Raw genomic sequence first — 48,974 nt, 5'->3', positions numbered from 1 at the left:
GGCAGCGCGGCAGGGTGGGGGCCCGCAGTCACTCTTCCACGAGTTCCGCCGCCACCCTGCCGTGCCCGAGACGCTCACGCAGGAGTTCGAGTTCCTGCGCCTGCTGCACCGGGCGACCCGCTGTTACGATCTGAACGCGATCCTGGCGTCCGATCCCGAGGTCCGGGACCTCCGAGAGGCGGTCGCCCGCACGGCCGCGTTGACCCTGTACGCGATGACGGCGTCCGACGAGCACGCGCACGCCGATCTCGACAACTATCGGCAGATCCTCACCGTTGCCGGGGCGCCGTCCTGAGGCGGGGTGGCCGATGACGACGGGCGCGATGCGAGCGCTGGTGAAGACCGAGCGAGGGCCGGGCTTCGAGATCCGGTCCGTGCCGATTCCCCGGGCCGGTCCCGGAGACGTCCTGATCAAGGTGTACGCCGGCGGCATCTGCGGGACCGATCTCCACATCGACGAGTGGGACGCGTGGGCGGCGTCGCGGGTGCACCCGCCGCGCGTGATCGGGCACGAGTTCTGCGGCACGGTCGTGGAGGTGGGGGCCGAGGTGCATGACGTCGCCGTGGGCGATTTTGTCTCCGGCGAGTGCCACCTCAACTGCGGCCGGTGTCACCTCTGTCGGGGCGGCGAGGCGCACATCTGCGAATCGATCCAGATCATCGGGGTGGATCGCGACGGCGCCTTCGCGGACTACGTCGTACTGCCCGCCCGCAACGCGTGGAAGCAGGACCCGGGCGTTCCGCGCGACGTGTCCGCGATCATGGATCCCTTCGGCAACGCGGTCCACACCGCGCTGGCGACGGATCTGACCAGCCGATCGGTGGTGGTCATGGGGTGCGGTCCGATCGGGCTGTGCGCGATCCTGATCGCACATCGCGCCGGCGCCTCGCCGGTCGTGGCCGCAGACGTGAGCCCGTACCGGTTGGCCCTCGCGCAGACGCTCGGTCCCGATCGGGTCGTGGACGGGCGCACGACGGACGTCGCGGCCGCGGTGCGCGAGATCACGCGGGGCGAAGGCGCCGACGTCCTGCTCGAGTTCTCCGGGAGTCCCGAAGGGGTGCATGCGGGGTTCGCCTCGCTGCGAAACGGCGGGTTTGCGGCGTTGCTCGGCCTCCCGCACCGCCCGTTCGAGGTGGACGTGGCGAACGAGATCGTCTTCAAAGGACTGCGCCTGCAGGGGATCTTTGGGCGGCGGCTGTGGCAAACCTGGCAGCAGGCGAGCGCGCTGCTGGCGTCCGGGCTCGACATCCGTCCGGTGATCACCCACCGGTTTCCCCTGGCGCGTCATCGCGAGGCGTTCGACCTGATGCGATCGGGCGAGTGCGGGAAGGTCATTCTCACCGTGGACGAAACGGCCTAGGGGCCGCGGCCACCGGCCGGCGCGCGCCGGAGGGGTGATGCGAATGAGCGATCCGCTCGCGTTCCTCGATGACGAGTTGCACGATCTGCGGGCCCGTGGGCTGTACCGCTGGCCGCGGGAGCTCCGGGGCGAGCAGGCGCCGGTGAGCGAGTACGACGGCCGCCGCGTCGTCAACCTCTGTTCCAACAACTACCTTGGCCTGGCGAATCACCCGGCGTTGAAGGCGGCCGCCCATGCCGCGATCGACGCCGACGGAGTCGGCTCCGGCGCGGTGCGGACGATCGCCGGCAACATGGCGATCCACGGTGAGTTGGAGCGCCGGCTGGCCGCGTTCAAGCGGACCGAGGCGGCGCTCCTGTACCAGTCGGGGTTCACCGCCAACGCCGGCACCGTGTCCGCGATCCTCGGCAAGGGCGACGTCGTCCTTAGCGACGAGCTGAACCACGCCAGCATCATCGACGGCTGCCGGCTCAGCGGGGCCGACCGCAAGATTTTTCCGCACAAGGACATCGGCGCGGCCCGCCGGTGCTTGGAGGAGGCGCGAGGCGCCCGGCGCGTGCTGCTGATCACCGACGGCGTGTTCAGCATGGACGGCGACGTGGCGCCGCTGCCGGCCCTGTGCGGGCTCGCCCGGGAGTTCGGGGCGATCATGATGGTGGACGACGCGCACGCCAGCGGCGTGATGGGTGCGAGCGGCCGGGGGACCGTTGAGCATTTCGGCCTGCACGGTCAGGTCGACATCCAGGTCGGCACGCTCAGCAAAGCGTGGGCCTGCCTCGGCGGCTACGTCGCTGGCCGGCGACCGCTCATCGAGTTTCTGATGCAGCGCGCCCGGCCGCTTCTGTTCAGCACGTCGCACCCGCCGTCCGTGGCGGCGACCGCGATCGCCGCCCTCGACCTGATCGAGCGCGACGACGGCGTCATCGCGCGCCTGTGGGAGAATACGCGGTTCTTCAAAGCGGGGCTGTCCCAGTTGGGGTTCGACACCGGCATGAGCGAGACGCCGATCACGCCGATCATGATCGGCGGAGAGGTCGAGGCGATGCGCTTCTCGGACCGGCTGTTCGAGGAGGGCGTGTTCGCGCTGGGGATCGCGTACCCGACGGTGCCGCGCGGCAAAGCCCGCGTGCGCACGATCGTCAGCGCCGGGCACACGCGCGGCGATCTTACCCACGCGCTCGAGGTGTGCGCGAAGGTCGGCCGGGAGATGCGGATCATCGGGTAACGGAACCCGGCTGCCGCCGTCGACGACCGGCGGGCCGAGGAGGCACGCATGGCGCTGCGGGTATGCGTGGCGGGGGCGACCGGCTGGGCCGGCGCGACGCTGACGCGGGCGATCGCGGACGCGGACGATCTCGAGTTGGTGGCCGCGGTGTCGCGGCGGCACGCCGGCCGCCGCGTCGGCGACGTGTTGGGCATCCCGCGCCTCACGGCGCCGCTCAGCCGCTCGGCCGACGAGGCGCTGGCCGCCGCGTGCGACGTCTTCGTCGAGTATACCCACCCCGACGTCGCCAAGGCGAACGTCGTCGCCGCGATCCGGCGAGGGGCCCACGTGGTGATCGGCACGTCGGGGCTGTCGGACGAGGACCTCGGCGAGATCGATGCGCTTGCGCGACAGCACCGCAGGGGCGTGCTGGCGGTGGGCAATTTCTCGCTTGCGGTCGTCGTGTTGCAGAAGTGCGCGGAACTGGCCGCCAAGTACCTCCCGCAGTGGGAGGTGATCGACTATGCCAGCGCCGGAAAGCCGGACGCGCCGAGCGGCACCGCGCGAGAACTGGCGTACCGGCTCTCCCGCGTCGGACGCCCGGAGCTGTCCGTCCCCATCGCCGAGACGCAGGGCCCGCCGGAGAGCCGAGGCGCGACACTGAACGGCGTTCAGGTCCACTCGATTCGGCTGCCCGGGTACGTGATCTCGGCCGAAGTCCTCTTCGGAGTGCTGGATCAGCGTGTCGCCTTCCGCTATGATGCCGGGAGCAGCCCGGACGCCTACGTGGAGGGCGCGTTGCTGGCCATCCGCCGGGTCGGCACGATCGTCGGGCTGAGGCGCGGGCTCGATGGCGTGATGGAGTTCTAGCGGACGGGTCCCGCGCGGAGGCGCGCGACGCCTTCGGGGTGCACGATGCCCCAGGCCCGACGGAGGGATGGGAGCGATGGCAGACCGGGTCGTCGTCGTTGGGGGCGGGGTGGTCGGCAGTTCGATCGCCTACTTCCTCGCGAACCACCCGCGCTTCTCCGGCGAGGTGGTTGTGCTCGAGCGGGACCAGACCTATCGCAGGGCGTCGTCCGCGCTCTCGGCCAGCGCGATCCGGCAGCAGTTCTCGACGGCCGTCAACATCGAGATCTCGCGCTTCGGCATCGAGTTCCTTCGCGACGTCGGCGCGCGCCTGGGAACCGAAGACGACCGGCCGGACATCGGATTGAACGAGCCCGGGTATCTGTTCCTCGCGACGCCGGCGGGGGTGCCCGTGCTCGAACGCAACCACCGCCTTCAGCGGGAACACGAGGTCGACGTCGCGCTGCTCGATCCGGCGGCGCTCGCGGCGCGGTTCCCCTGGCTCAAGACCGAGGGCGTCGCGGCGGGCTCGCTGGGATTGTCGGGCGAGGGTTGGTTCGACGGGTACGCGCTGCTGCAGGCCTTCCGTCGCAAGGCCCGGTCGCTCGGCGTGCGCTATGTGACGCAGGAAGTCACCGGATTTGTACGCGAGAGGTCGCGCGTGCGGGCTGCGGTGCTTGCAGACGGTTCGACCGTGCCATCCGACGTCGTCGTGAACGCCGCCGGCCCGTGGGCGGCGTCGGTGGCCGCCATGCTCGACGTCGATCTGCCGGTCCGCGCGCGCCGGCGGTGCGTGTTCATGATCGCGTCCCGCGAAGCCGCGTCCGGGTGCCCGCTCGTCATCGACCCGTCCGGTGTGTGGTTTCGCGCCGACGGCCCGAACTTTCTCTGCGGCATGTCCCCGGCGGAGGGCAGCGCCGACCCCGACGACGCGCCACTCGAGGTCGACGATCGTCTCTTCTACGATGTGATCTGGCCGATCCTGGCCTCGCGGGTACGGCCGTTCGAGGCCGTCAAGCTCCTCAAGAGCTGGGCCGGCTATTACGAGATGAACACGTTCGACCATAACGGCGTCGTCGGATCCCACCCGTCGCTGTCGAACGTCTTCTTCGCGAACGGCTTCAGCGGCCACGGCCTGCAGCAATCGCCGGCGGTCGGACGCGGTCTCGCCGAACTGATCGTCGACGGCGCGTACCGGAGTCTGGATCTGACGCCGCTGTCGTTCGCGCGCATCCTCGAACGGCGGCGTCTCGTCGAGCTCAACGTGATCTGACCCGAGGGCCGCTCGTGGGGACGCCGGTGCCCGCCGCCTCGCACCGCGACGGGCGGTCAGCGGTGTCGAGTCTGCCGGCGACGGAAGGCCGGGACCGCGTCTTAGGAGAGGATCGCTGAGCGATAGTCCGGCTCGACGATCGGCACGAGGAGGACGGGCGCCTGCGTGCGCTTCAAGAGTCGCGCCGCCACGCTCGGAGACCAGATCGCCTGCAGTCCCGCCCGGCCGTGGGTGGCGACCACAACGAGACCGTCCGCGTGCTCGGCGGCGTCGGATGCCAGTTCCGCCACGGGGCCCCCGCGACGCACTTCAGCGAAGGTGGGCACTCCCGTTGATCGCATGGACGCCGCCAGGTGTTCCAAGTAGGCCATGGCTTGCTCCCCCTGAGCATCCAGGAGCACGCGGGTCGCACTCGGCAGAAACGTGGCCTGCGGGAACTGCCTGCCCTCGACGGTTTCCAGTGTCGGGACAACCATCACGAGGCGGAGGTGCACGTCCAGCGCGCGCGCCAGGGTGCGGGCGAGCGGGAGCGCGGCCTCCGCGGCGGCGGTCCCGTCGAGCGACACCATGATGGTCCGCGGGGTGAACACCGGGGCGGCCTGTGTATTGGCGCGCGCCCGCACGAGCAGCGTCGAGCGCTGACTCAGCTGCAGCACCTGCTGGGCGATGGACCCCCAGAGCACATCCCGGATGCCCCCGGCTCCGTGCGTGCTCAGGAGCACGAGATCGCTCCGCTGCTCCTCGGCGTGGGCGGCGATGCTCTGCGCGACGTTCCCGACCGGCACTTCATGGACGTGGTACTCGACGAGGCAGCCGGTCGCCGCGAGCTGGCGTGCGAGCTCGGCCAGGTACGTTTCCGCGTCCAACCGGGTGGCCAAATGGGGCTCCCCGTGAACGCGGAACGGCGCATCCTGCTCGATCACGTGGAGCAACGCAATCGTCGCACCGAACGCCTCGGCGAGCCGCGCGGCGATCGGGAGCACGGCTTCGGCGAGACGCGACCCATCGAGCGACACCACCAGCCGCTGCACCGTGACTGGCACGGTCACGGCGGCCGCACGCGGCCTCGGTTCCTGCGTTGGTCCCAGGTGGTGCGGCGCAGACATCATCCTCGGCTCGCGGCTCGGCGCCACCGATCACCCAAACGTCGGGAGCTGCCCCCCGAAGGTCTGGTAGAGCAGGACCACGTTCAGCAGCAGGATGATCGCGGCGCAGCCGATGGCCAGCGCCGTCACGGCCGGGTGGTTCACGAGCTTCCCCATGAGGGCACGATTGCGCGTGAAGACGATCAGGGTGATCACCGGGATGGGGAGGGTGAAGCTGAGGACGACTTGACTGACCACAAGGGTCATGGTCGGGTTCAGGCCCAGATAGATCGCCGCGAGTGCTGGGATCAGCGTCGCGAGCCGCCGGAGCCAGATCGGGATTCGAAAGTTGACGAACCCCTGCATGACCACCTGGCCCGCCATTGTCCCGACGTGCGAGCTCGAGATCCCGGAGGCAATGAGGGAGATGCCGAAGAGCAGTGCCGACGCGCCACCCAGAAGCGGCGTCAACGTCTTGTACGCTGAATTGATATCGGCAACGTCGGCGTGGCCGGTAAAGTGGAACACCTTGGCCGCCATGAACAGCATCGCCATGTTCACCAAACCCGCCAGCGTCATCGCCACGATGACGTCGATCTTGTTGAAATTGAAGATTCGTCGTGCTTCGTCTTCGGTCGTCGGGACGATGCGGCCCTGGGTCAGACCCGAGTGTAAGTAGATCACGTGCGGCATGACCGTCGCGCCGATGATGCCTACCGCCAGCAGGACCGCGTTGTTCCCCGGCAAGCTGGGAACCACGCTGTGCAGGGCGACCTGCCCCCAGTCCGGCTTGGCGAGGAACGTCTCCGCCACATAGCACAGCGCGATCGCGCCCGCGCAGCCGCCGATGAACGCCTCGAGCTGGCGAAACCCGTTGCCCTGGAGCGCCAGGATCACGAACACGCCGATCCCGGTGATCAGCGCGGAGGTGAACATGGGAATCCCCGTGAGCAGGGTGATCCCGATTGCGGCCCCGAGGACCTCGGCGAGGTCGGTTGCCATCGCCGTGATCTCCTGGGTGATCCAGAGGACGTAGCTCACCCACGGTGCGAAGCGGGCGCGGCACATCTCGGCGAGGTTCAGACCCGTCGCGATCCCCAGCTTGGCCGCGAGGCTTTGAATCAGCATCGCCATCAGGTTCGCCATCAACACAACCCAGAGGAGGGCGTACCCAAACTGCGCTCCGCCCTGGATGTTCGTGGCAAAGTTCCCCGGGTCGATATAGGCGATGCACGCAATGAAGGCGGGCCCGACAAAAGGCAGGATCGCGCGCAGCCCGCGGGTTTTCCCCTCGATCGCGTCGCGAGCCGCGAGTTGGACTTTTGGGTGCGGCAGCGCGCTGATGTTCACCTCGGAATACTCTCGTGCCACGGCTTCCCCTCCAGCGTTACGTCGCGCCAGGCTAGACAGTGCTGTTGCCGGGACCCGCAGCGATGCATTCCCTGCGTGGACCACGACCGCCCCGCTTCCGGCGAAGCAGCGAGGCTGATGACAGCGCACGATTCGAGCACAACCGTAATGTCGGGCCACGATCGTATGAAATTAATTTAGAGCATACGAAAGGAGTTTGTCAACCCCGAATCTCTGCGATTGAGCGCGGCAGCGCGAGAGGCTCCCCGAGGCACCTGCCAGATCGTGCGGTCGTGGGTGGCGGCCACCGATAGCACGCGGGCCGCGCGAAGCGGGCAAAGACGAGGGCACTCGAATCCAGGCGTGCGGCGGCGCTTCTGTGCTACTGGATGTACACGTCGCCGCAGAGCGCTCGCGGCAGGGTAACGTGGCGCCCCTCGATTTCTACGCGGCATCCGCTGCTCCGTTGTGCCAAGACTGTGAGTCTGACCCCGGGGAGCACGCCCAGTTCGGCCAGGCGGCGCAGCGATGCGGGATCGCGGTCGCTCACGCGCGCCACCACGCCGGTTGCGCCCGGAGCAAACGTGGTCAGGTCGGGATACCGCACGTCGCGGATCGTCCCCTCCGCCGACGGAATCGGATCGCCGTGCGGGTCCGTCGTGGGGTCTCCCAACGCGGCCGCCATGCGGAGCTCTACATCGTCGGAAAGCACGTGCTCCATCTTCTCCGCTTCGTCGTGCACCTTGTCGAGGTTGACCCCTAAGTGTTGCGCGAGGTACAGCTCGATCAACCGATGATGCCGAATCGTTTCCAGCGCGATGCGTTGACCCGCCGTGGTCAGGGTGAGCCCACGATACCGGTGATACGAGACGAGCTTCAAGCGCGCCAACCGCTGCACCATCGCGGTCACCGTCGCCGGCGCCACGCGGAGTTCCTTCGCGAGGTCTGACGTCGCGACGGCGCCGCGTCCCTGCTGCAGCTTGTACACCGCCTTGAGGTAGTCTTCCATCACGCCGGTGATGAGGGGCATACACTTCTCCCGATGCGCTCTCGACGGTACAAGACACATGTAGCAGCCGCGGGTGCATGTGTCAATCCTGCCCGGCGCTCCCGGTGTCGGACGTGGGCAGAGGCGGCGACCCGCCACACCGTCTCGACCGGCCGCTTCGGTCGGGTCGAGGTGTGGGGGGATTGACACGCCCGCGCGCCGTCGCGCATGCGGGAGCCTGCCCCAGCACACGGGCGGCGGTCACCATGCAACGCACGCTGGGTCCGATCGAGGCGCGGGCGCTCGTTGGGTGGCGCTTGACGTCGCCGACGTTCCCGCCCACACACGTCGCGGCCGCCCCCCCGGCGGGAGCGGCCGCGATGCGTGCGGAGAGGCCGAGATGGCTGGCGCTATGCTCGCTCCGGCGCGAGGCGCCAGTGTTCCGGCGATCGCCACAGGCTCGACAGGGTCAGCTCCCTGATGAAGATCAGTTCCTTCGGCAGCTTGTCGTACAGCTGCGCGAACAGCTCCTCATGGGACAACAGTTCCTGCGTCCACGCCTCGCGGTCCACCGCCATGAGCTGCTCGAACTGTTCCCGGGTGACGCCCTCGAGCCCGCCCCAGTCGAGGTCGTCGTACCGCGGCATCCAGCCGATCGGGCTCTCCACCGAGTACCCGCGGCCGCGAGACCGGTCCACGATCCACTTCAGGACGCGCATGTTCTCACCGAACCCTGGCCACAGGAACCGGCCGTCCTTGTCCTTGCGGAACCAGTTGACGCCGAAAATCCGCGGCGGGTTCGGCAGTTCGCGGCCGAACTGGAGCCAGTGGTTGAAGAAGTCCCCCATGTGATACCCGCAGAACGGCAGCATCGCAAACGGGTCGCGGCGGACGCGGCCCACCGATCCCTCCGCCGCCGCGGTCGTCTCCGACCCCATCGTCGCGGCGAGGTAGATCCCGTAGTTCCAGTTGACCGCCTGATAGACGAGCGGCACCGTCGTGGTACGACGGCCGCCGAAGATCAACGCGGTCAGCGGGACGCCGTTCGGGTTCTCAAACTCAGGATCGATCGACGGGCACTGGCTCGCGGGCGCAGTGAAGCGGGCGTTCGGGTGCGCCGCCGGCTTCCCGCTGTCCGGGTCGTAGGGGTTGCCCTGCCAGTCGATCAGCCCGGCGGGCGGCTCGTTGGTCAGGCCTTCCCACCACACGTCACCGTCCGCGGTCAGCGCGGTGTTCGTGAAGATCGTGTTCTTGCTGATCGTGGCCATGATGTTGGGGTTCGTCGTCTCGTTCGTGCCCGGCGCGACCCCGAAGAACCCCGTCTCGGGGTTGATCGCGTACAACTGACCGTCGGGCCCCGGTCGGATCCACGCGATGTCGTCGCCGAGCGTCGTCGCCTTCCAGCCCTGGCGGCGGAAGTGCTCCGGCGGCACCAGCATCGCGAAGTTCGTCTTCCCGCACGCGCTCGGGAATGCGGCGGCGACGTACGTCTTCTCGCCCTCGGGTGAGGTGACGCCCATCAACACCATGTGCTCGGCGAGCCAGCCGTGGTCGCGCGCCATCCACGACGCGATGCGCAGCGCGAGGCACTTCTTGCCGAGGAGCGCGTTGCCGCCGTACCCGCTGCCGTAGGAGACGATCGCGCGCTCTTCGGGGTAGTGCACGATGTACTTCGTCTCGTTGCACGGCCACCGCACGTCCGGCTGGCCGGGCCGCAGCGGGGCGCCGACGCTGTGCAGGCATTTGACGAACGCGCCGTCGGCGAGCACGTCCAGGACGGGCTGGCCCATGCGCGTCATAATGCGCATGTTGGCGACGGCGTACGCGGAATCGGTGAGCTGCACCCCGATCTGTGCAAGCGGGGACCCGAGGGGCCCCATGCTGAACGGCACGACGTACATGGTGCGACCGCGCATGCACCCGTCCATCAGCGCCCGGAGAGTGCGCTTCATCTGCTGCGGCTCGATCCAGTTGTTGGTGGGCCCGGCGTCTTGTTTTCGGGTCGTGCAGATGAACGTGCGGTTCTCGACCCGCGCGGTGTCGCCGGGATCCGAGAACGCGGCGAACGAGTTCGGGCGCTTCGCCGGGTTGAGGCGCTGCAGCGTCCCCTGCCGGACCAGGAGGTCGGTCAGGCGGTCGTACTCTTCCTGGGAGCCGTCGCACCAGTGGATCTTGTCCGGCTTGCACAGCGCGGCGATCTCGTCGACCCACTGGAGTAGGGACTGGTTCTTGACGAGTTCCTTGACCATCGGCGTGTTGCCCCTCCCGAAACTCGTCCGGGCGCACCGGCCGACCCGCGCGCTCCGGTCGCCGCTCCTGTTCGGGGGCACGGCGCATCACTCCTCGTTCGGCGCCGACCGTTCCCGTCCCCGCTCGCGGCGTTTTCGTTACGATCCGTGCCCGCAATGAGGTGCAACGCCGACATCCATCGTGGGCGTCCCGCGCATCCAAGGAGGGAATTGCCCATTTCGCTGCGGAGATACCGTGCGGTAGCGGGCTCGGCCGCCTCCGCGGGCACCACGGTGCGGACCCCGGCGTAGAGCCGCGCTGGAAGGAGGGCGGGCGCGATGCGCCTCGTCGTGTTGCCCGGTGACGGCATCGGTCCGGAGATCTCGGACGCCACGGTCGGGGTGCTGGATCTCGTGAACCGCAGGCTGTCCCTCGATCTGACGCTCGAGACCCACGAGATCGGTCTCGCTCGCCTCCGGCGCGACGGCACGACGCTGCCCGCATCGGTGCTGGAGGCCGCGCGGCAGGCCGATGGTGTCGTGCTCGGCCCCGTGTCCCACTCCGACTATCCCCCGCGCGCGGAAGGCGGCGTCAACGTGTCCGCCGAACTGCGGGTCGCCTTCGACCTCTATGCCAACATCCGCCCCGCACGTTCGCGCGAGGGCCTGCCGTACTACGGCCGCACCCCGATGGACCTGGTGATTGTGCGCGAAAACACGGAAGGATTCTACGCCGATCGAAACATGTACTGGGGGAGCGGGGAGTTCATGCCCACGGCGGACGTCGCGCTCGCGATACGCAAGGTCACGGCGAGCGGCTCCCGGCGGATCGCGCAGGCGGCGTTCGAGATCGCGCGGCGTCGGCGCCGCACGGTGACCGCGGTGCACAAGGTCAACGTGCTCAGGGTGTCCGAGTCGCTGTTCCTGCGCGAGGTGCGCGCGGTCGCCGAGGCGTATCCGGACGTGGCGTACGCGGAGCAGCTGATCGACTCGATGGCGGCGCTGCTTGTGCGCGACGCTCGGCGGTTCGACGTGGTGGTGACCACGAACATGTTCGGGGACATCCTTTCCGACGAAGCCTCGGAACTGTCCGGCAGCCTGGGGCTCGGCGCGGCGATCAACGCGGGCGACGCGCGCTGCGTGGCGCAGGCGCAGCACGGATCCGCGCCGGACATCGCCGGACACGATCGGGCCAACCCGATCGCCCTCGTGCTCTCAGCGGCGATGCTGCTCGATTGGATCGCGCGAACGCGTGGCATCGACGGGCTCGCGCACGGAGCGCAGGCGATCGAGCGATCGGTGGACGCCGTGCTGCGGGATCCCGCGCGACGGACGCACGACATGGGTGGCGCGCTCGGGACGCGGGCGTTCACGGCGGTGCTGTGCGAGGAGATCGGACGGCGCCTCGGGTGACGCCGGAGCCCGAACCATCGCGCCCTGGGGCCTGTGTTATACTGATGTTTGCGATGCCCGGTTTGTCGACACTGCTCACACCCGAAGAGGCCAAGGCCCGCTTCGCCCGCCAGTACACTCCCCGTCCTCGCGGGACCGAGCGCGTGGCGCTCGAGGCCGCGTTTGGGCGCATCCTCGCGCGCGACGCGGTCGCGCCCGAGGACCTGCCGGAGTTCGATCGGTCCACGGTGGACGGGTACGCGGTGCGATCCGAGGATGTGGCCAGCGCCCGCGAGGGCGATCCCGTGGCGCTCACGCTGGCGGGCGAGGTGCTGATGGGCGAGGCGGCGGAGACCCCGGTGGCGCCCGCGGGGACGGTCCGTATTCCGACCGGCGGCATGCTGCCGGCGGGCGCGGACGCCGTTGTGATGCTGGAGGACGTCGATCTCCGCGGCGACGGCATCGTCGCGGTCGGGCGGCCCGTGCGGCCTGGGGACAACATCATCCGCCGCGCCGAGGACGTGCGCGCGGGCGACGTCGCACTCCGCCGCGGCGTGCGCCTCCGGCCGCAGGACGTCGGGCTGCTCGCGGCGATCGGCATCGTCGCGGTCGAGGTGTTCGTGCGGCCCCGCGTCGCGGTGCTCGCGACCGGCGACGAGGTGGTGCCGCCGTCGCGCCGTCCCGGCCCGGCGCAGGTGCGCGACGCGAATACGTACGCGATCGCGTCGCTGATCCGCCAGGAGGGCGGCGAACCACGGCCGTACGGCATCGTCGAGGATACGTACGAGGTGCTGCTCCACGCCCTCGCGGATGCGCGGGCGTCCTGCGACTTGGTGCTCGTCAGCGGCGGCACGTCGGTGGGGGAGAAGGACGCGGTGGCGCGCGCCATCGGAGAGCTCGGCCAGCCCGGCGTCATCGTGCACGGCGTCAGCATCAAGCCGGGCAAACCGACGATCCTCGCGGTCGTGGACGGCACGCCGATCGTCGGGTTGCCGGGGAACCCCGTGAGCGGCATGGTCATCTTCGACGTGTTTGTCCGCGCCATGCTGCGGGGTCTTGCCGGCGCCGAGGCGCCGCGCGCGTTCGGGCAGGTCGTGCGGGCGCGGATGGACCGCCGCGTCCCGTCGGCGGGCGTCCGGGAAGATCACGTTCGCGTGTACCTCGAGACGCGGGGAGAGGCGTTGTGGGCGGTGCCGCTGCTCGGAAAGTCGGGCATCATCACGACGATGACCCGCGCGGACGGCGTCGTCGTCGTGCCGCCTGGGCAGGAGACCGTAGACCAAGGCGCCGAGGTCGACGTCCACCTGTTTCCTCCATGACTCGCCGGTCCGGCGCGCGTCGACGACCCCGCTCGAGCGTGCGCGGGTTGACGCATCTCGACACCCGCGGCCGGGCGCGCATGGTGGACGTCGGCGACAAGCCGGAGACCGTTCGCGAAGCGGTGGCGCGCGGCGAGGTCGGAATGACGCGGGCCGCGCTGCGCGCGGTTACCTCCCGATCGGCACGCAAAGGCGACGCGCTCGCGGTCGCACAGGTCGCGGCGATCGCGGCCGCCAAGCGCACCTGGGAGCTCGTGCCGCTGTGCCACGCGATTCCGTTGACCGGTGTCTCTGTGGATCTCACCCCGGACATCCGGCGGTCGTGCGTGCAGATTGAGGCTCGGGTCCGGACGGTCGGGCGCACGGGCGCGGAGATGGAGGCGCTCGTTGCGGTCGCGGTCGCCGGTCTCACGGTGTACGATATGTTGAAGGCGATCGAGCGCGGCATGGTGATCCGTCGGATCCGGTTGGTCCGGAAGACCGGAGGCAAGTCGGGGACGTACACGCGCGCCGGCGAGTCTCTGTTGGTGGCGCCCGCTCGAGCGATGCGGATGCGCGGGGGTCTCGGACGTCGTGCCGCGAAGACGTCGCGGAGGCCCGCCGGGGCTCCGGCGCGCGAGGCGCTGGGGAGGCGCGGATGAGCGAAGAGAAGCGGCTGCACGGCGTGCGCTGCGGCGTTCTCACCGCGAGCGACCGGGTGAGCCGCGGAACGGGCAAGAACGAGAGCGGCCAGTATCTGGCGCAGATCCTCACGGCACACGGCGCGGACGTCGTGGCGCATGTCGCGGTGCCCGATGACCTCGAGACGATCGCCCGGACCCTCGCCGACATGGCCGATACGCTGCAGGTGGATCTGGTTCTGACCACCGGCGGCAGCGGGGTGGCGCCCCGCGACGTTACGCCCGAGGCCACGCTCCGGGTGATCGAACGGCACGTGCCAGGGATCCCAGAGGCGGCCCGCATCGCCACCGCCGCGCGCTCACCGCTCGCGATGCTCTCTCGGGCCGTGGCGGGCATCCGGGGACGCACGCTGATCGTCAACCTACCCGGTAGCCCGCGAGCCGCGCGCGAGTGGATGGACGTCATCCTGCCGATCCTGCCGCACGTCGTGGAATTGCTGCAGGAACGTCCGCTCGAGTGGGGGCGCGAGCACAACCCCTGACCCCGATCGCCTGCGCTTGACACTGCGGGCCGGGCCCAGTACACTCGGGCAGGTCCGCGTCGCGCGCGGAAAAGGACTCGACAACGATGCCGCTGCTCAGCGTGTCCAATCTCACAAAGACGTACGGCGGCGTGACCGTGCTCGCCGGCGTCGCCTTTGCCATCGAGCCGGGCGACAAGGTCGGCCTCGTCGGCCGGAACGGCGCGGGCAAGACGACCGTGCTGCGGTTGCTGGCGAGGCTCGACACGCCTGACGACGGCGCAGTCGCGGTTCGGCCCGGGGCGGGGGTCGGCTACCTGGCGCAACTGCCGGACACGAGCGACGGCCACACCCTGTGGGAAGAAGCCGCGGGGGCCTTTTACGGTCTCCGGCAGATCGAACGGCGCCTGCACGAGGCCGAGGTCCGGTTGGCGGCCCCCGAGGTGCACGGGGACGACGCGCTCCTGGCCGAAGCCCTCGAAGAGTACGGTCGCCTGCGCGATCGTTTCGAAACGACCGGTGGGTTTACTTATGAGGCGGAGATCCGCCGGACGCTCGCCGGTCTTGGCTTTCGCGAGAGCCAATACACGCAATCCTTGGCGTCGATGAGCGGCGGGCAGCAGTCGCGCGCGGCACTGGCGCGGCTCCTCCTTTCCGCGCCGGACCTGCTGCTGCTCGACGAGCCGACGAACCATCTGGATCTCGAGGCGCTCGAGTGGCTGCAGGAGTTTCTGGTCGAGTACCGGGGCGCCGTGCTGCTCGTGAGCCACGACCGGTATCTGCTGGACGCCGCGACGACGCGCACGCTGGAACTGGACGGCGGACGGATCGACGAGTATCCGGGCAACTACTCCTACTACGCGACCGAGCGCGTTGCCCGGCACGCGCGGCAGCAGGAGGCGTTCGAACGCCAGCAGGAAGAGATCGAGGCGCTCAAAGAGTACATTCGACGGAACCACGCGGGCCAAAACGCCCGGCAGGCGAAGTCGCGCGAGAAGCGTCTCGCCAGAATCCAACCGGTCGAAGCGCCGAAGACCGCCCGCACGCTCTCGTTCCGCCTGGATACGCCCCGTCGCGGGCCGCAGGTGGTGCTCCGCGCCCGGAACGTCACGAAGCGGTTTGGGCACGCCGAGGTGCTCCGCCACGTCTCGTTTGAGATCCGGCGCGGCGAGAAGGTGGGCCTGATCGGCCCGAACGGGACGGGCAAGACGACACTGCTTCGGATCGTCACGGGCGCCGAGCCACCGACGTTCGGGACGGTTGAACCGGGACCCGGCGTTCGGTTCGGGTACTTCGCGCAGCACGCCGAAGAGACCCTGGACCTCGAACGGACGGTGCTCGACGAGGTGCTGGGCGAGCGGCGGATGTCCCCGGAGCAGGTGCGCACGCTGCTGGGACGGTTCTTGTTCTCGGGGGAGACCGCGTACAAGCGCGTGGGGCAGTTGAGCGGCGGCGAGCGGCGCCGCGTCGCCCTCGCCAAGCTCGTGCTGGACCGTCCGGACCTCTTGCTGCTGGACGAGCCGACGACCCACCTGGATCTCCCGTCGCTTGAGGCGTTGGAGGGCGCCCTGCGGGCGTTTCCGGGCGCGGTTCTGATCGTGTCGCACGATCGGTACCTGCTCGACCACATCGCCGAACGGCTGCTGGTACTTGGGAACGGCGAGTTGACCGCGGCCGCGGGGCCATACCACGCCTATCGAGGGGCGCTGGCTGCCCGGGGGTCGGCGCCTGCGACCGCCGCGGCCCCGTCGCGGGCACGCGGGGATGGCGACCCCGCACCCGCCGCAAAGGCGGAGGTCTCCGCGAGCGCTGGCGGGGAGCGTCGTGAGACCCGATCGCGCCCGGCTGCCGTCGCGCGGCGCGTGGCCGGTCCGAGCGCCGACGAGCTCGTGGCCAGGATCGGTGGGCTCGAGCGTGAGCAGGCCGATCTCAGCCGCCTCATGGGCGACCCCGAGCTCTACCGCGACGCCGATCGCGCGCGATTGACGGTGCGGCGTTATGAGGAGGTCAGCGCTGCGCTCGAGACCCTGTATGCCGAGCTCGAAAGCGCCGAGGAACAGACCGGTGCGTGACGCGGGGGGGTGTTTCGCCTGCGGCCAGCACAACCCGATCGGGCTGCGGTTGCGGTTTGCCGCGGAAGCACAGGGGATCCGCGCGGAGTTCACGCCCGGGCCGGAATACCAGGGATACGAGGGCGTGGTTCACGGCGGGATCGTCGCAGCGGCGCTGGACGACGCGATGGCGAACCTCGTGCACCTGCAAGGGCGAGAGGCGCTGACGGCGCGGCTCGAGGTGCGGTACCGGCGCGAGGCGCCGATCGGTCAGCGGCTCGTCGTCACGGCGACCGTCGTCCGGGATCGCGGACGGGTGTTCTCCGCGGAGGCACACCTCACGCTGCCGGACGGTACACGTCTGGCGGACGCGCGTGGGACGTTCGTGCGGGCGGGGTGACCCCATGCCGGCGGGCGGAAAGGTCGATGACGAGAGCCGCGTCGTGGTCACGAATCGGCGCGCGCGCCATGAGTACTGGATCGAAGAGACCCACGAGGCCGGCATCGCGCTGACCGGCACCGAGGTGAAGTCACTGCGCGCGGGCCGTGCGAACCTGCAAGACGCGTACGCCCGCGTGCAGAACGGCGAGGTCTGGCTGCATCACCTGCACATCAGCCCCTACGCACAGGGAAACATCCACAACCACGATCCGCTCCGGACGCGCAAGCTGCTGCTGCACCGCAACGAGATCGTCCGGTTGGGCCAGCGCGCGGAGCAGAAGGGCTATACGCTGGTTCCGCTTCGACTCTACTTCCGGAACGGGGTGGCGAAGGTGGAGCTTGGACTGGCGCGCGGCCGCCACGAGTACGACAAACGGGAGCGCATCGCGGAACGGGACGCGGCGCGGCGGATCGCCCAGGCGCTCGGCGCCCGCATCCCGCGCGGCCGCCGGCCCTAGCCACCCCCGCGTGCCGGTGCGCCCGCACCGCGCGACCCTTCGGAACCTCCGGGTCGTCGTAGGCGAGAACGGAATCCCGGCATCCCCCGGGAAGATCGGCGCACGGCGCGGACAGTACGCCTGTCTACGTCACGGAGCAGCAGATCGCGGAGATGCGCTGGCGTGCCAAAGCGGGTGAACTGCAGCCCTCGGGGTATTAGCGTGTCGGTTCGATGGGAGCGTGGGGGTGTCAGATTACCTCAGGATCAAGTGTCCGGTCGCCCACAGAAACAGTCCCGCGAGGATCATTAGCGGGATCAGCATGGTGTCCACCTCCTCTCACGATTTCCAAGCAGCGCGTCCAATTTCCTACCGCCCGGCCTTTTACCCCGCGGAGCCGTGGGCGAAACCTCGTTCGCCTCTGGGATGCCCGCGGCGCTCCCTGTGACTTCCTGACACTGGCGCGGGCTGTGACTCTGTGGCGCGCTGCATAGGTTATTCGCCCTTTCCTGGGGCAGGGGCCCCGCCGGCCCGGAGAGAAAGTCCCAGCCACCCACCATGACACGCGCGTCGCTTTTCATCACCTGTCTGGTTGACCACCTGTTTCCCAGCGTTGCCGGTGCGACGACGCGTGTGCTCGAGCGGCTCGGCGTACGGGTCCTCGTGCCCGCCGGGCAGACATGCTGCGGGCAACTGCCGTTCAACGACGGCTTCTGGGATGAGGCGCGCCGCGTCGCGGCGCATCACCTCCGGACGTTTGCGGACGTCGACGCCATCGTGACCCCGTCGGGGTCCTGCGCCGGCATGGTCCGGCACTTCTACCCGGTGCTCTTCGAGGGAGACCCGGCGTCGCTGGCACTGGCGGCGGCCGTAGGTGACCGAACCTACGAGTTGTCGGAGTTCCTCACGAAGCGGCTCGGTGTCGACGACGTCGGCGCGACGTTCCACGGGCGGGTCACGTACCTCGCTTCTTGTCACGGGTATCGCGAACTCGGCCTATACGAGCAGCCGCTGCGGCTGCTCCGGGCGGTGCGGGGTCTGGAATACGTGCCGCTTCCGGGCGTCGACGAGTGCTGCGGTTTCGGCGGGGCGTTTGCGGTGAAGATGGCCCCCGTGTCGGGCGCGATGCTCCGCTCTAAGATCGACGCGATTCGCGGCACCGGCGCTTCGGTCGTCACGGGCACCGATGCATCGTGCCTGATGCACGTCGGCGGCGGGTTGTCGCGCGGCGGCGCCGGCGTGCGCGCGCTGCATCTGGCGGAGATTCTCGCCGGCGAGGCGGTGTCCGGATGACGGCCGACCACGAACCGGGGGCGCCGATTGAGTTCATCGAGAACGCGCGCCGGGCGCTCGCCGATCCGCTGCTCCAGGCGAACCTGTCGCGATCGATGCACACCTTCCGCGGGAACCGTGCGCGGGTGCTCGAGGGTTTCCCCGAGTGGGAGACGTGGCGCGAGCAGGCGCGCGCGATTAAGGCGCACACGCTGGCGCACCTCGATCACTACCTGGACCGCTTCGACCGGCACGTGCGCGCCGCGGGAGGGCAGGTCCACTGGGCCGCCGACGCCGCCGACGCCCGCCGCATCATCGGCGACCTCGCCCGCCAGCACGGGGTCCGGCGGATCGTCAAGAGCAAGTCGTCGACGACGGACGAGATCGAACTGAACCCCGCGCTCGAGCGCGCGGGGCTGGAGGTCACGGAAACTGACCTGGGCGAGTTCATCGTGCAACTGGCGGGCGAGGCGCCGATCCACTTTATCGCCCCCGCGATCCACAAGAGCGCGCACGACGTCGGCATGCTGTTCGCCGACAAGATCGGGGCGCCGCGCACGGACGAGCCGGAGGCACTGACGCGGGCCGCGCGCGCGTACCTGCGCGAGCGGTTTCTGCGTGCGGAGATGGGCCTGACCGGTGTCAACTTTGGCGTCGCCGACACCGGCACCCTGGTCGTGTTCGAGAACGAGGGCAACGCGCGGATGGTGACGACGCTGCCGCGCGTGCACGTGGCGCTCATGGGGATGGAAAAACTCGTCCCGGACCTCGCCGCGCTCGCGGTTATGCTGCGCGTGCTCCCGATCAGCGCCACCGGCGGCCGGATGGCGGAGTACGTCTCGCTCATCACCGGTCCGCGGCGGCAGGGCGAGGCCGACGGCCCCGAGGAACTGCACGTCATCGTGCTCGACAACGGTCGGAGCCGCATCCTGGCCGATACGGAGGTCCGCGAGTCGCTGCAATGTCTGCGCTGCGGCGCCTGCCTCAATGTCTGTCCAGTCTACGAGCGCGCGGGCGGGCACGCCTACGGCTCGATCTACTCGGGGCCCATCGGTGCCGTGCTGACCCCGCTGTATCGAGGGCTCGCGCAGGCGGGCACGCTGCCGTTTGCGAGCTCGCTGTGCGGGTACTGCGCGGAGGTGTGTCCGGTCAAGATCGACCTCCCGCGGTTGCTCCTGGTCATGCGCCGGCGCGCGGCTGCGGCGGGCGAGGCCGTCACGGAGTTCGAGCGGTTCGGGATGCGTGCGTTCGCCTGGGCCGCGACGTCGGCGAGACGCTGGGCGTGGGCCGGGCGGGGGCTGCGGGCCATGCTGCGTCGGTTCGTGCGCGGGGATCGGATTCGGTCGCTGCCGGGGCCGCTCGGCGGTTGGACCCGTCATCGCGATTTTCCGGCCCCGCCCTCGCACTCGTTCCGGGAGGGCTCGGCGGCGCATCGCCGAGACGGCGATGGAGCGTAGTGCGTTCCTGGCGCGCGTGCGCGCGGCGACCGGGGCCCGGGCCCCGGGGGGGTTGCCTCGTTTCCTCGCGCCGTCCCCGACTCGCGACCGCGCCACCGTGCTGGCCGAGATGGCGGCCCGGTGGCGCCGTCCCCACGCGACGTGGCGGGAGGTGCCGTCCGCCGACACCGCCCACGCGGTCGTGGACGTGCTTCAATTCGCGCAGGCCCGGCGCGTCGTGGTCTCGGCCGATCCATGGCTGGATCGCCTCGGGATCGCGCCGGCCATTCAAGCCGCGGGGATCACCCTCGTGGAAGTTCCGCGCTCCCCTGAGGTGGTGCACGGGTCGCTACCGCAGGTCGACGCGGGGGTGACGGTGCCGACATACGCGGTGGCGGAGACCGCGACGCTGGTCGAGGTCGCGCGGCCCGAGCAGCCGCGCGCGCTCTCGCTCGTGCCGCCCGTGCACGTCGCGGTGCTGCGCGCGGCGGCCGTGCTGTCGGCGCTGGACGATCTCTTCGCGGTCCTCGGCGCGGGCCCGCTCGAGCACGCGGTGAGCTGCATCTCGGGAGCGAGCGGAACCGCCGACATCGGGCTGCAGCACATCACCGGCGTCCACGGGCCGGGAGACGTGCACGTGATCGTGGTCACCGACGCGGTATCTGCGCAGACGCCGGAGTAACATCCGCCGGGTCCGGCGTCCACGGCCGGGCCGTTCTCAGGCCGCCCGGCCGCCGCGGAGGACGTGGCCGGTTCGAGCGGGGGTGAGCGCCCCGTCGCGCGCGGCGACCCGCCCGCCCACCAGGACCGCCGTGATGCCGTCGGGAAACCGGTGCGGGTCGGCGTACGTGGCCGTGTCGCGTACCCGGACCGGGTCGAACACCACGAGATCCGCGATCATCCCGACCCGCACGATCCCACGGCGCCGCAGCCCCAGCCGTCGAGCGGGCCGGCTGGTCATGCGGGCCACCGCCTCTTCGAGCGTCAGGATGCCCTCGTCACGTACGTAGGGGCCCAGCACCCGCGGAAACGTGCCGTAACTCCTGGGATGTGGCCGGGCGGTCGCCGCACGGCCGTGCGGCCCCATGACCCAACCGTCGGACCCGACCTGCATCAGCGGGTGCCGCATCACGGTGCGGACGTCGTCCTCGGACATCATCCCGACCACCATGCCGACCGCGCCGTCGCTGTCGACTAAGAGATCGAAGGCGGCGTCGCAGGGAGTCCGGCCCCACAGTCGCCCGATCTCTGCGAGCGTCCGGCCGTTGAATTCCGGATGGGCCGGGTTGTTGGAGATGAAGACCCGATCCCAGCCGGCCTCGCCGATGAGATTGTGCCATCCGGGGAGGCCCGCGTCGATCTCGGCGCCGATCCGCTGCCGCGCGACACCGTCGCGGAGGCGGCGCAGCAGCGCGCGCATCCCGCCGTCGTGCGCCCACTGCGGCATGCCGGCGGCCAGCAACGTGCTTCCCATGGTGTACGGGTACTGGTCGAAGGTGACGTCCTGCGTCGCCCGGGCCTCGTCGAGGAGGCGCAGCGCGTCGGCGACCTTACCCCAGTTGCGCCGCCCGGCGGCCTTGAGATGCGACACGTGAACCGGGAGCCCGGCGCGTCGGCCGATCTCGAGCGCCTCGCGGATCGCTGGGAGCAGCGTGTGGCCTTCGCCCCGGATGTGGGACGAGTAGAAGCCGCCCGCCGCCCGCGCGGCGGACGCGACCGCGACGACCTCCTCGGTGTCCGCGAAGGAGCCCGGTGGGTAGATCAACCCGGTGCTGACCCCGCGCGCGCCGGCCCGCATCGCGTCCTCGACCAACCGCGCCATCTCGGCGATCTCGGCCGCGGCCGCCGGGCGCTGCTCGAAGCCGATCGCGGCGATGCGCACGGCCCCGAGTCCGACCAGCGAGACGACGTTCACGCCCGGCCGCTCCCGTTCGACGGCCGAGAGGTACTCGTCGAACGTGCGCCACGACCACGGGAGATCGGCGTCGAATAACCCGGCGAACTGCCGCACCTCGTCGAGTCGGCGGGGTTCCAGCGGGGCGGGAGAGAACCCGCAGTTGCCCACGACGATGCACGTCACGCCCTGGAGAAGATAGCTGTCTGCCTGCGGCCGTTCGAAGATCGTGAAGTCGCAGTGCGTGTGCATGTCGATAAAGCCGGGCGCGACGACGCGGTCCCGCGCATCCCACTCGGCGGCCCCGCGTCGGTGCCGCAGGTCGCCGATCGCGACGATCTCGCCCCCTGCGATGCCGACGTCGGCGCGTACGCTCGGGGCGCCGGTGCCATCAACGACCGTGCCGTGCCGGATGATCAGATCCACGGCGCCTCAGCCCACCGGCGGCCGGTGTTGCGCCCACGGTTGGATCGCCTCGAACGCGGCCGACGCCCGGAGCACCAGCGCGTCCGCGTGCCACCGCCCGACGATCTGCAGGCCCACCGGCAGTCCCTCTGACGTGAAGCCGCACGGTACCGTTGCGGCCGGCTGGCCGGTCAGGTTGAACGGGTAGGTGAACGGGAGCCGGTCGAAGATGGTGGGGGTCGGCCGGCCGTCGATCTCACGAGGTCCCTGGACGGCACCCGGCTCCGCGGACCACGCGCCGACCGGCATCTGCGGCGTCAGCAGCAGGTCGTACGTCTCGAAGAAGCGTCGGACCGCGTTCTGAAACTCGGTGCGCGCCAGCAGCGCTTGTTGATACTCGATCGCGCTCAACTGTCCGGCGTTGAGCAGCATCTGCGCCAGGCTCGGCTCGATCCAATCCGGGCGCTCGACCGCGCGATCGATGTTCCGCGCGGCGACCCCGACCTCCCAGATGATCTTGTGAAAATCGCGGGGGTTGGGCCAGTCCACCGCGGGGGCCTCGACCGTAGCCCCTGCGGTGGCGAACCGCCGCGCCGCCGCTTCGGCGATGCGGCGCACATCCGGATCCACGGCGCCGAACCCCAGGTCGCCGCTCCAGGCCACGCGCAGTCCGGTGAGATCGCCGTCGCACGCGGCGAGGTAGTCTTCCGGGGGCGCGTCGATCGTCAACGGGTCGCGCGCATCGGGACCCGCCATGACGGCCAACGCCAGCGCCGCGTCCCGAACCGTACGAGTCATCGGGCCGTTGTGGGACCGGGCGGACCAGTAGTCCGCGTTCGGATGGTAGGGCACGCGTCCGAACGAGGGCTTGAGCCCGTAGATACCACACAACGCCGCCGGGATCCGGATCGACCCCGCCCCGTCCGAGCCGTGCGCGATCGGAATCAGCCCCGCCGCCACCGCGGCGCCCGCGCCTCCGGAGGATCCTCCTGGCGTCCGGTCCAGCTTCCAGGGATTCCGACACGGGGGACCGATCAGATTGTCGGTCATGTCCTTATGGCCGAAGTGGGGCGTGTTCGTCTTGCCGAGCAGGATGCCGTCCGCTTTCCTGAGACGCTCCGCGATGACGCCGTCCTCGTCGGGCACGTGGTGCTCGAAGAACTTCGAGCCGTACGTCGTGCGGATCCCCGCGGTGGGCTCGAGATCCTTGAGGGCGTAGGGGATGCCGTCCAGCGGACCTCGCAGCGTGTCGGTTCGAGCGCGTGCCTCCGCCTCGCGCGCCTGGGCGCGAGCGCGATCCGCCGTCACCGTCAGATAGGCGTTGAGGGTAGGGTTCAGACGTTCGATGCGGGCGAGAAGCGCGTCGACGAGTTCGACCGGCGACACCCGCCGGTCGGCGATCAAGCGTTTCAGCTCAAGAGCGGGCGTAAAGCACAGATCGGTCGCATCCATGCGTCGGCCTCCCGGGGTCCAGGACCCGCGTCTTCGCCCTTACTTCACGGCCGGCGAGCGCCCCCCCTCGTTCACGTGGCGTGCGCCGGGCCGGGAGGGGCGATCCGTCCAGCCCAGCGCCCGAATCGGTCCGGCGCCCGATGGGTCGAGGCGCTATGGCCTGGTAGGCTGGACCGGGAGGAGGTGAGGGCCGTGATGCGCGTGGACGAGGAGTTCCTGACGTACGTGACGATCGAGCAACGGCTCCTCAGCGCCGCCGGGGACCTGCGCCGCGCCAGGGCGAGACTTGAGGGGCCCGGGATGCTCACGAGCCAGGTCCAGGACGCTCTCACCGCGCTCGACCGCGCGGTCGATCTCGCGCGCTGGGCGAAGCGTGTCGCGCTGCAGGAATGGAAGGACGCGCTCGACGCGGGGCGCGCGGCCTAGCCACGATCCGCCGGCGGGTGCGGCCGGTTGGTTCCGCGCCAAGTGATCTCAAAGAGGGGTGTTGTCGGCAATGGGCAATCAACCTGATTCCGCCGTGCAGACTCGACGGTATGACAAACAAGCGCTCGATCTCCACCTGGCGTACCACGGGAAGATCGAAATGGTCCCCAAGGTGCCGATCATCGGCCAGGACGCGTTCAGCATCTGGTACACGCCCGGCGTCGCTCAACCGTGCCTCGCCATCCGCGACGATCCCGCGTTGTCCTTCAGCCTCACCAACCGCGGCAACAGCGTCGCGATCCTGACGAACGGGTCGCGCGTGCTCGGGCTGGGTGACATCGGCCCTGCGGCGGCGATGCCGGTGATGGAAGGCAAGGCGCTCCTGTTCAAGTACCTGGGCGGGGTGGACGCCATTCCCCTGTGCATCGAGACGCACGACGCGGAGGACGTGATCCGGGCGGCGCACCTGATCGCGCCCAGCTTCGGCGGCATCAACCTGGAGGATATCCGGCAGCCCGATTGTTTTCACGTGTTGAGCCGGTTGCGCCACGAACTGGACATCCCCGTGTTCCACGACGATCAGCAGGGGACGGCCACCGTGACGCTCGCGGCCTTATTGGGCGCGCTTGGGGTTGTGGACAAACGTCTCGACGAGGTCGTCATCGCCGTGGTCGGAGCGGGGGCGGCGGGTATCGCGACCACGCGGCTGTTGATCGCGGCCGGGGCGGATGCGGGACGCATCTACATGTGTGATACGAAGGGGTTGCTCCACCGTGGCCGGACGGATCTGATCGGGGCGTATCCGGACAAGTGGATGATGTGCCGCGCGACGAACGCCGAGGACCGGCAGGGCGGTATCCCGGAGGCGATGCGGCGTGCGGACGTGGTTCTGGCACTCGCGGCGAGCTGTCCCGGGAGCATCCGGCCGGAGTGGATTCGTACGATGAACGATTCCGCCATCGTATTCGCCTGCGCGAACCCCGAGCCTGAGATCTGGCCGTGGGACGCGCACGCCGCGGGAGCCCGCGTGGTGGGCACCGGGCGCTCGGATTTCCCGAACCAGGTCAACAACTCGCTCGGATTCCCGGCGATCTTCCGCGGCGTCCTCGACGTACGCGCGCGGACGATCACCGACGAGATGTGCATCGAAGCTGCCAAGGAGATCGCTCGCTGCGCCGTCGAGATGGGCGTGAGCGAGACCGCGGTGATCCCTCCCATGACGGCGTGGGAAGTGTACCCGCGGGTGGCAGCCGCGGTTGGCACCAAGGCGATCGAGACAGGTGTGGCGAGGCTGCGGCTCGGCCGAGACGAACTGGAGCGGGTCGCGCGGGACCGGATCTGCGCGGCACGCCGGGTGGTGGCCGCGGCCCAGCAGGCCCGGGAGGCGGAAGACGGTCGGGTACCGCACGGATAGGCGACGGCGGACGCCGGGCGTCGCGCACCCGGGGGGAGGACACCGATGATGTCGACCACGAAGGACGCACAGCGTAACTTGACCGCGGTAGACGTGATGACGTCCCCGGTCGAGGTCGTGGGACCTACCGCCGACGTCCGCGAGGTGGCGAATTTGATGCTGACCCGTCGGATCAGCGGGATTCCCGTGGTCTCCGAGCACGGAGAGATCCTCGGGATCGTGACCGAGGGCGACCTGCTGCACAAGGAGACGGCGGACGCGACGCCGCGGACCGCATTTGGCGAAGCGACTGCGGAGCGGCCGGCCCGGATCGAGAAATCCCACGGGGTCACCGTGGGCGATCTGATGACCACACCGGTCATCACCGTTGGGGACGATGCCTCCGTCCGTGAGATCGCGGAGCTGATGCTGCGCAAGCGCATCAAGCGGATCCCCGTCGTGCGGAACGGGCGGCTCGTCGGGATCGTATCCCGCGCGGACGTGCTTCGGGGTCTCGTGCGGCCCGACGAGGCGGTGGCGACCGCCGTGCGGCAGGTGCTCCGCGACGGGGTCCGGATCGATCTTAGTCACCTCCGGTTCTGGGTGCGGAACGGCGTCGTGTCCCTCGAGGGTGTGGTGGAGTCGCGATGCGAGCGAGAGCTGGCGCGGCGTGTGGTCGAGGCGATCGATGGCGTGGTCCAAATCGACGACCGCATCACGTGCCGCGTCGCTGACTAAACGCGCGCGGCGCCGCGGGCAGCCGCGTCGAAGAGGGACACGCGCCACGGCGTCGCGACTCGGCACGGATGGCTAGTCCATAGGCAGCTGGCACCTCGTCAGACTCAGGCGGCGTGGGTAGGCGTGTGTGCCCTCGATGTGCTCGAGCCGGGTCGCCGGGAACGGCGGCCCGGTGGCTGTTCGCGCAACCGTGCCCTACGGCACCCAAAGGAGTGGTCCGGCGATGGCAACTCCGGTGATCCTGCCGAAGTTCTCGATGACGATGGAGGAAGGGACGATCCTCCGCTGGCTGAAGGAAGAGGGCGCGGCGGTGGCGCAGGGTGAACCGATCGCCGAGGTCATGACGGAAAAGGTCAACATGGAACTCGAGGCGCCGGCGTCGGGGCGGCTCGGAGGGATCCGTGCCGCCCCTGGCGACACTGTCGCGACCACGACCGTCATCGCGTACATCTTGGGCGACGGCGAGTCTCCGCCAGAAGCACCGCCAGCCGCGCCGCCGCGGCCCGGGGAGGCGGGACCGGCGAGTTCGCCTCGTGCGGTCGCGGCCGGCCCCACGGGGACGTCCCCGGGCGGACGCCCGGGCGAGGCGACGCCGGTCGCGCGTCGCCTCGCCCGCGACGCGGGCCTCGACCTGTCGGCCATCACGGGGACCGGCCCCGCCGGGCGCGTGACGGAGGCCGACGTTCGCGCGGCGCTCGCCGCGCGGGCGCGCCCGTCGGGTGTCGGTCTGTCGGCGCGTCGGCGGACCATTGCGCAGCGCATGCTGCGGAGCGCCAGGGAGATTCCGCACGTGTACCTGACGCGCGCCGTCGACATGTCCGCGGCGGCCGCGGCACGGGGCGCGACCTCCTATACGGCCGTGATCGTGTGGGCGGCGGCCCGCGTGCTGGGAGGGCACCCGCGCATGCGCGCGTCGTTCGACGGGGAGACGGTAGCGGTCCACGATGCGATCGACATCGGCATCGCGGTGGACACGTCCGACGGGCTGATCGTACCGGTGATCCGCGACGCGTCACACAAGGATCCCGCGGTGATCCACCGCGAGATCGAGGCGCTGGCGACCAGGGCGCGGGCCGGCGAGCTCGGGATGACCGAGATCCACGACGCCGTCTTCACCGTGAGCAATCTCGGGATGCTTGGCGTCGACACGTTCACGGCGCTGATTAACCCGCCGCAATCCGCGATCCTCGCCGTGGGAGCCGTCCGCCTGCGGCCGTGGGTCGTGGACGGCGTCGTGGCCGTGCGACCGGTGTGCGAGCTGACGGTTGCGGTGGACCACCGTATTGCCGACGGCGCCGACGGCGCGCGGTTCCTCGACGATCTGTGCAGCCGTCTCGAACACCCGCCATCGGAGTAGCACGCGGGCGGCGGCAACCAGGCTGGGCGACACACCGCGGGTCGGGACGAGTGGGGCCGTGACGGAGCCGGAGCGGCAGAGATGCGGCTCGTCGGCCGGGCGGCGATGAGGAGGAACGCTGGTGGCGCTGCAGGGGCTTTCGACGGATAGCGCGGTAAAGATGCTCCAGACGATGTACCTGATCCGTGCGTTCGAGGAGCGGGCGGACGACCTCTTTGCGCACGGCCGCGTGCACGGCACGATGCATCTCAGCGCGGGGCAGGAAGCGGTCGCGACGGGTGTGTGCGCGGCGTTGCTCCCGGGCGACTACCTCCTCAGCACGCACCGGGGACACGGACACTGCATCGCGCGGGGCGCCGACGTGCGCCGGATGATGGCCGAGTTCTTGGGGAAGGAGACCGGCTATTGCCGCGGGCGCGGCGGCAGCATGCACATCGCCGACGTGGACGAAGGCATCCTGGGCGCCAACGGCATCGTCGCGGGAGGCCTCCCGCTTGCGGCGGGGGTCGGGTTGTCCATTCACATACGCCGCGGGACGCAGGTGTGCGTCGTCTTTTTCGGCGACGGGGCCGCCAACGAGGGGGCGTTCCACGAGTCGCTGAACCTGGCGTCCGTGTGGACGCTCCCGGTCGTCTACGTGTGCGAGAACAACCAGTATGCGATGTCGATGCCCGTGCACACGTCGATGAAGATCGAACGCATTGCGGACCGCGCGGCCGCCTACGGCCTGCCGGGGGAGCAGGTGAACGGGATGGACGTGCTGGCTGTCTACGATGCGGCGACGCGGGCGGTGGAGCGTGCCCGCCGAGGCGCGGGCCCCACGCTGCTGGAGTGCCTGACGTACCGGTATCGCGGGCACAGCAAGAGCGATGCGCAGCGGTACCGGACGCGCGAGGAGGTCGAGGACTGGCGTACGCGCGACCCGATTGTGCTGTTTCAACAGCGCCTGATTGCGGAGAGGGTGTTGTCGGCGGCGGCTGCGGAACCTTTCGCGGGACGGGCGCGGGAGGCGATCGATGACGCCGTGCGGTTCGCCGAGTCCAGCCCGGAGCCGGACCCGGCTACGCTGTTGGACGGGGTGTACGCATGACGAGGGAACTGTCGTACGCGGAGGCGGTGCGCGAAGCGCTGCGTCAGGAGATGCGGTCCGACGAACGCGTGTTCATGCTCGGCGAGGACATCGGGGTGTACGGGGGCGCGTTCGGCGTGACCGACGGGCTGCTCGCCGAGTTCGGTCCAGAGCGGATCCGGGACACGCCGATCTCCGAGGCGGCGATCACGGGGTGTGCCATCGGCGCGGCCGTGACCGGGCTTCGACCCGTGCTCGAGATCCAGTTTTCGGACTTCATCACGCTGGCGATGGAGCAGTTGGTGCTGCAGGCCGCCAAGATTCGGTACATGTTCGGAGGTAAGGCCCGTGTGCCGATGGTGGTGCGGACGCCGGGCGGATCCGGGACCGGCGCCGCCGCACAGCACTCCGAGAGCCTGGAAGCGTGGTTCGCGCACGTGCCGGGGCTGAAGGTCGTGGCGCCGTCCACGCCGGCGGACGCCAAGGGGTTGTTGATCAGCAGCATCCGCGACGACAACCCGGTGATCTTCTTCGAGCACAAGCTGCTGTACCGGACTCGCGGTCCCGTTCCGGAGGAAGCCGCCGCAATCCCGCTCGGCCTGGCGGACGTGAAGCGGCAGGGCGCCGACGCGACGATCGTGGCCACCTCCGGCATGGTCACACGCGCGCTGGCGGCGGCCGACGCGCTGGCGCAGGACGGCGTCGGCGTCGAGGTCATCGACCCTCGAACGCTGCGTCCGCTGGACACCGACACGATTCTCGCGTCGGTTCGCAAGACGGGTCGCGTGGTGATCGTCTACGAGGCGGTAAAGACGCTAGGGATCGGGGCGGAAATCGCGGCGCGAATCGCCGAGAGCGAGGCGCTGTACAGTCTCCAGGCGCCGATCGTCCGTCTCGGCGGCCAAGAGTGTCCGATCCCGTACAATCGCGAGCTCGAGCGGGCGGCCGTGCCGCAACAGGAGGACATCGTGGCTGCGGTCCGGCAGGTATTGACGGCGTAATTGAGAAGGGGAGTTCGCCCGACCGCAGGGGAGATGCGCACGATGCAACTCGGCACGCTGCTCGCCGACGATTTAATCCGGCTCACGCTCCCCGCGGCGACCTGGGAGGACGTGCTCCGTCGTCTAGCGGAGGACCTGCGCGTCGCCGGGCGCGTCCACCCGACGTACGAGGATGCGGTGGTCGCGCGGGAGCGCACCTTCCCGACGGGGCTGGCCGTCGGCGACATCGGGGTGGCCATTCCGCACGCCGACGTCGAGCACGTGCGGGAGCCGGCGATTGCAATCGCCGCGCGGTCCGCCCCCCGTCGCCTTCGGCGAAATGGGGAACCCCGGGAACACGGTGCCGGTGCGGATCGTGTTTATGCTCGCCGTTCACCAGGCCGAGGCGATGGTGGGCGTCCTGCAGGATCTCGTGGCCAGTTTCCAGCAGCCCGGCGCGCTGGCCGCGATCCTGAGCGCGTCGGGCTCTACATCTCGACGTGGATCTCGCCGGTGCTCACCGTCGCGGCCCAGCAGGCGGGGTTCAAGTTCCCCGCCGGGACCACGAGCATCTCCTCTCTGATGGACGGGTCTAGCCCGATGACGTGGGTGCTCGTGACGGCCGGCCGGTTCGGCTTCGCGGGGCTTGCGGTCGTGCTGATCCTCGCGCTCTTGGCCGCCTGGCGGCTCCGCGTGAAACCCACAAAGGCGGCGCCGGTCGTGCAGGTGCCACAGGTGCCAGCCGCCTAACCCCGCGATGTGCGGGAGATGATCGCGCGGCCCGCCGGGGTCCTTCCGGCGGGCCGCGCACCGCATGTCCCCGGATCGATGCACTTATCCCGGAACGTGCGTCTCCGCCGGGTTCAAGCCGACCTTGGCCAGCGCTTGCACCAGCGCGCGGCGATTCTTCTCGTCCACCGAGAACAACGCAAACGTGCTCCCGCGGTGGGCGAGCGACGTCACGCCGTTCAGCGGCACCCCGGCTGCGGCGATCGTGTCGAGCGCGCGCGTGAGGTCCGCGGCGAGGTTCCCCAGGGCGATCGTGACCGTCGACCCGCGCCCGACCCCCAGCAGCTCGAGAAACGCGTCAAAGATGTCGCTCTCGGTGATGATCCCGACGAGCCGGCCGTCCTCCAGCACCGGCAGCGCCCCGACCCGCAGATCTCGCATGCGCGTGGCCGCGTGCTCGACCGGCGTGAGCGGGTGCGTCGTGAACGGCGTGGGGGTCATCACGGCGCCGATGGCGGTGGTGGTCGACGGGGTGTCCAGTTCGAGGAGGGCGCCCCGCGTCACGATGCCGACCAGCTTGTCGTGGTCGTCGACGACCGGGAGACGGTGGACCTTTCGCTGAAACATGAGCTTCAACGCCGCGGAGACGCTCGCCGTCGGGGCGGCGGTGACGACCGGGCTGCTCATCCAATCCTTCACAACCATGTCGGCTTCCTCCTCTGTACGGTCTCATGGCGCGCGGTTCCCGCGCGGTTCACGTCACCATGCTCGGATACAACCGTGCGGCGAGCCCGACGAAGACGGCGACGCCCAGCAGCAGCACGCTGAAGTCGACCCCGAGGCCGAGGGTGCTGACGCCGCCCGTGACCATGAGCGCCCGGAGGGCGTCCACCTGGTACGTGAGCGGGTTGATCGCAGAGAGCGTGCGCAGCCAGCCCGGCATCAGGCTGATCGGATAGATCGCGTTGCTGGCGAAGAACAGCGGCATCGTCAGGATCTGCCCGATGCCCATGAACCGTTCGCGCGTCTTGACGAGGCAGGCCATGACGACCGAGAACATGGAGAAGAGCGCGGACCCCATGATGATCAGCACGAGCACGCCGATCACGTTCATGGGGTGGAAGTTCACGTCGATGCGCATCAGCACGGCGAGGACGTAGACGATGACAGCCTGCGAGAGGGCGCGGACGCCCGCCGACAGCGCCTTGCCCAGAACCAGCGCGGTCCGGGTCGCGGGGCTGACGAGCAGCTTGTGGAGAATGCCGAGATCGCGTTCCCAGATGGTGGCGATGCCGTAGAAGATTGCGATGAACAACACGCTCTGCGCCAGGATGCCGGGGGCCATGAAGTCCAGATAGGTGAGGCGCCCGGTGGGGACGCCTCGCAGCCGGGCCATGACCTGGCCGAACACCACCAGCCACAGCGTCGGCTGAATGGCCCGACTCAGCAGTTCGAGCGGGTCGTGACGGAGCTTCCGGATCTCAGCCCCGGCCACCGCGGACACGTGGCGGAGAAACGTGAGGGCCGCCGGAGGTTCAGGAAAGGCGTCGGGCGGTGCGGCGGGCACGTAGAACGTCACGGAAGTTCCCCCCTTCTTCGAGCTTGGCGCCGGTGAAGTGAATGAACACGTCGTTCAGGCTCGCGGCGAGACCCACCCGGGCCTTCAGGGCGGCGGGGGAGCCGACGGTTACGACCTGGCCGTGATGCATGACCGCCACCCGGTCGCAGTGCTGGTCGGCTTCTTCCATGTTGTGCGTGGTGACGAGCAGCGTCATTCCGAGGCGTTGTCGGAGCTCATGGAGGTGCTCCCAGACCGCCATGTGGGCGACGGGATCGAGCCCCACGGTCGGTTCGTCCGCGAAGAGCACCGTCGGGCGATGCAAGGTGGCTTGCGCGATTTCGAGGCTTCGCACCATGCCCCCCGAATAGCGGTTCACCTGGTCGTTCGCGGCGTCCTCCAGCCCGACCATCGCGAGGGCTTCTCGGATGCGCTCGGCCAGGCGGTGGTGGGGGATGTCGTAGAGCTGAGCGGAGAGAAGAAGATTCTCGTACCCGGTCAGCGTGCCGTCGGCCGAGAGCAGCTGCGGCACGTAGCCGATCCGGCGGCGCACGAGAGACGGTTGAGCGGCCACGTCGAATCCGGCGACCCAGGCATGGCCCGAGGTGGGGGGCAGCAGCGTCGTCAGCATCTTGATCATGGTGCTCTTTCCGGCCCCGTTCGGCCCGATGAGCCCGAAGATTTCGCCGTGCTGCACCTCAATGGATACCGCGTCGACGGCGGTGAACGTGCCGAAGCGTCGTGTGAGGTCGCGGGTGCGAACGGCCGGCTCGGGAGCCCTGGCGCCGTCGGTGACAGGCGTGACGGCACCGGGGCCGTCTTGCGCAGAACGTACGTCTCCCGTCACCGTGAGGACCGTCCTTTCCTCATCCGACCCGCATGTTGACCGTCGTCGTCCCTACCTATCTGAATACGCCCGCCGGCCGCGCGGATCAATCCGGCATACACCCGATCGGCGTGTTCCGGGTGCGTGCACGACGATCCGCCGCGTTCAGGGCTCGGAGCGCCCCGCGACGATGCGCCGGAGTGCCGGCGCAATGATGAGGGCGAGGACGAGCCCGCCAAGCACCTGAGCGATGTTGCCCGGCACCTCCGACCCGGCGGCGCCCACGCCCAGGTGCAGCAGGTACGCTTCCGCGATGAAGTACCCCGCGACCATTTCGGCTCCCCCGACGCAGATCGCGACGATCGGCACGACGGCACCGAGGTACGGGCGCCCGGCGTCCCCGGAGCCGCGCCACGACCCCAGGGCCCCGACGAGGAACCCCTCGAGTCCCTTGATGATCAACGTGAAGGGAGCGAACACCGCGTACCCGCCGAGAAAGTCGGCCAGGGCAGAGCCGATTCCACCGACGGCCGCTCCGTACGTCCTGCCGAACAGCAGTGCCGTGATGTAGATCACCGCGTCGCCCATGTTGATGTAGCCGCCGGTTTTCGGGACGGGAATCCGCACGGCCATGGTCGCCGCCGCGGCGAGGGCGATCAGGAGCGCCATCCGGGTCACGTGCCCGGTTCGCGTCACCGCGCCACCTCCGCGAGCGTGCCGGCTGTCCGTCGGGATGTCATCGCGCCCCCTCGTCCCCCGCCGGCCTCCTGGATGCCATCCTCCGCCGCGCGCATCGGCGGCCCGGCACCCAACCTTTGCGGCGAAGCCCAACCAGTCGGTGTCAGCTTTCGCCGTGCGGATCGCCGTCCCTGGTCGTGCGCTCGGCCCGCCGCACCGCCGCGAGCGCCCCGAGCGGCAGAATCGGGCTCGGACCTGATGGCGTCGGAATTTGCGAGCGTCCTATAGTGAATAGGCAGGGGTGTATCGCGCCCCTGCGCGCTGAGTTGCACGCAGAGGAGGCTGCTCATGGCGATGCCGCGGATCTACATCACGCGCCCCCTGCCGGGGCCGGCGATGAAGCTCTTGGAGGGCAAGGTGGAGTATCGGATGTGGGAGCGGGAGGATCAGCCCGTCCCGCGAGAGACGCTCCTGAGCGAGCTCGCGGACGTGGATGGAGTCATCTGCCTGCTCACCGAGAAGATGGACGCTGAGGCGATCGAGCGGGCCCGCCGGTGCCGGGTGATCGCGCAGGTCGCCGTTGGCTACGACAACATCGACGTCGGCGCGGCGACGAAGCGGGGCATCCTGGTCACGAACACGCCAGAGGTGCTCACGGAGACGACTGCGGACATGGCGTGGGCGCTCCTGATGGCGGCCGCCCGGCGGGTCGTTGAAGGCGACAAGTTCACGCGGTCGGGTCGATGGAAGACATGGGAGATCATGGGGTTGACCGGTCAGGATGTGCACGGCGCTACGCTCGGAATCATCGGTCTCGGGCGGATCGGTTCCGCGGTGGCGCGCCGGAGCCGCGGGTTTAACATGACGCTCCTGTACCATGATCCGAGGCGGAACGAAGGGCTCGAGCGGGAACTGGGGGCGACATACCTGCCGTTTGACGACGTGCTTCGCCGGAGTGACTTCGTCGTGCTCACCACCAGCCTGACCCCGCAGACGCGGCATCTGATCGGGGAACGGGAGCTTGGGCTGATGAAGCCGACCGCCGTGATCGTCAATATCTCGCGGGGACCGATCATCGATCAGCAGGCCCTGTACCGCGCCCTCGTCGACAAGACGATCTGGGCCGCGGGGTTGGACGTGCTCGAAAGCGAGCCGCCGTCGGCGAACGAGCCGCTCCTCCGACTGGACAACATTGTGCTGCCGCCGCACCTGGGGAGCGCGAGCATCGCCACGCGCATCAAGATGGCCGTACTCGCGGCGGAGAACTGCCTCGCCGGCGTCACCGGCAAGCGGCCGCCGAGCCTGGTCAATCCCGAGGCGCTGGACCGACGGTAGCGCACCACCTGGCAACGACCGGCGGTTCCCGGGGCACCACCCGAACGAGTGTCGAGGCCGGGTGGACACGATTGCGGCGTAAGCCTCGAGGAGAGGGCGCCCCGGATGGGGTACCCCCCGTCCCGTTGTGACGGGTGGGATCGGTGCCGCTCGGTGGCGCGCACCGGGGTCGGACCGATGCGCCGATCCGGCGCAGACGGCTGGGTGGGACTGCGATCGCGCTCGAGTTGCTCGCCTCGCGCCGTCTATGGGGCGAGCGCAATACTTCATGTCCGTGTCGCGGGTGGAGGGTCCTGCGGGGCGGTCTCGACGAGGAATAGGCCCGATGCCCGATGGTGTGGGGCCGCCCTGCAATGGTACGGTGAGGTTGGAAACGGACCTTGAGGGCAGTCGCACGCGGCTGCGGAATGAGTGAGCGCGGACGCGGGGTGACGCACCGGGGAGGTGAGCGAAATGACAGGGATCGGTCCGACACTGGCGCGATCTTCGCCTGGGGCAGGATGCCTCCAGCGCTTGAAGGAGTATTTCGAGAAGGCAGGGGTGGCCTATGAGGTGAGTCATCACCCGCCTCGATGCACCGCGCAGGACTTGGCCAAGGTGGAGCACGTGCCGGGGCGGCTCGTTGCCAAGGTCGTGATGGTTGTGGCGGATGGGAAGCTTGTGATGGTCGTCGCCCCTGCAACGACGCACGTCAACCTGGCGTGGATTCGGGAAGCCATCAGGGCGTGGGATGTTCGCCTGGCAGACGAACGAGAGTTTGCCCACGTCTTTCCCGACTGCGAAGTCGGAGCGATGCCTCCGCTCGGGAACCTGTACGGCGTGCCGATCCTCGTCGACAGCGCGCTGGCGCGCGATCCGGTGATCCTGTTCAACGCGGGGCGTCACGACACGATGATCACGATGACGTACTCCGATTTCGCTCAACTGGTGCGGGCACGGACCGGAATCGTTGCGGGCGTGGGTTCGCCCGCGTAGGAGGTGTTCGCCTGCGCGGTCGTCGATCGGGTGCGCCGCCCCGTACCCGTGATCTGACTGACCGGGTCGCGCGGGGGCGCCCGGCGAGGGCGGGCCGAAGGCGCTCATCGCGGTCGGAAGACGGGTGTTGAGAGGCCTGCCTTCTGATCCGTGAGCGACTATCAAAGCGCTGGGAGCGCCAGCGCGAACGCCAATCGTCGGGGTGTCACTCACCTCTGCGGAGCGTTGCCCGACGGCGGGTGGCCGGTGCTGAGGCTCATTCTGCTCGGCGACGTGATGCTGGGGCGGCTTGTCAACCGACAGGTGGCCGCCACGTCGCCCCTGTATCCGTGGGGAGATACCCTGCCTGTGCTGCGAGCCGCGGATGCGGTGGTCCTCAATCTGGAGTGCGTGCTTGCGGACCGCGGCGAGCCCTGGCCTGAAAAGGCGTTCACATTTCGTGCCGATTCCAGGACCGTTGCCGTCCTCACCGGGGCCGGCGTGACGGCTGTCTCTTTGGCCAACAACCACTCGCTCGATTTCGGGCGCGATGCCCTCGAGGACTGCATCGCCACGCTGGGGCGGCACCAGATCCAGCCAGCAGGGGCGGGGAGGTCTGCGGACTCGGTCTGGCGGCCCGCGACATTCTCTGCCGCCGGCGTTCGCGTAGCCGTTCTGGCCGTTACCGATAACATGCCGGAGTGGGAGGCCCATGCCGACGCCCCGGGCGTCTGTTACGTGCCGCTGGTCTCGACCGACCCGCGATTCAACCAGCTGTTGAATGCGATTGAAGAAGTGCGGGCGTACCATGACCTCGTCGTCGTGTCCGCCCACTGGGGTCCGAACTGGGGATATACACCGCCGCCGGACCACGTGGAAGCCGCCCACCGGTTTGTCGACCGGGGAGCCGATGTCGTGTTCGGCCACAGTCCGCATGTCTTTCGCGGAGTGGCGCTCCATCGAGGCAAGCCGATTCTGTTCAGTTGCGGAGACTACGTCGATGATTATGCGGTCGACGACGTCGAGCGGAACGACGAGTCGTTCGTCTGGCGCGTAGAGGTCGAGGATCGCAGGTTGTATCGCCTCACATTGATCCCGACCGTGATCCGGGCGTGTCAGGCCGGGCTCGCGCAGGGGGCGGATCGGGCGCGGATCGTTCAGCGGATGCGCGGCCTATGTGCCGCTCTGCGAACTGAGACGGCCGAGACGCCGGAGGGCATCATGATCGGCATCGGCGGATGACCGGACCGTTCCTCGTTGAGCCAATTCGCACGCCGGATTCCTTGAGGTCGGTCGTCCCGCCGCGGTGGGCGGATCGGCCAACGAATGCAGACGACAGGCCGTCTCGATCGGAAAGCCGGTCTGTGAGACGACTCACCGCCCCGATGGGCGTCGCCCGTTCGGTCCTGGCGAGAACCCGGGATGAGCCATGTGGATGGGGGCGTTGGTCGGGGACTCCGTTCCGATGGTGGGTGATCGGCGCCGGATGGAGCGGGTCGTCAGTTCGAAGGCGCTCTCGCCCGTGAGCAAACACAGTCCGTAGAAGCCCATGGGCAGGCGCACGGCGATGAGCTCTCCGGCGATCTGGAGGGCGCCGAGCTCAGCCGTCCACTCGTCAGCGACGACGTCGAATGGGACATCGGGAGCGTGCCGGAAGCGCCCAAGGCAAGACTCGCAGTAGTAGCGTCCTGGACCGACATAGTGTAAGGCGACCTCCGAGCCACACCGCGCGCATCGGCGGCGCCTGGAGGGCGCGGGCGAATCGGTAGGCTGACGGTTCGAGAATCCCAACATCACGCCATCTCCCATCGAGCAAGCGACACCCTCATGATACGTCCCTGTGGAAGGAGCGCGTATCGGGCGTAGAATTGATCCTCGGCACCCGTCTCGCGGGAAGGGTGGGCTGAAGGATTCTCGATTCGCTGAGCAACGTTGACACGGGGCCGTTCAGCGGGGGTGCGCCTCCGCGACGTTCAGCGCGTCAGGCCCGCGGGGCGGGGGACCGGCGGTGTCGAGGTCCGCCGCCTCCGCGCCCGTGAAGACCCGAGAACGGGTGACGAAGCGCACGCCTTCCGGGATTTCCAGTGAGAAGCTGTCGCCGCCGGCCGGTCCGATATCGATGATCAGTTGTGTGTGCGCCCAGGTCTCGAACTGGGCTCCGCCGATGTAGAAGGGGCACGCCTCAACGACGCCGAGCAGGACGTCGCCGGCGCCCACGCGGAACTGGTCACGGCGGAAGCACATGGGCGCGCTGCCATCGCAACACCCGCCGGATTGGTGGAACATGAGCGGGCCGTACTGCTCCTGGAGGCGGCGGACCAGTGCCGCGGCCTTCGGGCTGATGACGACACGGGCAGGCATCGGAACCTCCGGACGGCCGGAAATCGAAGGAGCACGTGCCTTCCCGAGCCGTATAGTACCCGTGACCATGCTAAGTTCGCAGATCGGCGGCGACTATCGGGCGGACGGAGTATTTCACACGACTGCCCCGCGCGAAGGGTCGTCGACCACCGCTGCCAGCCGCGCGGGAACGGACGGGTCGTAGTGAGGAGCGGCCACGCATGCACGATCTGAGTGCGTTCACCCCGGCGGAGCGGCGGATTATTCGCGCGCACCGGACTCCCCGGCAAGTGCAGGGGTTTCTCCGGTCGCTCCCCTACAACTGGGAGCACGGCGGCAAGACGCTGCGCACGTTCCGGGGCGTCGTCCGGCACGGGGAAGCGAACTGCATCGAGGCCGTGCTGACCGCGGCGACGGTGCTCGAGCTGCGCGGGTACCCGCCGTTCGTCCTGGACCTGGAGTCGCAAGACGAACTCGACCACGAGGTGTTCCTGTTCCAGCAAGCGGGGCGGTGGGGCGCGGTCGCGCGGTCCCGGGACTTGGGGCTCCACGGACGGAAGCCGGTCTTCCGCACCATCGGTGAACTGGTCATGAGCTACGTCGATCCCTACGTGGATGGATCCGGGCGCATCGTCGGGTACGGCCTCGGCCGCCTCGACGAACTGGTCCGAGGCGACTGGCGCCTGAGCGAGCGCAACGTCTGGGAGGTCGAGCGCGCGTTGATCCGGATGCCGCACCGCCGCCTGCACACATCCGATCGGCGGTATCAGCACATGCTGAGACAGTATCGAGCCTTTCGGGCCCGCCATTGGCCCTTTACGGCTCGGGCGCTGCGCGAACTGTACGGCCCTCCGACGGCCGCGTGGTGGTGATCGGCGCGCCCGCGGCGCTCTTGCGACCGCGCCTACGAACGCGGCTGTTCGCCTCGCGCCATCATCTCATAGGCGCTCACGACCTCGAGCAGCGCGTTCGTGATCGTGTTTCGTCGCGCGCGGTTGTAGGCGAGTGTGAGGCGATCGACGAGCTTGCCGGCGTTGTCCACGGCGAGCCGCATCGTGTAGATCCTCGCCAGTTGCTCGCTGATCGCTGATTCCAGCACCGCCTGGTACAGGCCGACAAGCAGGTGCTCGGTCAGCAGGTGCGTGAGGAGCGTCGGCGTGTCCGTGGCCGGCTTGACGACGACCCTCGGGCGGGACGAGGTGTCGCTTCGGACGTCCGGGGGAAGGAGCAGCCGAGTCGTCGGCGCGTACTGGAACCGCTGCACCGGGGCGTTGTGCACGACGAGCAAGCGTCCGAACGCGCCCTGCTCCACCAGGCCGACGAGGTCCAAGGCCATCTCCTGTACATCGACGTAGGCCGGAATGGCCAGGGAGGGGAGGGACCGGCTGTAGAGTAGCGGCGCTCCCGCCCCCGCAAGCAGCCGGATCCCGCGTGTCCCCAGGCAGAGGTAACGCACGGTCCGCCCTTCTCCCGCGAGCGTTCGCGCGTACTCCAGCCCGTAGGCCACGAGCCGCTTGTTGAAGGGGCCAACCAGCCCGCGCTCCGCCGTGACGAGGAGCAGGGCGATCGGTGACGACGCCGAGCGGCCGCCGAGAAACGCCTCACGCTGCGCCTCGTCCAACGATAGCAGCACGCGTTCAAACATATCTCGCACCTGGGTGCTGTAGCGGCGCAACGGGAGCGCGCCGCGTTCGGCTCGGCGCCACGCGATCTCGGCGACGGACCGAACAGCTTCCAGGATCGGCACCAGACGCTGAATGCCTTGGCGGTGCGCTCGGAGTGTCTCGAGGTTCTCCATCAGCCCCCGGGTCTCCCGAGCCGGTCCTTGGCCGCTTCGGCCCAACGGCGGAGATCGCGGGCGAGTTCGGGCCCGATGGAGGGCGCCGCGACGACCTCTGGACCCAGGTGGGCAAATTCCGCGGTGAGCGCGACCAACTGGCGCTCGAATTCCGGGACGAGCTTCGCCGCCACGTCGTCCAACAGCCCGGACTTCAACGCCCACAGTTCCGCGACTTGTACCGCGAGCGGCACCACCTGTCGCTCCGACTGCCCGAGCACACGGGTCAGTCGCTCTCCCCGCGCGATCTGCGCCCTGGTCGCTTCGTCCAGGATGGCGCCGAATCGCGCGAAGCCCCTGACCTCCTCATACTGCGCGATTTCCAGCCGGAGATTTGCCGCCGCATCGCGCATGGCGCCGGGCTGCGCGTCCCGGCCCACACGCGAGACCGACCGCCCGATGTCGATGGCCGGCAACTGGGCCTGGGTGAACAGCGCGGTGTCCAGGTACAGTTGGCCGTCCGTCATGGAGATGAGGTTCGTGGAAATGAAGCTCGCGATGTCGCCCTGCTGCGTCTCGATGATCGGGAGCGCGGTCACAGAGCCCCCGCCACGCGACTCGCTGAGCTTGAACGCCCGCTCCATCAGCCGGGCGTGGGCCGAGAACACGTCGCCCGGATAGGCTTCCCGCCCGGGCGGTCGACGCAAGATCAGGGACAAGCTTCGGTAGGCTTCCGCGTGGCGGGACAGATCATCGTACACGATCAGGGCGTGCCCGCCGCGATACGCGAACCATTCTGCCAGGGTGCATCCCGCGTACGGGGCGAGGTACACGAGGGACACGGGGTCTCCCGCATCCGCCACGATGACCACGCTGTGTGACAGGGCGCCGTATTTCCGGAACTCCTCGACGAGCTCGACCACCGAGGCCCGCTTGTGGCCCACGCTCACGTAGATGCAGACGACACCGCTGTCGCGCTGATTGATGATCGTGTCGATGGCGAGGCCGCTCTTTCCCGTTTCGCGGTCGCCCAGGATCAGTTCTCGTTGGCCGAGACCGATCGGGATGGCCGCGTCGATGGCCTTGATCCCGGTGAACAGCGCCTCGCGGATCGGCTGTCGGTCCAGCGGCCCGGGCGCTTCTTGCTCCATCTCTCTCGATTCGGTGGCGAGGATCGGCCCCAGGCCGTCGAGGGGCCGGCCCAGCGCGTCCACCACCCGTCCGAGCAGGGATTCCCCCACGGGCATCGCGGGCGTGCGGCCCGTCCGAAACACGGGAGAACCCGCCGTGACGCCTTCCTCCGCGCCGTAGAGCACGCATGCCGTGATGTCGCGATCGAGATCGAACACCTGGCCCAGCTCGCCGTTTGCGAACACGACGATCTCGTCCGCGGTCGCGCCGCCCAGACCTTCGACGAACGCCACGCTGTCGCCGACCCGCTGCACGCGGCCGATGTCCTCGACGCGCGGCCGGAAATCCACGTCGAGTGTCCGCGCCTCCAGGTCTGCGAGCACCTTCGCGACATCACGCTCCCAGTCCATCGCTCACATCTCCTAGTGCGATGCGTCCTTGTGCTCGAGTTCGGTGAGGATACGGTTCAAGCTCAGGTCCACGACGACGTCTTCCACGACGATCCGAGCGCCGGCGCGGAGCGACGGGTCCACGCGGACGACGATCTCCACGCGGCGGTCGGTCACGCCGAGCAGGCGCGCGATCGCCTCGCGGATCCGCTCCGTCAACTCGGGAGAGGGGGGGTACGCCACCTCGACCGTCATCGCGCCGTTCGAACGCGAGACCGCCCGGTGGAGCAGGTCCCGCTGGATCCCCTCAGGCGCGAGGGTTCCCGTGAGCAGTTGCTCGATGAGGGCGCGATGCACCGGGGGCCCGGCGGCCTGCTGAATGAGGCTGCCGGCCATCGCGACGGCCGTCTTCCGGACTGTGTCCTCGAGACGTTCCCGGACGGCCCGCTCCTGCTCTTCGATCCGCTGGTGCGCCTCCTCCGCGTAGCGCGCGGCTTCCTGTTTGGTCTGGTCCAGCAGGCGCTGGCGCGTCTGGGTTGCTTCGGCCTGAGCGCGGGTGAGCAGGGCCTCCGCGTTGGCCCGAGCCTGCACGGCCTCCTCGGCCAGTTGCGCACGTTCGGCGTCGGCGCGACGGGCGCGCTCCTCGGCATCCCGTAGCCGCGCGGCGATGTCGTCTTCCCGTCGCCGCATGGTCTGCAGCAGCGGCCGGTAGAGGAACCACGTCAACACGGCCAAGAGGATGAAGAAGTTCACGATCTGGAACACGATGGTGGAGAACTGGAAGTGTAGCACGTGCTACCGACGGAACATCTGGTCGACCAACGGATTGGCGAAGAGAAGGATCAGCGCGACGATGAGCGCGTAGAGCGCGAGGGACTCCAGAAGCGCGAGGCTGACGAACAGCGTGGTGGAAATCTGGTCGCCGGCCCCCGGCTGTTCGGCGATCGACTCCAGCGCGGCGCCGGTCACTCGCCCCTGGCCGAGCGAGCTTCCCATCGTCCCCAGCGTGATGGCGAGGGCCGCCGCCGCGGCCGAGCCGGCAAGCAGCCAGATGGCCAGGCCGCCGCGGGCGACCGCCGCCGGTACGAGGCCGGCCAGCGGGTTCGCGAAGAGAAGGATCAGCGCCACGATCAGGACGTAGAGCGCCTGCGACTCGATCATCGCGAGCCCGACGAACAGATTGCGGGTGATGACCGGCGCGGCCGCGGGTTGCCTGGCGATGGCCTCGATGGCCCGAGAGGCAGCCCGCGCCTGTCCGAGAGCGGGTAGGATCACGCCTGCGCCGATTGCCACGCCGGCGGCGCCCATGCTGATGAGGGCAAACAGATCCGGAGACATCCTAGAGCTCCCCCCCCGCGCGCACCGCCCCGCCGATGTAGACGATCGTCAGGACGGTGAAAATGTACGCCTGCAGAACGCTGATGAACATCCCGAAAACTTCGAGGACCGCCGGCACCACGAGCGGCAGAATCAGCAGCAGGATCGCTACGATGATTTGGTGCGAAACCATGTTGCCGAAGAGTCGGATCGCGAGCGAGAACGTCCGCGTCAGGTTGGACAGGATATTGATGGGCAACAACAGCGGCACCGGCTGCGTGAACCTCCGAAAGTAGCCCAACACGCCCGCTTCTCGCATGCCGTAGTAGTGCACCGAGCAGAAGACGATGATCGCGAGCGCGGCCGGCGTATTCACGTCCGCGGTCGGCGCCTCGACCGCCGGGAGCGCGCTCATGAGGTTGGCGACCAGGATGAAGAGGCCGAGGGTGGCGACGAGCGGCAGGTACCTCCGTCCGTCGCCAACCACCTCGTCCAGCAGCCCTTCCACCCCCCGAACGCCCCACTCGGCCACCGCCTGCCAGCGACTGGGCCGAGCCCGGATGGTCCTGCCGGCGAGGACGGCCAGCACGGACAGCACGGCGACCATCCCCGTCGTGGACACCACGGTCGTCGTGACCGGTACGCCGGCGATCCACAGGACGACGCGTCGTTCCAACTCCACCGCTACCGACTCCTTTCGACGGCGGCAAGGGCCACGACCGCCTTGGTCCCGAGCCAGTACCCGAGGGCCCCCGCGCACGCGGCACCGGCGCCGCAATACCGGAGTGTGAGGAGGCCGGCGAGCGCCGCCAGTACTCGCAGTCCGGCGCTCGCCCCGACGAAGGCGAGCGGTGACCCCCACACGGTCAGCAGCCCGACGGCGAGACGGCGGAACGCCAGCGCGTGCAGCGTGCCCGCGCCCAGGCCGGCCGCGACGAACACCACGAGGCTATTCACGGCGGCTCCCGGTCAACACCCGGCGCAACGCCAGGTAGACGTCGAGGCCGGCGACCGCGATGCCGGCGCCAAGGAGCGAGAGCGTCCAGACCGCTCCGGACCCCAGGCGGACGTCGAGATACCGGCCAAGGAGCACACCGGCGGCGATCGGCAGCGCGATGAGCCAGCCCAGCGTCGTCAGCTCGATCATCGCCTGCCAGAAGGCCGGCCGGCGTCCTCGGCGCGCGTCAGGCATCGCGCCGCCGTCGGGCGTGGAAGGTACGCGCCAGCTGTCGGTAGACCTGGTTGAAGTGCTTTTCCGCTTCTTGCTCCAACGCTGCGAGTCGTTTGACTTCATCGCTGATCTCCCGTTCCAGCGCGTCCATATCTCTGTCGAGCGCGGCCGCGCCGGTCAGGAGCGTGACCACGCCGTCGGCCACGGTGAGCGTGCCACCGAGCGTCGCGAGCAGCCGGTCGCGGTCCCCGACGCGAGCCACGACCGCCCCGGCCAGGACGCGGGCGTGGAAGGGGGCGTGTCCCGGGAGCACGCCGTACCATCCGTCCGCGAACGGCGCGATCACCGAGTCCACCGCGTCGTCAAACACCGTGGCCAGTGGGGTCAGCACGACCAGGCGCAACGTGCTCACCCGCCGTCGCGCACGTCCGCGCCCGCCGCGTCCGCGAGGCGTGTCGCGTTCCGCAAGGCTTCGTCGATGGTGCCGACCATGTAGAAGGCCTGCTCGGGCAGTTCGTCGCACGCGCCGGAGAGAATGTGCTGAAAACCCTTCACCGTCTCGTCGAGCGGCACGAACACGCCGGGAACGCCAGTGAAGTGCTGCGTCGCAAACAGGGGTTGCGTCAGGAACCGTTGTAGCCGCCTGGCGCGCAACGCCACCTGGCGTTCTTCGTCCGACAGTTCCTCGATGCCCAGGATCGCGATGATGTCGCGCAGTTCCTCGTACTTGGCCAAGACCTCCCGGGTCTGCCGCGCCGTCTCGTAGTGCGCGGCACTGACAAAGCGAGGGGTGAGTAGTCGGGAAAACGTCGCGAGCGCGTCGATGGCAGGGTAGAGTCCTTCGCTCGCCACGGATCTCGACAGCACGGTGACCGCGTCCAGATGGCTGAAGGCCGTTGCCGCTGCCGGATCGGTCAGGTCGTCCGCGGGTACGTAGATCGCCTGGATGCTGGTCACCGACCCGCCCGTCGTGTTCGCGATCCGTTCCTGCAGCGCGCCCATCTCGTGGGGAAGCGTCGGTTGATACCCAACCGTCGATGGGATTCGCCCCAGCGACGTGCTGAGCTCCATCCCGGCCTGCGCGAACCGATAGACGTTGTCGATGAAGATCATGACATCCTTGTGCGCGGTGTCCCGGAAGTACTCGGCGATCGTCAGCGCGGTGAACCCGACGCGAAACCTGGCCCCTGCGGATTCGTTCATCTGGCCGAACACGAGGACCGCCCGGTCGAGCACCCCGGCCTCTCGCATCTGGAGATACAGCTCGTTGGCCTCCCGGGTTCGTTCGCCGATGCCGGCAAATACGGCGATCCCCTGATATTCTCTGACCGTGCGCTGCATCAACTCGATGATCAAGACGGTCTTGCCCAACCCGGCGCCGCCGAACAGCCCCGCCTTGCCGCCTCGCGGGAGGGGGGCCAGGAGGTCGAGGGCCTTGATCCCCGTGACGAACGGCGTGGTCGCCGACGCCTCCTCAACCAGCGTCGGCGGGGTGCCGTGGATGGACCGCCGCTCCTGCACGTTTTCGAGGGGCGGTCCCCCGTCCACGGGGTCGCCCAGAACGTTGACGGCGCGGCCCAGCACGACGTTGCCGACCGGCACCAGTACCGGCTGTCCCGTGCCGTTGACGGGAAGCCCCCGGCGGATTCCGGTGGGCGCTGCCAGGCTGACGCCCCTGACCGTCGTCAGGCCCAAATGGGCGTGTACCTCGACGGTGAGGGGAGGGGACGGAGGGCGCTCGACCACCAGGGCGGTGCCGATCGCGGGAAGACGCCCGGACGGAAAGTCGACATCGAGCACTACACCGTGCACGGCGGCGACGCGGCCGGACGGTTGAGGTGCGCCGGGGTCAGATGGCGTCATTGGGCGCATCACTTCGCGAGAGCCTCACGCCGCCGCGTTCGCCTTGCGGCGGCCACGGCATTCGATCACGTACGCCAATTCTACCACGACCGATCACGCCGAACGACGCGTGGCAAGAGACACTGGATCCCGGCACACGCCGGCGCCGCGGGGCCTGATCCACCACCCCGCGGCGCGCCGTTGCGGTGCCTTCTCGCCTAGAAGAATCCCATCGCCTTCGGGCTGTAGCTAACGAGCAGGTTCTTGGTCTGCTGATAGTGCTCCAGAATCATCTTGTGCGTCTCCCGGCCAAACCCGGAGTGCTTGTACCCGCCGAACGCCGCATGGGCGGGGTACACATGGTAGCAGTTGGTCCAGACGCGGCCGGCCTTGATTTCGCGCCCGACGCGGTACGCGTCCGTGCCGTTGCGCGACCACACGCCAGCCCCGAGGCCGTAGAGCGTGTCGTTGCCGATCGCGATCGCCTCGTCCACCGTCTTGAAGGTGGTCACCGACAGCACCGGACCGAAGATCTCCTCCTGGAAGACGCGCATTTTGTTGTGTCCGACGAACACCGTCGGCTTCACATAGTAGCCGTTGTCGAGGTCGCCGCCCGGGTAGGCACGTTCGCCGCCGGTCACGCAGCGAGCGCCTTCCTGCTTCCCAACGTCGATGTAGCGCAGGATCTTTTCGAGCTGGTCCTTGGAGTTCTGGGCGCCGACCATGGTCGCGGGGTCGAGCGGGTTGCCCAGCGTCATCTTGGCGACCCGAGGCACGGCGCGCTCCATGAACTTGTCGAAGATCGCCTCCTGGATCAGGGCCCGCGACGGGCAGGTGCAGACTTCGCCCTTGTTAAACGCGAACAGCGCGAAGCCTTCCAGCGCCTTGTCGAGGAACTCGTCGTCGGCGTCCATCACGTCGGCCAGGAAGATGTTCGGCGACTTCCCGCCGAGCTCCAATGTCATCGGAATCAGGTTCTCGGAGGCGTACTGCATGATCAGCCGGCCCGTGGTCGTCTCGCCGGTGAACGCCACCTTGGCGATCCGGGGGCTCGACGCGAGCGGCGCGCCGACCTCGGACCCATAGCCGTTGACGACGTTCAGCACGCCGGGCGGAAGCAGGTCGCCGATCATGCCCATCAGCAGCGCCAGGCTCAGCGGTGTTTGCGAGGCGGGTTTGATCACGACACAGTTGCCGGCAACCAGGGCCGGAGCCAGCTTCCACGCCGCCATCAGGAGTGGGAAGTTCCACGGGATGATCTGGCCGACCACGCCCAACGGCTCGCGGAAGTGGTAGGCGACGGTGTCGTTGTCGAGTTCGGCCAGCGTGCCTTCCTCGGCACGGATGCAGCTGGCGAAGTACCGGAAGTGATCGGCCGCCAGGGGCACGTCGGCGGCGCGGGTCTCCCGGATCGGCTTGCCGTTATCGATCGTCTCGGCGAGAGCAAGGACCTCGAGCCCTGCGTCGATGCGATCCGCAATCTTGTTCATGATCTGGGCTCGAACGGCCGGAGCCGTACGCCCCCAGGAATCCTTCGCGACGTGCGCGGCGTCGAGCGCGAGCTCAACATCCTCGGCGGTCGACCGCGCCACCTCACAGAGGGGCGTTCCGTTGATCGGGCTCGTGTCGGTGAAGTATTGCCCTTGTACCGGCGCCCTCCATCGGCCGCCGATGAAATTGTCGTAACGCGCCTGCAGCTTGAGCTGAGCGCGAACCGGATCGAGGATGTTTCGCGGAACGGTCTGCATCGACATGATTACGTTCCTCCTTTCACCATCGGGGGCAAACACGAGGAATGGGACCGATCCTTGGCCCTCATTCAACGTACGCTCACGGACCGATACTGGGTATCCGGCGGCGAGAGTATTTCGCACAGACGCGCCTCGGAGGAACGTCGGGATCTGTGTGGGAGCGGCTCTGGGGCCGCACGGCTGCCGGCGCTAGGTGCTGGCTGTCGCGACGACGGCACGATCCCGAGTCGCCGTGGCCGTCGCGGGCGCCGGTGTGTTCGACGGCAGGGGCTGACCCGCGATGAGCGCATCGAGCTCGTCGCTCTCGAGCGACTCCCGCTCCAGCAGTGCCTTGGCGATCCGCTCCAGCAGGTCGTGGCGGGCGAAGAGTAGCTGCCGGGCCTGGCTGTAGCACTCGTCGATGATGCGGCGGACCTCCTTGTCGATCTCGTAGGCGATCTCGTCCGAGTAGTTCCGGCTCTCCACGAGGTCCCGCCCCAGGAACACCGGCCCGTGCTTCGTCCCCAGCGTCAGCGGCCCGAGCTTGTCCGACATCCCGAACTCGGTCACCATCTTCCGCGCCAGCTCGGTCGCCTTCTCGAAGTCGTTGGCCGCCCCGGTCGTGATCTCCCCGAACGTGACCTCCTCCGCCACCCGGCCGCCCAGCATCGCCGTGATGTTCGCCAGGATCTCCCCCCGCGTCAGCGTGTACTTCTCCTCCTGCGGCAGCGGGATCACGTACCCCAGCGCCATCCCCCGCGGCAGGATCGTCACCTTGTGCGGCGGGTTCGCCTGCGGCACCAGCTTGCCCAATAGCGCGTGCCCGCCCTCGTGGTACGCCGTCAGCTCCCGCTCCTTCGGCCCCAGGATCCGGCTCTTCCGCTGCGGCCCCGCGATCACCCGCTCGATCGCCTCGTCGAACTCCGCCTTCCCCAGTCGCTTCTTGTTCCGCCGCGCCGCCAACAGCGCCGCCTCGTTCACCATGTTCGCCAGATCCGCCCCGCTGAACCCCGGCGTCCGCCGCGCCAGCACGTCCAGGTTCACGTCTTCCCCGATCGGCTTCCCCCGCGCGTGCACGTCCAGGATCGCCCGCCGCCCCTTCGCGTCCGGGTTGTCCACCACGATCCGCCGGTCGAACCGCCCCGGCCGCAAGAGCGCCGGGTCCAGAATGTCCGGCCGGTTCGTCGCGGCGATCACGATGATCCCCGAGTTCGGGTCGAACCCGTCCATCTCCACCAACAGTTGGTTCAGCGTCTGCTCCCGCTCGTCGTGCCCGCCGCCGAGCCCGGCGCCCCGCTGCCGCCCCACCGCATCGATCTCGTCGATGAACACCAGGCACGGCGCCGACTTCTTCGCCTGATCGAACAGATCGCGCACCCGGCTCGCCCCGACCCCGACGAACATCTCCACGAACTCGCTGCCCGAGATCGAGAAGAACGGCACCCCCGCCTCGCCCGCGATCGCCTTCGCCAGCAGCGTCTTCCCGCTCCCCGGCGGGCCGACCAGCAGCACCCCCCGCGGGATCTTCGCCCCCAGCGCCTGGAACTTCTTCGGATGCCGCAGGAACTCGATGATCTCCTCGAGCTCCTCCTTCGCTTCTTCCACCCCCGCCACGTCCTCGAACGTGACCCGCGTCTTCGCCTCCGTGTGCAGCCG

Annotated in this window: 47 protein-coding genes and 1 pseudogene; 26 read left to right on the top strand and 22 right to left on the bottom strand. The window is 69.1% G+C overall.

Annotated elements, in window-relative coordinates:
• The 5 genes from VKZ50_02310 to VKZ50_02290 all read left to right on the top strand — a co-directional run.
• Positions 1-295, top strand: a 295-nt coding sequence (locus VKZ50_02310) for a hypothetical protein (GenBank protein HLJ58543.1), incomplete at its 5' end; no start/stop codon positions are given.
• Positions 296-308: 13 nt separating this feature from the next.
• Positions 309-1,361: an L-threonine 3-dehydrogenase gene (tdh, locus tag VKZ50_02305; GenBank protein HLJ58542.1), complete on the top strand. Its 1,053-nt coding sequence runs from the start codon at positions 309-311 to the stop codon at positions 1,359-1,361.
• A 43-nt stretch (positions 1,362-1,404) separates the two neighbouring features.
• Positions 1,405-2,586 (top strand): glycine C-acetyltransferase, encoded by a 1,182-nt coding sequence (locus VKZ50_02300; GenBank protein HLJ58541.1) that lies wholly within the window; start codon positions 1,405-1,407, stop codon positions 2,584-2,586.
• A 48-nt stretch (positions 2,587-2,634) separates the two neighbouring features.
• Positions 2,635-3,435 carry a 4-hydroxy-tetrahydrodipicolinate reductase gene (dapB, locus tag VKZ50_02295; GenBank protein HLJ58540.1) on the top strand — a complete coding sequence of 267 codons (801 nt, stop codon included), beginning with the start codon at positions 2,635-2,637 and terminating at the stop codon, positions 3,433-3,435.
• Positions 3,436-3,511: 76 nt separating this feature from the next.
• On the top strand, positions 3,512-4,687 hold the full coding sequence (locus VKZ50_02290) for an FAD-binding oxidoreductase (GenBank protein ID HLJ58539.1): 1,176 nt from the start codon (positions 3,512-3,514) through the stop codon (positions 4,685-4,687).
• Between the two features lie 101 nt (positions 4,688-4,788).
• On the opposite strand, the gene VKZ50_02285 is transcribed toward VKZ50_02290, so the two are convergent.
• The 4 genes from VKZ50_02285 to VKZ50_02270 all read right to left on the bottom strand — a co-directional run bounded on the left by VKZ50_02285 (position 4,789) and on the right by VKZ50_02270 (position 10,359).
• Complete coding sequence (locus VKZ50_02285) at positions 4,789-5,736, bottom strand: universal stress protein (GenBank protein ID HLJ58538.1); 948 nt, start codon at positions 5,734-5,736, stop codon at positions 4,789-4,791.
• Between the two features lie 87 nt (positions 5,737-5,823).
• Positions 5,824-7,143 (bottom strand): Nramp family divalent metal transporter, encoded by a 1,320-nt coding sequence (locus VKZ50_02280; GenBank protein ID HLJ58537.1) that lies wholly within the window; start codon positions 7,141-7,143, stop codon positions 5,824-5,826.
• Positions 7,144-7,504: 361 nt separating this feature from the next.
• The gene (locus VKZ50_02275) at positions 7,505-8,152 is read right to left on the bottom strand and encodes a metal-dependent transcriptional regulator (protein HLJ58536.1); all 648 of its coding nucleotides are present in this window, start codon (positions 8,150-8,152) and stop codon (positions 7,505-7,507) included.
• A gap of 368 nt (positions 8,153-8,520) precedes the next feature.
• Positions 8,521-10,359, bottom strand: a complete 1,839-nt coding sequence (locus VKZ50_02270; GenBank protein HLJ58535.1) for a phosphoenolpyruvate carboxykinase (GTP) — start codon at positions 10,357-10,359, stop codon at positions 8,521-8,523.
• 318 nt (positions 10,360-10,677) lie between these two features.
• Between VKZ50_02270 and VKZ50_02265 the strand changes: the two genes are divergently transcribed.
• From VKZ50_02265 to VKZ50_02220, 10 genes are all read left to right on the top strand, one after another.
• Complete coding sequence (locus VKZ50_02265) at positions 10,678-11,751, top strand: isocitrate/isopropylmalate family dehydrogenase (protein HLJ58534.1); 1,074 nt, start codon at positions 10,678-10,680, stop codon at positions 11,749-11,751.
• A 53-nt stretch (positions 11,752-11,804) separates the two neighbouring features.
• Complete coding sequence (glp, locus tag VKZ50_02260; protein HLJ58533.1) at positions 11,805-13,049, top strand: gephyrin-like molybdotransferase Glp; 1,245 nt, start codon at positions 11,805-11,807, stop codon at positions 13,047-13,049.
• A 38-nt stretch (positions 13,050-13,087) separates the two neighbouring features.
• On the top strand, positions 13,088-13,690 hold the full coding sequence (moaC, locus tag VKZ50_02255; GenBank protein ID HLJ58532.1) for a cyclic pyranopterin monophosphate synthase MoaC: 603 nt from the start codon (positions 13,088-13,090) through the stop codon (positions 13,688-13,690).
• The gene (locus tag VKZ50_02250; GenBank protein ID HLJ58531.1) at positions 13,687-14,211 is read left to right on the top strand and encodes a MogA/MoaB family molybdenum cofactor biosynthesis protein; all 525 of its coding nucleotides are present in this window, start codon (positions 13,687-13,689) and stop codon (positions 14,209-14,211) included. The genes moaC and VKZ50_02250 overlap by 4 nt, the downstream gene beginning before the upstream one ends.
• An 86-nt stretch (positions 14,212-14,297) precedes the next feature.
• On the top strand, positions 14,298-16,262 hold the full coding sequence (locus tag VKZ50_02245) for an ABC-F family ATP-binding cassette domain-containing protein (GenBank protein ID HLJ58530.1): 1,965 nt from the start codon (positions 14,298-14,300) through the stop codon (positions 16,260-16,262).
• Positions 16,255-16,641, top strand: coding sequence for a PaaI family thioesterase (locus VKZ50_02240; GenBank protein ID HLJ58529.1), 387 nt, complete (start codon positions 16,255-16,257; stop codon positions 16,639-16,641). Before VKZ50_02245 ends, VKZ50_02240 begins: the two co-directional genes overlap by 8 nt.
• Positions 16,642-16,645: 4 nt before the next feature.
• Positions 16,646-17,140, top strand: a complete 495-nt coding sequence (gene smpB, locus VKZ50_02235) for an SsrA-binding protein SmpB (protein ID HLJ58528.1) — start codon at positions 16,646-16,648, stop codon at positions 17,138-17,140.
• A 537-nt stretch (positions 17,141-17,677) separates the two neighbouring features.
• On the top strand, positions 17,678-18,412 hold the full coding sequence (locus VKZ50_02230) for a (Fe-S)-binding protein (protein ID HLJ58527.1): 735 nt from the start codon (positions 17,678-17,680) through the stop codon (positions 18,410-18,412).
• On the top strand, positions 18,409-19,848 hold the full coding sequence (locus VKZ50_02225; protein ID HLJ58526.1) for a LutB/LldF family L-lactate oxidation iron-sulfur protein: 1,440 nt from the start codon (positions 18,409-18,411) through the stop codon (positions 19,846-19,848). Before VKZ50_02230 ends, VKZ50_02225 begins: the two co-directional genes overlap by 4 nt.
• Entirely contained in the window at positions 19,838-20,509 is a 672-nt protein-coding gene (locus tag VKZ50_02220; protein ID HLJ58525.1) for an LUD domain-containing protein, read from the top strand. Before VKZ50_02225 ends, VKZ50_02220 begins: the two co-directional genes overlap by 11 nt.
• A 36-nt stretch (positions 20,510-20,545) precedes the next feature.
• Here the strand turns inward: VKZ50_02220 and VKZ50_02215 are convergent, their stop codons facing one another.
• Both VKZ50_02215 and VKZ50_02210 read right to left on the bottom strand, forming a co-directional pair.
• A complete protein-coding gene (locus VKZ50_02215) occupies positions 20,546-22,147 on the bottom strand; it encodes an amidohydrolase family protein (GenBank protein ID HLJ58524.1) in 1,602 nt (533 codons plus the stop codon).
• 6 nt (positions 22,148-22,153) lie between these two features.
• Positions 22,154-23,578 (bottom strand): amidase family protein, encoded by a 1,425-nt coding sequence (locus VKZ50_02210; protein HLJ58523.1) that lies wholly within the window; start codon positions 23,576-23,578, stop codon positions 22,154-22,156.
• A 192-nt stretch (positions 23,579-23,770) separates the two neighbouring features.
• Here VKZ50_02210 and VKZ50_02205 point away from each other — a divergent pair, with 192 nt between their 5' ends.
• From VKZ50_02205 to VKZ50_02175, 7 genes are all read left to right on the top strand, one after another.
• On the top strand, positions 23,771-24,004 hold the full coding sequence (locus VKZ50_02205; protein HLJ58522.1) for a hypothetical protein: 234 nt from the start codon (positions 23,771-23,773) through the stop codon (positions 24,002-24,004).
• A gap of 70 nt (positions 24,005-24,074) precedes the next feature.
• On the top strand, positions 24,075-25,418 hold the full coding sequence (locus VKZ50_02200; GenBank protein ID HLJ58521.1) for an NADP-dependent malic enzyme: 1,344 nt from the start codon (positions 24,075-24,077) through the stop codon (positions 25,416-25,418).
• Between the two features lie 45 nt (positions 25,419-25,463).
• Complete coding sequence (locus VKZ50_02195) at positions 25,464-26,135, top strand: CBS domain-containing protein (protein HLJ58520.1); 672 nt, start codon at positions 25,464-25,466, stop codon at positions 26,133-26,135.
• A gap of 223 nt (positions 26,136-26,358) precedes the next feature.
• A complete protein-coding gene (locus tag VKZ50_02190; protein HLJ58519.1) occupies positions 26,359-27,492 on the top strand; it encodes a dihydrolipoamide acetyltransferase family protein in 1,134 nt (377 codons plus the stop codon).
• Between the two features lie 160 nt (positions 27,493-27,652).
• Positions 27,653-28,582: a thiamine pyrophosphate-dependent dehydrogenase E1 component subunit alpha gene (locus VKZ50_02185; protein ID HLJ58518.1), complete on the top strand. Its 930-nt coding sequence runs from the start codon at positions 27,653-27,655 to the stop codon at positions 28,580-28,582.
• Positions 28,579-29,562, top strand: a complete 984-nt coding sequence (locus VKZ50_02180; GenBank protein HLJ58517.1) for an alpha-ketoacid dehydrogenase subunit beta — start codon at positions 28,579-28,581, stop codon at positions 29,560-29,562. The genes VKZ50_02185 and VKZ50_02180 overlap by 4 nt, the downstream gene beginning before the upstream one ends.
• 42 nt (positions 29,563-29,604) lie before the next feature.
• On the top strand, positions 29,605-30,291 hold the full coding sequence (locus VKZ50_02175; GenBank protein ID HLJ58516.1) for a PTS sugar transporter subunit IIA: 687 nt from the start codon (positions 29,605-29,607) through the stop codon (positions 30,289-30,291).
• An 84-nt stretch (positions 30,292-30,375) separates the two neighbouring features.
• Here the strand turns inward: VKZ50_02175 and VKZ50_02170 are convergent, their stop codons facing one another.
• The 4 genes and pseudogenes from VKZ50_02170 to VKZ50_02155 all read right to left on the bottom strand — a co-directional run bounded on the left by VKZ50_02170 (position 30,376) and on the right by VKZ50_02155 (position 33,350).
• Positions 30,376-30,975, bottom strand: coding sequence for a CBS domain-containing protein (locus VKZ50_02170; protein ID HLJ58515.1), 600 nt, complete (start codon positions 30,973-30,975; stop codon positions 30,376-30,378).
• A gap of 49 nt (positions 30,976-31,024) precedes the next feature.
• On the bottom strand, positions 31,025-31,774 hold the full coding sequence (locus VKZ50_02165; GenBank protein ID HLJ58514.1) for an ABC transporter permease: 750 nt from the start codon (positions 31,772-31,774) through the stop codon (positions 31,025-31,027).
• A gap of 31 nt (positions 31,775-31,805) precedes the next feature.
• A pseudogene (locus tag VKZ50_02160) lies at positions 31,806-32,594 on the bottom strand (ATP-binding cassette domain-containing protein).
• Between the two features lie 225 nt (positions 32,595-32,819).
• Positions 32,820-33,350, bottom strand: coding sequence for an ECF transporter S component (locus VKZ50_02155; protein ID HLJ58513.1), 531 nt, complete (start codon positions 33,348-33,350; stop codon positions 32,820-32,822).
• A gap of 330 nt (positions 33,351-33,680) precedes the next feature.
• Here VKZ50_02155 and VKZ50_02150 point away from each other — a divergent pair, with 330 nt between their 5' ends.
• The 3 genes from VKZ50_02150 to VKZ50_02140 all read left to right on the top strand — a co-directional run bounded on the left by VKZ50_02150 (position 33,681) and on the right by VKZ50_02140 (position 36,863).
• Positions 33,681-34,667 (top strand): D-glycerate dehydrogenase, encoded by a 987-nt coding sequence (locus tag VKZ50_02150; protein ID HLJ58512.1) that lies wholly within the window; start codon positions 33,681-33,683, stop codon positions 34,665-34,667.
• A 453-nt stretch (positions 34,668-35,120) separates the two neighbouring features.
• A complete protein-coding gene (locus VKZ50_02145) occupies positions 35,121-35,642 on the top strand; it encodes a YbaK/EbsC family protein (GenBank protein HLJ58511.1) in 522 nt (173 codons plus the stop codon).
• A 246-nt stretch (positions 35,643-35,888) separates the two neighbouring features.
• Positions 35,889-36,863, top strand: a complete 975-nt coding sequence (locus VKZ50_02140; GenBank protein HLJ58510.1) for a CapA family protein — start codon at positions 35,889-35,891, stop codon at positions 36,861-36,863.
• Between the two features lie 705 nt (positions 36,864-37,568).
• Here the strand turns inward: VKZ50_02140 and VKZ50_02135 are convergent.
• Positions 37,569-37,982, bottom strand: a complete 414-nt coding sequence (locus tag VKZ50_02135; GenBank protein ID HLJ58509.1) for a DUF779 domain-containing protein — start codon at positions 37,980-37,982, stop codon at positions 37,569-37,571.
• A gap of 200 nt (positions 37,983-38,182) precedes the next feature.
• Between VKZ50_02135 and VKZ50_02130 the strand changes: the two genes are divergently transcribed.
• On the top strand, positions 38,183-38,833 hold the full coding sequence (locus tag VKZ50_02130) for a hypothetical protein (protein ID HLJ58508.1): 651 nt from the start codon (positions 38,183-38,185) through the stop codon (positions 38,831-38,833).
• Positions 38,834-38,865: 32 nt separating this feature from the next.
• On the opposite strand, the gene VKZ50_02125 is transcribed toward VKZ50_02130, so the two are convergent.
• The 11 genes from VKZ50_02125 to ftsH form a co-directional block, all read right to left on the bottom strand.
• Positions 38,866-39,759, bottom strand: a complete 894-nt coding sequence (locus tag VKZ50_02125; GenBank protein ID HLJ58507.1) for a F0F1 ATP synthase subunit gamma — start codon at positions 39,757-39,759, stop codon at positions 38,866-38,868.
• Positions 39,759-41,279, bottom strand: a complete 1,521-nt coding sequence (locus tag VKZ50_02120; protein ID HLJ58506.1) for a F0F1 ATP synthase subunit alpha — start codon at positions 41,277-41,279, stop codon at positions 39,759-39,761. The genes VKZ50_02125 and VKZ50_02120 overlap by 1 nt, the downstream gene beginning before the upstream one ends.
• Positions 41,280-41,291: 12 nt before the next feature.
• On the bottom strand, positions 41,292-42,050 hold the full coding sequence (locus tag VKZ50_02115; protein HLJ58505.1) for a F0F1 ATP synthase subunit delta: 759 nt from the start codon (positions 42,048-42,050) through the stop codon (positions 41,292-41,294).
• A gap of 3 nt (positions 42,051-42,053) precedes the next feature.
• The gene (gene atpE / locus VKZ50_02110; GenBank protein ID HLJ58504.1) at positions 42,054-42,596 is read right to left on the bottom strand and encodes an ATP synthase F0 subunit C; all 543 of its coding nucleotides are present in this window, start codon (positions 42,594-42,596) and stop codon (positions 42,054-42,056) included.
• Between the two features lies 1 nt (position 42,597).
• Entirely contained in the window at positions 42,598-43,257 is a 660-nt protein-coding gene (gene atpB, locus VKZ50_02105) for a F0F1 ATP synthase subunit A (protein HLJ58503.1), read from the bottom strand.
• Between the two features lie 2 nt (positions 43,258-43,259).
• On the bottom strand, positions 43,260-43,532 hold the full coding sequence (locus tag VKZ50_02100) for a hypothetical protein (GenBank protein HLJ58502.1): 273 nt from the start codon (positions 43,530-43,532) through the stop codon (positions 43,260-43,262).
• Entirely contained in the window at positions 43,525-43,767 is a 243-nt protein-coding gene (locus VKZ50_02095) for an AtpZ/AtpI family protein (GenBank protein HLJ58501.1), read from the bottom strand. Before VKZ50_02095 ends, VKZ50_02100 begins: the two co-directional genes overlap by 8 nt.
• Positions 43,760-44,158, bottom strand: a complete 399-nt coding sequence (locus tag VKZ50_02090; GenBank protein ID HLJ58500.1) for a hypothetical protein — start codon at positions 44,156-44,158, stop codon at positions 43,760-43,762. Before VKZ50_02090 ends, VKZ50_02095 begins: the two co-directional genes overlap by 8 nt.
• Positions 44,155-45,609, bottom strand: coding sequence for a F0F1 ATP synthase subunit beta (gene atpD, locus VKZ50_02085; protein ID HLJ58499.1), 1,455 nt, complete (start codon positions 45,607-45,609; stop codon positions 44,155-44,157). The genes VKZ50_02090 and atpD overlap by 4 nt, the downstream gene beginning before the upstream one ends.
• Before the next feature lie 197 nt (positions 45,610-45,806).
• Positions 45,807-47,336 (bottom strand): aldehyde dehydrogenase family protein, encoded by a 1,530-nt coding sequence (locus VKZ50_02080; protein ID HLJ58498.1) that lies wholly within the window; start codon positions 47,334-47,336, stop codon positions 45,807-45,809.
• A 192-nt stretch (positions 47,337-47,528) separates the two neighbouring features.
• Positions 47,529-48,974, bottom strand: a 1,446-nt coding sequence (gene ftsH, locus VKZ50_02075; protein ID HLJ58497.1) for an ATP-dependent zinc metalloprotease FtsH, incomplete at its 5' end; no start/stop codon positions are given.

This window comes from bacterium (assembly GCA_035295165.1).
GTDB lineage: Bacteria > Sysuimicrobiota > Sysuimicrobiia > Sysuimicrobiales > Segetimicrobiaceae > JAJPIA01.
The sequence above is the reverse complement of the archived record's forward strand: the minus strand, read 5'-3'. Positions and strand labels throughout refer to the sequence as shown.

What these genes read in the sequence shown, in the direction of transcription:
- tdh (HLJ58542.1), top strand. Translation starts at nt 309, where the DNA reads ATGACGACGGGCGCGATGCGAGCGCTGGTGAAGACCGAGCGAGGGCCG.
- VKZ50_02300 (HLJ58541.1), top strand. Translation starts at nt 1,405, where the DNA reads ATGAGCGATCCGCTCGCGTTCCTCGATGACGAGTTGCACGATCTGCGG.
- dapB (HLJ58540.1), top strand. Translation starts at nt 2,635, where the DNA reads ATGGCGCTGCGGGTATGCGTGGCGGGGGCGACCGGCTGGGCCGGCGCG.
- VKZ50_02290 (HLJ58539.1), top strand. Translation starts at nt 3,512, where the DNA reads ATGGCAGACCGGGTCGTCGTCGTTGGGGGCGGGGTGGTCGGCAGTTCG.
- VKZ50_02275 (HLJ58536.1), bottom strand. Translation starts at nt 8,152, where the DNA reads ATGCCCCTCATCACCGGCGTGATGGAAGACTACCTCAAGGCGGTGTAC.
- VKZ50_02270 (HLJ58535.1), bottom strand. Translation starts at nt 10,359, where the DNA reads ATGGTCAAGGAACTCGTCAAGAACCAGTCCCTACTCCAGTGGGTCGAC.
- VKZ50_02265 (HLJ58534.1), top strand. Translation starts at nt 10,678, where the DNA reads ATGCGCCTCGTCGTGTTGCCCGGTGACGGCATCGGTCCGGAGATCTCG.
- glp (HLJ58533.1), top strand. Translation starts at nt 11,805, where the DNA reads ATGCCCGGTTTGTCGACACTGCTCACACCCGAAGAGGCCAAGGCCCGC.
- VKZ50_02250 (HLJ58531.1), top strand. Translation starts at nt 13,687, where the DNA reads ATGAGCGAAGAGAAGCGGCTGCACGGCGTGCGCTGCGGCGTTCTCACC.
- VKZ50_02245 (HLJ58530.1), top strand. Translation starts at nt 14,298, where the DNA reads ATGCCGCTGCTCAGCGTGTCCAATCTCACAAAGACGTACGGCGGCGTG.
- smpB (HLJ58528.1), top strand. Translation starts at nt 16,646, where the DNA reads ATGCCGGCGGGCGGAAAGGTCGATGACGAGAGCCGCGTCGTGGTCACG.
- VKZ50_02230 (HLJ58527.1), top strand. Translation starts at nt 17,678, where the DNA reads ATGACACGCGCGTCGCTTTTCATCACCTGTCTGGTTGACCACCTGTTT.
- VKZ50_02225 (HLJ58526.1), top strand. Translation starts at nt 18,409, where the DNA reads ATGACGGCCGACCACGAACCGGGGGCGCCGATTGAGTTCATCGAGAAC.
- VKZ50_02220 (HLJ58525.1), top strand. Translation starts at nt 19,838, where the DNA reads ATGGAGCGTAGTGCGTTCCTGGCGCGCGTGCGCGCGGCGACCGGGGCC.
- VKZ50_02210 (HLJ58523.1), bottom strand. Translation starts at nt 23,578, where the DNA reads ATGGATGCGACCGATCTGTGCTTTACGCCCGCTCTTGAGCTGAAACGC.
- VKZ50_02200 (HLJ58521.1), top strand. Translation starts at nt 24,075, where the DNA reads ATGGGCAATCAACCTGATTCCGCCGTGCAGACTCGACGGTATGACAAA.
- VKZ50_02195 (HLJ58520.1), top strand. Translation starts at nt 25,464, where the DNA reads ATGATGTCGACCACGAAGGACGCACAGCGTAACTTGACCGCGGTAGAC.
- VKZ50_02190 (HLJ58519.1), top strand. Translation starts at nt 26,359, where the DNA reads ATGGCAACTCCGGTGATCCTGCCGAAGTTCTCGATGACGATGGAGGAA.
- VKZ50_02185 (HLJ58518.1), top strand. Translation starts at nt 27,653, where the DNA reads ATGCTCCAGACGATGTACCTGATCCGTGCGTTCGAGGAGCGGGCGGAC.
- VKZ50_02180 (HLJ58517.1), top strand. Translation starts at nt 28,579, where the DNA reads ATGACGAGGGAACTGTCGTACGCGGAGGCGGTGCGCGAAGCGCTGCGT.
- VKZ50_02175 (HLJ58516.1), top strand. Translation starts at nt 29,605, where the DNA reads ATGCAACTCGGCACGCTGCTCGCCGACGATTTAATCCGGCTCACGCTC.
- VKZ50_02170 (HLJ58515.1), bottom strand. Translation starts at nt 30,975, where the DNA reads ATGGTTGTGAAGGATTGGATGAGCAGCCCGGTCGTCACCGCCGCCCCG.
- VKZ50_02150 (HLJ58512.1), top strand. Translation starts at nt 33,681, where the DNA reads ATGGCGATGCCGCGGATCTACATCACGCGCCCCCTGCCGGGGCCGGCG.
- VKZ50_02145 (HLJ58511.1), top strand. Translation starts at nt 35,121, where the DNA reads ATGACAGGGATCGGTCCGACACTGGCGCGATCTTCGCCTGGGGCAGGA.
- VKZ50_02135 (HLJ58509.1), bottom strand. Translation starts at nt 37,982, where the DNA reads ATGCCTGCCCGTGTCGTCATCAGCCCGAAGGCCGCGGCACTGGTCCGC.
- VKZ50_02130 (HLJ58508.1), top strand. Translation starts at nt 38,183, where the DNA reads ATGCACGATCTGAGTGCGTTCACCCCGGCGGAGCGGCGGATTATTCGC.
- VKZ50_02125 (HLJ58507.1), bottom strand. Translation starts at nt 39,759, where the DNA reads ATGGAGAACCTCGAGACACTCCGAGCGCACCGCCAAGGCATTCAGCGT.
- VKZ50_02120 (HLJ58506.1), bottom strand. Translation starts at nt 41,279, where the DNA reads ATGGACTGGGAGCGTGATGTCGCGAAGGTGCTCGCAGACCTGGAGGCG.
- atpE (HLJ58504.1), bottom strand. Translation starts at nt 42,596, where the DNA reads ATGTCTCCGGATCTGTTTGCCCTCATCAGCATGGGCGCCGCCGGCGTG.
- VKZ50_02095 (HLJ58501.1), bottom strand. Translation starts at nt 43,767, where the DNA reads ATGCCTGACGCGCGCCGAGGACGCCGGCCGGCCTTCTGGCAGGCGATG.
- atpD (HLJ58499.1), bottom strand. Translation starts at nt 45,609, where the DNA reads ATGACGCCATCTGACCCCGGCGCACCTCAACCGTCCGGCCGCGTCGCC.
- VKZ50_02080 (HLJ58498.1), bottom strand. Translation starts at nt 47,336, where the DNA reads ATGCAGACCGTTCCGCGAAACATCCTCGATCCGGTTCGCGCTCAGCTC.